Origin of the sequence: Paraburkholderia phymatum, from assembly GCF_040965635.1 — a bacterium.
Lineage (GTDB): Bacteria > Pseudomonadota > Gammaproteobacteria > Burkholderiales > Burkholderiaceae > Paraburkholderia > Paraburkholderia phymatum_B.
Window position 1 is genome coordinate 55,025 of sequence record NZ_JBFRCH010000023.1, and the last position, 55,448, is coordinate 110,472.

The following is a 55,448-nucleotide window of genomic DNA, read 5'->3' on the forward strand; positions in this document are numbered from 1 at the left end:
TTGAGCGTCAGCTTCGTCTGCGTGTTGTCCTGCACCGTCCGGCCATACTTGTTAAGCGCATTGAGCACTGCGTTCGTGCCCGAGAACGGCGCATTGGGTTGCAGCACTGAGAGGCCGACCGTACCGCCGCCCGAGGAGAGCGACGTGGGTGACGCGAAGCTGATCGCATACTTTGCGAGGCCGCCCTGGATATAGTTAAACACGACATCGGCGTTCACACCCGCCTGACTGCCCCTGTTCAGCGCAATTTGCAGCGTGCGGATGCGGATCATCACCTGACGAGTCGAGACGGCGTTTTCCTGGGCGAGCAGTTTGCCCATGCGGTCAGCCGCTTCGCGCGTGTCGTAGATCATCACAAGGCGGCTTTGCGGGTTGACGTTGACGTGGCCCATCGGCGAGCGCAATTTGTCGAGCGCGTCGCTGATCGACTTGATCTGATCGAAGTCGCCTTCACGCCCCGTTGAGGTCTGTGCTGAGAACGATCCCGTATTGCCGCTCGATCCACCGCTGCCGTTCGCCTGATTACCCGTCGACGTGTCCATGCCCTTCGACATGGTCGATTTGATCGACACCTTGCCCGGGATCGCGGCAATCTGGTACATGCGGGTGACGAACCGCGTGATATTGATGGTCGATCCGTCGAACGACCAGTCGAGCCCCAGGTCTTCCGTCATCCGGGTCAGATACTCGCCTACATAGCCCGTGAAAACCTGGCTATAGACGGGCTCTTCATAGGTCGCCTTGCCATTCACCCCGTTCGTTACTGGCGCTGCGCCGCCCTTGCCGTCCGATGACGCCGACTCGCGCGGCACGAGCGAAGCGCGCGGCACGAACACATCGGGGCTCAGATGGACCGCATAACCTGTCGCGCCCGAAATCAGCGTTGAAATCTCTTTGATTTTCAGGTTCGCGGGCATCGTCACCTTCTTCTCACGGAACGTGGCAGGCAGCTTCGCTTCATACGCGACAGGGACAAGCCGGTCGCCGAGGAACGCCGTCGGCACGTCTTCCACGAGCGCCATCGAACCAGGCATGTGGGCGATCGCATCGCTCGCGGTGTGATGGACCGCATCGTATGCAGAGTTGATGTCGCTCTGATAGACCGCGCAGCCCCCGATCATGAGCGAGCAGGCAGCGGCAAGGAAAGTCTTAAGAATCGAAGTGTGATGCATGGTGTTAGTCCTGGCAGTTGGCAGCGCGCACGACGACGCGGATGACGTTGTTCGTGTGACGACAGATACGCGTCGGCACGCGCATGTGATTGGTCGCCTTCATGACCTGCGTGAGGACAGAAGTGAAGTCACCGGAAAAGGTCGCGTTGAATTCGAGCGGCAGGTCGTCATCGACCTTCCACGCAAGTTGCCAGCCCTGCGTTTGCAGCCAGCGATCGAGCGCGTTGCGCAAGTTGAGGTCCTGCGGCGAGACGGAAAGCGTCAGCACGCCTGCCGGTGTCGTTTGCGCCCCCGGCAGAACCACCGATGCAACGCCAGTCGGAGTTGGTACGGACGATGCAACCGTTGTCGTCGGCGCAACCGTTGCAGCTGCGGCCGCGGGTGCGGGTGAGGCGGCTATTGCCACAGCAGGAGCCAAGGGCGCGGCATTCGCAGCCGTCGCCCGGGGCGATGGGGCTGCCGAGAGGATCTGCCATCCATCGCCGGCGGGAGGAGCGACGTGCGACTGGTCGGGATCGATCGCCGCATGGGTCCAGCCTGGCACACCCGCCAGCGCCAGTGCGGCCAGCACACGCGCGATCACGCGCACCCGTTCATTGCGTTCAATAGTCACATTCATTCGTTATTGCCCCTGCCGCTGCAGGCGGCGATAAATAGCGTTGGCATAGATCAGCTGCTTCTGCGTCGAGACTGCGTTGTACGCACCCACAGCCTTCCAGGTCGGCCCGAACTGCTTGATGTTCGAAGCGAGAATCCAGGTGCCGACGTAGGCGTTCACACAGACGTTAAAGAGGTGCTCGCGACGGATGCCGTATTGGGCAAGCTTTGGCAGCCACGACGTGTTGATCTGCATGAGACCGATGTCTTCGCTCCCGTTGTTGTTCACGTTCACTGCGTTCGCGCGCATACCGGATTCGTGCTGGGCGATCGCATGCACAAGTTGGCTGCTGATGTGACGGTAGGCGGCGGCGTCGTCGAGGCAATCCGCCCGTACCGAAGACACGCAACACAGCGCAGCAACCGCGCCGGCAAAGGCGAATGTCAGGTTCATCACGATTTCGCCACAGCCGTTTCAGGCGCGGCCGGCGCGGCGGGCGAACCCGGTGCGGCACGCTCGAAGTACTTCACATCGTGGCGACGCGTAACGTTCACCGTGTTCCCGTCGGCCGTCACGATGAACTGCTCCGACGTTCCGTTGAACATGTAGTACCGCCCTTTCTGCTCGCCCGATCCCAGGTGCTTCACATCAGCAACGTGGATCTGGATTACGGAATCCGCGAACTTGAAATAGGTGTGACCGTCGTTGTCGAACACAGCGAGCAGGTGCGCAGCGTTCGCCTGATCGAAGTCGTAGACCGTGCCCGCGGAGCGACCAATCTCGACCGATTTCGAGCCGTCAGAGACGAAGATTCGCTCCGCGCGCTCGACAGTCATGACGTTCGTCTCGCCATTCCATTTCGGATGCAACGAACGACCATCTGGCGTCTTGAACGTCAGCTCGCGAGCGGGCTTCGACGCGAACCGGATCTGGGTGTGCGTGTCGTCACCGTCGCGGATCGCTTGGGCGCCGAAGTATTCGGCCAGCAGCGAGGCGCGCTGCGCAGGCGCGTCAGCGTTTGCGGCGTCGAGTTTTACGACGTCCTCGTTCGCCACAACGGTCTGCGCGATCGCATCGGGCTGAGACTTCTCACCAGCGGCATAGTTGAGCGCGCCAGATTTCGGCGCTTCGCGATGCAACCGGATATGACGGGTCGTAAAATCCACGTCCGCGTACAGGCCGCTTTGCGACATCAGACGGTCAAGCGCCTGCATCCAGTTTTCACCGGCCCGTGTGACGAACGAGCTTGCATCCGTCAGTTCCACGTCCTTTTGTGCTGCGCCCGTCCAGCCCTGCGGAACGAGCGCCTTGACGATGTTCGCGACGGGCATCGTCGCCTTCAGCGAACGCACAGGCTCGAGCGCGCCGTGCGAGCCGATCAGCACGAGGCGGTTCGTGAATCCGTCGAATGCGGGCGGCTGATCGTCGCGCAGCGTGGCGAGCGTGCCGCGTGCCCCAGCGCCGATGAAGGCGTTCGCCCTCGTCCACCTAGCCGTGGCAGTCCTGCCAGCGACCGTATACGTGACCGACTCAGGCGTACCGTCGACGACGACATACGGACCTTCAGCGTGTCCGCCCGTTGCCGTAATGACCTGACCCGCGCGCGGCTGGATATAGGTTTTCGAACCGTCGTTGAAGATCAGCGCCGGGCGCTCTGCGATACCGCCCGAAATCTCATAGTCAAAGTCGAACGGGTCGGTATCCGCAGCATGCGATGACACCGTGTTGAGCAACGCTAAACAGGCAAGCGCAATACGGGAGACGGTGTGCTTCATAGTCCGGCCTGGATCTGATTAAGGTGTCGTGCGAAACGCGCCAGGTACGCCTGACCGGGGACCGGGTTGGCGCTGTGGTAGTACGCGATAGCCTTCGCGACGGAGTGCGTCTTGCTGTAGTTCTCGTTGAGAATTTCCTCCGCAACGCGAATGCTCGTTGCGGGCGCGAGCGCGTCCCAGGGCGACGCAAAGCGGCGCGCGTGGTAGCCCCAGTTGATCTGCATGAGGCCTACGTCGAAGTCGCTGCGGCCGCGCGCGATCAGCGACTGGACAACGCGATAAGCATCCTCGCGGGTCTTGAAGAAAAAGCCCTGCCCCGCGATGTTCAGCGTCCACGGCCAGGCGCGTCCGTTCAGACCCGACTCGTTGAGCGCGATGCCCGCGAGAACCTTGGGATCGACGCTCGTGTGCATCACCTGGAATGGGACGGTCGCGCTCGCGCAGGCCCAGCCGCCACGGCCTTCCGCAATCGCAGCCTGCGCGTCGTCATCAAGCACGGCGGGCTGCAGCCAGCCCTTCGCGATGAGCAGCTGCTCCAGCGACACCTTCTGCGCATCGATTGAAACCGTGATGTCCGTCTCCGGGGTACTCGCAACCGTCTGCCCCACAAGCGGGGCCGCCCACGATTCGAATGCGTGCAGGCCACACCAGAACACGGGCTTTCCGCCAAACGAAGCGAGCTTGCGCGCATCGCCCTGGGCGAGCACAACGCTCGTCGGACTGATCACTTCCGCGATCGTCACGGCATGGGCGCAGTGGAAGTGCGCAGCGAGCGCAGCAGAGAGCACGCCGAAGATCCAGCGCTTTTCCGTACGCTTATTCATCGCGGTACGGCTCCAGCACGATGTCGCGATTGACCTTGAGCATGAAACGCCGCTGGCCGGGGGCCGAGGTAATCGTCGGCGGAATGTTCTTGTAGCGCTCGAGGACCGATTGCGATGTCGTCGCCGCGACCTGTCCCGCCGTAGTGCCAACCTGCGTGACCCCGAGCGGGCCAGTGGTAGTCGACGTCGTGCCGTTCTTGTCAAATGCGCCCAGCAGGATCGCCGTAAGGAACGACGTGCCGAAGATTTTCAGGAAATGGTTGTTGACGTCGCCCGAGAAGCCGGCCGAGCCGTCTCCATCGGCGCCCTGCGCGCCGAAGAGCGGGACATGCTTGCCGTTCGGCAAACGCAGCTCCGTTGCCGCCACCAGAATGCTCTCCTGTCCGGGCTGGATATCAGAGCTATACGGTGCCGTGATAAAGCTGCCCTTCGGGATCATCAGGCAGTCGCCGCGGATACTGTCGTACACGTCCTTTTCAACCATCAACGAGGCAGTCCCGGGACGATCGGAATCCAGTCGCTCTGCCGCGAGCACACCGATGTGATGCGGAGGCGACAATACGCATCCTCGCGCCTGTCCAACGAAACCGGCCCGCGGGAAGTCCTGGTCGCTGCCCGATTGCATCGAAACATTCTTGATGAACGTCGCGTCGTGCTCCTGGCTCGAATATGGGCGGGCTGACTGTTGCCCCCCAAGTCCCGCTGCCGCAAGTGCCGACGCGACGCGATCACCCACCGAGCCTGCTGCATCCTGCTGTGCGGCCGCCTGTCTTGCAGCGACCTGCGCGGGCGTGAGAATTCCCGGCATCTGGTTGGGTGGCGTCGGCGCCGTATCCTTGACCTTCACGCCAGGCTTGAAAATCGGCGACGCGAAAATCGCATCCGTATCGGATTCGGCCTTGAGCTGCTTCGTCTGCTGATCGTTGATAAAGCCGTCGGCCGTCAGCGCCGGCGCCGCATTCCCTGCATTCGGCGTCGACGACGACGAAGCGCGCGCGGCAGCAGCGGCCCGCGCTTCCGAGGCCGCCATCTTGCGCGCATCACTCATCTGGTCCTCAATCGTTTTATTGAGGTCCTGGGTGTTGTGCGACTTGTCGACGACTTCCGCCGCCTTGGCCTTCTTCTGCAGCGCTGCCTGTTCGTCGACCTTGGCGCTCTCTTTGACCTGGTAGTAAAAGCCGAGCGCGCCGATGACAACTGCTGCGACACCGCCAACCGCATACAGAGCGTTGCGTGGCGACTTGCCCTTAAAGAGGCTCGCGTGCTGGTTGTCGTGTTGTCCGTTCGGTTGGTTCATGGCGTCTCTCAGAACCCGAACAGGCCAAGACGGCGGCGTTTGATGGTGACTTCCTCGTTCGGAGCACGCAGCACGATCTCATTGGCGATCTCCTGCACAACGATGTACTGGCCACGTCGGATGAAGTTCGGGCTCACCACGTCTCCGTGGTCCTTGACGATAGGCACGGCAAACGGCGCGTCAGCGGGCAGACGCAGCCACACGGACTTGCCGTCGTCGAACACCGTTTCCGGGCGGAACGAGGCCGATCCTGAGACCGTGTAGTCGAAATTAAGCTTGTCGGGCGAAACGCCGATCGGGCCAGAGTCCAATTGCGCATCGGAGTCACCGCCGCCACCGGTGCCAGAAGCGCCGACGCCCGCCTGTTCCCGGGCACGAACCTTTGCCATGACGGAGCCGGGATAGTTGAAGCGCACGGTCTGATAGAACAGTCCGCCCATCGGCGACGACACAAGTGTCATGTCGTACTCGCGCAGATTGGTAGTCAGGTGAAGCGTGTTGACGAGGCCGGGCTTGACCGGCTTCACAAAGACGTGGTTTTCGCCATCGGTGTCAATGACCCACTGAACCGAGTCGCCCATCGCCGGATCGGTTGTCAGGCGCTCGCCCTTCGCCAGCTCTATCGTCGTGTTCTTCAGCGGCGCGGTCATGATCCGGTAGATCTGGTCGCGGCTGTATGGGAACACGGCCATGCGCGCATCGCCGGGCATGGTGACCGGGTCTGAGCCAGCGTTATAAGGATTCACCGGGCTCATCGGATCGCTCATGGCGGTGGCGAGATCGAAAGACGCGGCTGGCGCGCCGGTCCCCTTCTTCGCGGCATGCGCGGACGGACAGACGGCAGCCGTGAATGCAAAGGCGGCGACCCACGAGGCAAGCGTGCGGGAGGCGATCATCATTGGGTCTTCTGGATCGAGAACAACGGATAGAACAGCCCGAACGGGTTCGCACCAAGTGCGTCTTCGGCGGTCGGCGGAACGATCTGATAGCGGAAGGTCAGGGCATACTTCTGAACAACAGGCCTGTCCGTTGGGGACTGGGTCGTGGTCGTTGTGAACTCAACAACCGCAGTGGAATCCTCAAGCAGTGCGACGTTTGTCACTCGCACCTCGCGCACCAGTTTCGGATTCAGCACAATGGCTTGAAACGGCGCGTCGCCCTTGATCCAGTCGCCGAACTGATTCCGTGCGTTTCCAACCATCATGGCCTTCACGCCATTGATGTTCCGTGCCATGCGGGAAGTCTGGATGTCGTCTGTCAGAACGGGCTCGATCGTGAACCAGCGCTCGACGGTTTCGCGCAGGGACGTACGGATCGCCTGATCGTCCGGCTTGTAGGCGGCGAGCTGCGTCACCACGGCATGGCCGTTGACGTCCGAAGAGACACCATATGCCTTGACGACGGATGGAGGCGGATTTCGGCTATACACCGCCCCGACCGTAACGATCGCGAGGATGAAGCAGAACGTCTTCCAGTGGTTGGCTTCGATGCGAAGACGCGCGCCCATGTCGAAGATGATCTTCTCGGGGTCGTCCTCTGAGTAACCGCCAGGGGCGGTTGAGAGGGCAATCTGCTTTTTGCTACGGAATAAGCGCATGACGGTCGATCCATTTGGGCCGACTCAATTCAATCAGCCTTGAGGGGAAGCCAGTCATGCAAAAGAGATGCGATTTATCAACGCTTTCGAGCCACGCCCGATGCGCTCACATCGACCGAGCCGGCTCAGGGATCTAAGCCAGAATGGCGCGAAAATTCGTGAGCTTTTAGGGCCCTTTCTTATGCCAGCCGCCGCTAGACTGGCCCCAAATCAAGCTGAATTGTCGATTGCACGCGTTGCACAGCGCAATTTCAGGTGTCTGTGACCTTTGTAGAACAACGTTCCATCGATTTTTCAATGATTTAGTCGACCCCGGCTGTCACTGGCGACGATTTTTGACTCGAAAAGTGACCTGAGCCGGCTCAGGGACCTCTTGCCGAATCTGCAAAAATAGTTTCTCAGCCCGAGTCAAACTCGGTTGATTAACTTCTTTTTTGCAGCGATTTGCTAAGCCTGGACCTAGTGTCCAGCTTAATTCCTAGCTGCTAGATGTTCGCATTGATGCTAGGTTTTTTTCATAATTCGAGAGAGAATCCTTGCAGAAGAGGCGACCAAGCTACACAATCGAGCCCAACATAAATAATGCTTCGAGGTACGCCTTGTCGACCAAGCCCTTTAAGGTGCAAGCAGTCGCCCGGTTGCTTGCGACCACGACCGATACGGTCCGCCGGATGGTGGATGAATCCGGCATTGAGGTCACTCGACAGGAAACAGGTCCGAGAACCAGATTGTTTTCCGTCGAGAATATCTTCGAACTCGCTCGCTATCGCGCTAACCGTCGGGGCAGGAATACAAAGAAAAAGCAGGTTGTAGCGACTGTCTACGCCCCGAAAGACGGCGTCGGAAAGACGACTCTCGCTAGTAACTTCGGGACCATCTTCGCCCTCAAAGGCCTCCGGACACTCATTATCGACCTCGATTTAAAGGCAAGCCTCACCCTTAGTTTCGGGTACGACTCAGAATTGACCTGCGAGGAAGCCATCGAGGCCGGCATCAGCCAAACGCGAATCGTCGAATACCACTTTGGCAATCTGATCCCAGACTACCCGGCAGGGCGCGTGACATTGGAAGAAGCGGTTAAAAGGCCGTATGGCGAATGCGGCCCTCACATCGTTCCGGCGGACCTCAATCTGGATCGGTTGGACACGATGCTCACGTACGAAACGATTGAAGGTCGCAATGCCGAACACATTCTTGCGAACCTGCTAAAGGAAGGGCTCGCGAAAAAAGATCGACACTTCGATGTTTCTGACTATGACGTCATCCTGTTCGATGCTGCGCCTGGGAAAAACCGAATCACTAGTGGCGCCTTGTTTGCATCTGACTACGTGGTTTCGCCTGTCTCGATGGAAAAATTCTCGACGAAGGCACTGTCATATCTTTCTAATGTCCTCTCAGAGATGCACGACCAGTTCGAGAGGAGTCCAGAGCTTATCACCATTGGTAACTTCTTCGACCCGAATAGGGTTCGCGTATTGGGTCAATTGATTACCACTGCCCGGACTTACGGTGGCTCTTGGCTGGACGCCTCGATCCGTCGAAGCGAGGACTTTGCGAAAGAGCTCACAGACGAGTCTAATCTCCCGCTCATTCTTTCCAAGCCAAACAGTCAGGCAGCGGCCGAACTTCGCCAGAGTGCTGACGCGCTTCTCAAGCGGATGGGGCTAGTTGGTTGACGTCCTCCGCGCTCCCAGCGTACGGCTGCCGCCTCATCGCGGTGGCTTGAACGCGAACAGCCACGCTGCATGCGCCGCCTCGCTAGGACCGGCGCAAGCCGAATAACGACCCTAAGCAGCCTTCTTTGAAATTGGTCTGCGCCCGTTACTTTTGTAACGGTAAGACGAGCTAGGATGAATACATGGACGACAAAGAGTTTTCCCCGGGGGTGATTTCCAATCGGCGCACGGCAATCGCGGTCCACAGGCGGTTGTGCGATGAGAAGGCGCCGATGCTCAAGCTGGGTCGGTTCTATTGCTCGATGCTGGACCGCGGCATATGGGACAGCCAGAAGGTAATGTCAACGGAGCTTGGTGTATCTAGATTCAAACTCTCTCGTACGATTGCGGCCGCTCGCCTACCCGAGGAAGTCGTGGCGCTCTTCAGTGGCCGGACCTTGGCGTTCAGGAATGTGTCATCGCTTCATGTACTCGTCGCGCAGTTCGGCGAGGCAGAGGTTATAAAGCGCGCCAGCACAATTCCTAGCGGCACGCCACTCGACGACATCTTTGCCATTCTCACAACGGGGAAGAAGGCTCCTCGGCAAGGTGTAAGGGTCAGCATCGCCGCCGGTGCCAAATATCTCAGGGTCGATGTGCCAAACATGGCGCTCGTTGCTCCGCGTGTGAATGAACTCGAAGAACTCCTTAACGCGATGCTTGGAAGCGCCGTTCGGTTTAGGGGCTAATGGTCAGCGCGCAACGGCGCGAGCCGGGACCGGAACTCACAGAAAAATGCCAGTAACACATTGCGCATGGGGCTGGCTCAACGAGCGTGAACTAACAGATTACTGATACTTATCTGTCATTTCCGAGGCAGGGTCACGCATCGGTCGTCGTCGAGTTAATTTTCCATTGCTTGCTCCCTTGAGGGCGACATATGTCGGACCAAGCACGCCGTGGGGATCTGGATCGCTGTGCTAGCGCGGCGATCTCGCTCGAGGCAGCTAACCCAAGAATAGTAGTTGGTTTGCGCAGCATTTAGCATTTCGCTGAGGCGTGCGCTGGGCAGGATGTCGGTTCGACGGACAACTTTCGGATTAGGAAACGCCGAGTGGATCGAACATTGGACTGCGAGATTCCATTCAATCCGTCCGGTTTTTCTCACCCAGATTCGAGATTTACGGCTCTCTGCCAGGCGTGACGCCGCTCACACTGGGGCCGGACCGCGCAAAGTTTACTTGATGTTTACCGACTTGCCCTTTATTCTCCGGGTTAGCCAAATATTTCGGGCCAACTCGGAAAACCTCCGGACAACTGGGATACCACCGTGACCGCAAACGACCTGCTCACTGCCAAAGTGACCGTCGATCTGTCGATGTCAATTGCTGACATCCGCGACGACCTCGCCGTGCGCGCGCTGGACATGCTTGATCAGGTACGAGCGACCATGCTCGAACCGTATCCGCGCAAGCACCCGCCGACCTTTACAGCTGCGAACATCGCGACCATGTGCGGGTTCGACAAACAGCGCATGAAGTACCTCACCACCAAGCTCGGTCTGCCGGCCGGCACACAGACTGGCGCAGGCCGCGCGAAACTGTTCTCGCTCGAGGAAGCGCTCGCGTGGATCCATGCGACTTCTGCCCGTGCGAAGCGACCCGAAGGAGCGCGCGGTCGCGTCGTCGCGTTTGCGAACTTCAAGGGCGGTGTGGCCAAGACATCGACGTCAGTGAGCGTAGCACAGAAGCTGACCCTACTTGGGCGGAAAGTCCTGCTGATCGACGCTGACCCGCAAGGATCGGCCACGCAGCTGTGCGGCTACGCACCCGACGCGGAGATCGCCGATACGGACACGTTGCTGCCGCTCATTTACGGCGACGAGCCGACGCTCCACTACGCCGTCAAGGAAACGTACTGGAAGAACCTCGATCTGATCGCGGCGTGCAACGCCCTCCAAGATGCGGAGTACGCGATTCCGTCGCACATCCTCCAGGACAGCCGCTACGAGTTCTGGAACATCGTGCGCAATGGACTGGAGCCGTTGCTCGACGAGTACGACGTGGTGATCATCGACACCCCGCCCGCTCTCTCCTACCTCACGACCAACGTGATGATGGCTGCTGACGCGATCATCATGCCGTTGCCGCCGGAAGCGCTGGACTTCGCGAGCTCGACGCAGTTCTGGCAGATGTTCGCTGAAGTCGCCGGGCGCCTGCCCAACGCCGAGTCCAAGCGCTACGACTTCATCAACATTTTCATGACGAAGGTCCGCCCGTTTGACGCATCGAAGGGCGTGCAGGGCTGGATCCGCAAAGCGTACGGCGATCGAGTGTTCCCGCTGCACGTACCGGACTCGAAGGTTCAGGCCGCAGCGCTTGGCGCTCTCTCGACTATCTATGACGGCAAACGCCTCGACGTCGATGCGGATGGTGATACCCGGATGACGGGCGAGCAGTACGAGCGACTCAAAGCGCCACTGGATGCGCTCGCGGAATTCATTGACGACCAGTTCATCAATGTCTGGACCAGGGAAACTGAGGTGACGGCATGAGCAGCAAACTCCTTGAGAAAACGGCGGCGCTTCAGCCGACGCAAACCGGGGAACGCCCTTCCCGCCCCACTGGTCCCGCCCGCAGCGCGCCCGGCCGGATGTTCGAATTCACGAACCGGATCAATGAGGCTGAAGACAAGGCCGCGGCGGCAGTGGCCGAGCTTGAAGAGGCCCGGCGGCAGATCGAGGCGCTCCAGCAGACCACGGGGAGCGCGGGCGTAGCGGAGGTCGAGATCTCCACGCTCGTGGAAGTACCGGGCCGACGCCGCAAGCTCTCTCCGTCCGAGTACGCGGAACTGACTGCGAACCTCGAAAAGAACGAGCTGATTCACCCGATCGTCTATCGCCCGCTCGGCGACGGTCGTAACGAGATCGTCTCCGGCGCCAACCGAGTGGCGATCTACCGAGACGAACTCGGTCGCACGAAGATCCTTGGCATCCCGTACACCGGCTCAGCGAAAAGCGCAGAACTCGGCGCAGCGTTCTCGAACCTGCTCGCACCATCTCTGCCCGACTACGAGAAGTACAGGCAATTTGAGCGCCTGCAGAAGGAATCCGGGTTTACCCGTTCTGACATTCTCGAGGCATCGGGCCTGAGCACCTCGCACGTCGCCCGCATCCTCGCATTCGAGAAGCTCCCGGCTGCGGCACTGGAAGCCGTGGCTGAGCGCCCCGATCGCGTGGGCGGTCATGCTGCCGAAGAGTTCGCAGCGCTGGCAGCGACCGGCCAAGCTGAGTCGGTGATCAAGGCGATTCAGGCGTTGGTCAAGGATGAGGCGCTGACACAGAAGCGGGCGCTTGAGATGGCTCGCCCGAAGGCGCCTAAAGCGACACCGCCGGCAGCCCGTAGCGTGATGGCTGGCCGCAAGAAGCTGTGTGATCTCTCGGTCCGCAACGGTGTGATCGGCATGCGCTTCAGCGGGAAGGGCGGAGAGGAAGCGGCAACGCAGTGGGCCGACAAGATCGAAGCGTTCCTGAAGGCCGAGATTGCGGCTCAGGCTGGCACTGACGTGACGGAATGATTTCCCCAATGGGGAATCCTTGTAAATCAAGGACTTAGTAACGGAACAGAGCAGGGCGGTAGGACGACAGAGATTTTCCCCAATGGGGAAACCTTTAAAATCAACCACTTAGAAACGGTGCTTGCGATGAACAGGTAACGCAGAAAGACAAAAGCCTTCGGCGCCAACCGAAGGCTTTTGCTTAATAGGGCTTGGCTGGAAACCTCGCCCGCTACACTCACCGGCTGGAAACCGGAAGAGCTTCGACACCTCGGAGTGTAGCGGATCGCGAAAGTCAGTCAAGCATTTCCAATCCATTTTTCAAGAAATGGACGACTGACATGTGCATCGCGCAACACTTCGTTGCTGGCGAGGGTGAAACTCACCCTTTTGAAACAGACACGCTCTCCACCGACACAGTCAACCTGCCGTGGGTGATCCTTCGAGCTGTCCACCAAGCATCCCGTCTGGATGGCATCCCTGCACGCGCCCGTGCCGTGCTCGCTGCCCTCGCCCGCACCGTTGATGCCAAGAAACCCTACGGCGAGATCTACGCCCGCCGGACCCTGCTCAGCGAGCGCGCCATGCAGTCCGAGCGTACGTTCTACCGCAGCCTCACTGACCTCGAAACCGCTGGCCTGATCGACCGCCGCCCGCAGCGTCGCTACGTCGACCACGGGTTGTTCGGCCGTGCGTATCTCCATCTGACGGAGCGCGCTGCCGTGCTGCTGGGGCTGGTGGAAGAAGCGGCGCCTGACGCCGCGGAAGCCCCTGCTGAAGGTTTTGTCCAGCCGTCTGACAGCGTGGCAGACGGTGCTAATACTAAGGATCTTATCCCTACTGCATTTCAAAAGAGACAACCGGGCCGGGTTGTCGAGAAAGACTCGAACCAAACCGAAACCCACCAGGCTAACCCGACGCGAGCAAAGCAAGCCAACCAACTCCCCGCCGATCTCCAGCGTCTTCGCGCCCTTGGCTTTGGTGACTTCCTGATCTTCCGTCTGATGCGGGAAGCCCGCGAAGCCGGAAAGCGACTGTCGGAAGTTGTTGAGGTCTGCTGGGCATCGCTGCGAAAAGCTACGCGCCCCATCAATTACCTGAGGGCACTGCTGGCCAGCCCGACCGACTTCGGCCATCAGCTGCGCACACGCCTCGCTGAGCAGCAGGCTGCCAAGGACGCCGCGGAGGAGCGTCAGCGCGCGGCCGCTGCCGTACGTGGCCTCGATGGCCAGACCTTCGTAGACGCCTCAGGCGAGACCCAGTATGCCGTCGGGCAGGGCGGGGCAGTGCTGACGGTCTATCGCCGCGACGAAGGCACGGCACGGCAGGCAGCAGGGGATTGGGCAACGGGCTTCGTGCGTGCTCTCGAAAAGGGACAGATTGCCCGTGTTACCGAAACGGAGAGAGTGCTTTCCAGAATCACCTGTAGTGAGCGTGTTAAGGTTCCTGTAAGCTTTGGAACTCCTGCACCCCGCGTCCTGACGACGCAAATCTCAGAGCATCTCACCCAGTTGCGACAACTCTGCCGACGCGTAGCGTGAAACACTGTTCGGTATTTCCTTAATTCGCTTCAAGCCTTTATCCACGGGGGGGTCAGCGATCGCACAAGCAAGCGTCGATGGCACTCGGCATACGTCGCAATGACATCGCCAATGCCCTTGCAATTGACGCCTTGCCGCAGGAGGTAAAGGCACTGTCGCCGGAAATGAGTATGCAGTTGGGCCTCGAACTCGTCCAGATGAGCCGAGTGCTGGGGCCTGAGAAGATGAAAGTCTTGGCTCTTGAGGCAAGCAACGCCATACCGCGACTGTCCGAAAAAGAATTTGTGGGCCACTTCCAACGGCTGCAAAGGGGGATAGCCGAGGTGAAAATCAGGAAGCAGACAGGAACAGGTCCACGACGAAGCCATCACGTCCATTCGCGGGTCGCCTGAGGTCGCGCAGCGATTGCATCGGGAAGGGAGCCAGGCCACGTGCGCGCGCCGCGGAAATCGCCGGTCGTTGAGGCGGACGGGGCACTGCGTGCGCGTAAGTTGGAAGCCAGGCGCGGCCGCCGGAAGACATGGTGAGTTAAATTGACATTACGGACCTGATGTCAGAGCCGACGCGGTTACCTTGGCGCGGAAAAGGCGTCCAGCAAAGCCCGGCGCAGTGGTCACGCGAAAGGTGCCCGTTGCACGCGCCACGTCCTGACCTCATGCAGGTTATCAGGTTCGTGAAACAATCGGAATCAAAATGCAGTTTGCATAAGCTCTTGATTTTGCTAGAATAAATGAATGAATGGCAGCATTGTTTCACGATCAATGCGATGCACCTTGCGTCGGGCGGCCTGAACCGGCGATTCCGCGCCGCAATCGCGGGTGCCGCGCAAGGATTTGTAGCAGATACTACGTTTTCTGTATGTCGGTCGGTACAGCCGGGCCGGCTAATGCCAGCATGTTTCCGTCTAGGCGGATACGGACATCAAGCGGCGCGCGGACAGTCGCCAGCCGACAAACAACCCAGGAAGCCAGCTTTTCTCTCACGTCTAAGCAGAATCCGGCACTCACCCTGACATCAGACAGATGCAGCATGTCATCGCGCCGCATTCAAGGACCGCTTTGCTACATGCGCGCATATGTCGATAACGACGAGGAGCGGTTCGCTCTTCGGCTCGGAAAGTCGGCCGACTGGACGCATCCGGCTAGCTTCACACGTGCAGGAAGCGCAGCGGTGAAGTAGGGCAGGTCCGGTGCGTTCCGTTGATCTGCAAATGTGACGCGAAGCGGGCTTATGCAGTCGGCGTTTTCCCGCAGGCCGGGTCGCTGACCCGCCGGAAATGGATCAGCCGGTACAGACCTGACGCGCTTGATCCGATGAACCGCGAGTCGAAGAGCGCACACCTGGACGCGCCAATCTCGCCGGATGTCACGCGTTACGGGATTTCAGGAGACTGCTCACCGAGAATGCGATCGGCACCATATCGCCGGGCGCGAAGACGAACAAAACCATCAGGTCGCAAGTGCCTGACACGAAGTAGTATGTCTGTGGTCTTCTTGGGCTACGCGTGAATTGTCTCAAGGTGACGTCCTTTGTGCCGGCAGCTAGATGGTGCGTGTCGAATGCGGGGCTGAGGGCGCGGCGGATTTCGCTGCTGATGGTTGAACACGGGATGAGCCTGCACACGTTGATTGTCTCGCCTAGGGCATGGAATGACAAAGGGGACGAGAGGGGCAACACGCCCAAGACAGACCACGGTCCTCTGACCGGTCGCAACCGTGCACCCACGCCCGGAGGAGAATCTTACGTCCCCGCACTTGTTTCAGACCGGGGGATGTGCGGCAGGAGAATCAGTACCGCACGACTATGCGCACGCACACAAGTTCAACCAAGCCAGGTTGAGGGGCGGGCAGACAGTGACCCTGGACATTGCAACCATTTCAATCAGGAATTCGGAATACTGTGACGGTTGTCGGTGCTCCATTCCGACGGGCCCGATAGACAGGAGTTCAGGCTGCGCCGCTGAGGCAGTTGTTTTCAGCCGCCATCGCGTGCCGGCCGCCTGTGTCCAGCCCTCAACCCGTCGATCCCGGGCACCAAAAGAACGGCCGATACACCAGCGCGCATGCCACCGGCGGTCGGGCTGCGCGTCTGCTGACTCAGCCCTGCTGGGCGAAGATCTTCCAGGTCTTTTTCTGGGTGGCGGCGTCGGCCGTTTCGTGCACCGGGCAGTCCAGACGGAGATCAGTGTCCGCCATCGACAGATCAAGCAGCATGCAGTGATGCGGCGTTTTCTTCGGGTTTCTGCTCGGATCAAGATGCGTGCAGGTCACACACATCCGGTGCGGCGGAATATGGCCTTGCACTTCCAGCTGGCGTACGGTCTTCAGCAGCGTGCGATAGAACGTCGATTGTTCTTCGTCGCGCAGCGTTCCGACCGCCTTCGCGAGGAAGTCTGGCCATTGCGTGGCGCGCCTGGCCGCGGTGCGTCCCTTTGCCGTCAGGCGCAAGGCGAGAGCGCGGCCGTCGTCAAGCGCACGGCGCTTTTCCACAAGTCCCTTGGTTTCCAGCGTGCTCACGGCATCGCTCGTGGTCGCGGCCGTCAGTGCCGTTTCGCGGGCGATTTCGCCCAGACGCATCGGCCCCTTGCGCTGCATCAGCAGCACGAGGATTTCGCCTTGCGTCGGCGTCAAACCTGCGCCTTCCGCCCACTCCCATGCCTGGCTTCGCATGGCCGTGCTGAGTCGCAACAGGCTGTGGGTCACCCGCCCGGTTGCCTGCTCTCCATATACACTTTCGCTCATGGTTTTCCGTTCGTGGTCGACAGCATGCCGTGGTCCGTCCACATCCGATATGCGATGACGGCGCACTGACAGTCTATGGAGTCGGCGTAGCCCGTACATTCGCTACGCCGACTCCCTTATCTAAAAACTGATCGTGAATCGGCCCAGCTACGCCAGGAACGTCTCAAGTCTCGTTTCGCAACCTGTGGGAACCGCGAGCTATGACCGACATCGCATGCACGCCGCGCCTTGCGAACAGATACGCGAACGCCAGCGTCGGTAAGTGTGACGCAAATACACAATTGCTAAATACTACTACGTTTATCGACATGGGAAGTACCCGCATCGTCGGTGCATCTTGCCATGTCAGCATCACGCCCGGGGCGCGGCGCACCGATGTAGACACGAATCAGAAGGCATAGAAAAATCAGGGGGCCGTTGAAGCAGTTATCGCAATCAGGTACACCGCGCTGATCAATTTCCGCCTGCGCGCCAGGACGACGAAGTGACACTCCGCCTATGTCAAGGCTTATTGAGCTGACGACCCGCATGCGCGCGCCCGTCTCCCGCCATACGTGTGTGCAGCATGAACCTTTCGCGAATGCACATGCATGCATCGCTTGATATTCATCGGAGGCATTCGATCAGCTATGTTCCCCGCAGCGAACGGCTGCAGCCAAAGACGCCTTTTCCATGAACGGTCGAACGGCCTACTATGACGCGTCTCGGAAACTATTCCTCTTTGTGCGTTCTTCAGTTGGCGAAGCACCGCACAATTCACGCAACTAACGATCTGTGCCTTACCCGACGATGCCTTCGCTTCGCCACCAACGGCCGGCACGAAAGGCGCTGTACCGCCCGGTGTTTCCTGCCCAGCCATCGCAGGTTCGTGCGCGACGAAAGCGAAATGCGCTAAGGTGTCGGTGCTGTCCGCACACGGACGTTTCTCAAGGATGACGAATATGAACAAACAGGAACTGATCGACGCGGTTGCGAGCGCCACGGGCGAAAGCAAGGCGACTACGGGCGCTGCCATTGATGCGGTGCTGGATTCGATTACGCAGGCTGTCACGCGTGGTCATACGGTGCAGCTTGTCGGTTTCGGGTCATTCTCGACGGGCGCACGTTCGGAACGCACGGGCCGCAATCCGGCGACGGGTGAAACCATCACGATCGCCGCGGCGAAGACCGTGAAGTTCACGGCGGGGAAGGCGTTCAAGGATGCGGTGAACACAGCCTGACGCCGTGCGTTGAACTCGTGCCGGAGATCGTGGATGTCCTGTACGAGACGTGTGCATGAAGGCGGACCCGGCGCCCGCGTCGATGCGCCCTTGCCCGCGGTTTTGCAATGACGCTCGCACAACATCTTGCACGAGTGATGTCGCGACTGACTGTTGCTGCGTCAGATCAGGGCAACGGCCCCTTGCACACCAGGTGGCAAGCGATAACTGCTATTGCGCGGCTTGAACGACCATAATGCGCGTTGCTGGCCAGGCGTCGTCACCCCGGTGCGCACGCCAGTGTGCAGTCGATAAATGCCCGGGCACTACGTACCGAGCGAGAGATTCGCGGATCGCAGTCATATCGCACCTCCCGCCGTGGGCCATGAGCAGGCGACGCCGCGCAGGTCCTCAAACGCGACCTTTGCGTAGATAGCGGTACTGTCCTGTGAGCGGTGCCGCAAGACCTCGGCGATTTCCGCCATCGAGGCACCGTGGCGAATCATTGTCGTCGCCGACGGAACAGATGTGCGGCGCCCCGGCAAGAGGGGCGGAAACCGGCACGCGCGAAGGCCAGATGAACAATCTTGCCAATCGCCGCCGGACCCGCCAGACCAACCCGAGGCGCCAATCTGCGAAGAAAGACCCGCCGCGAAGCGCTCGCCCCACGACCATCGCGAAGTTACATTGCGATTGCTTCTCCAACCTCGAATGGCAAGGGGACATGCTCGACCATCTGCCCCTTGCCATGAACAACGAGCTCCCCCGAACGCCAAAGAATGTCGTCGAGCTCGATTGCGACGATTTCTCCGGCACGTAGACCGAGCCGCGCCAACAACAGCAGGATTGCATAGTCACGGCGCCCAGTCGGCGTCGACCGGTCTGGAGATGCAATGAGAGCTTCTTGCTGCTCAGGCGTGAGGAACGTCGGCACAGTCGACTGTCGCCACTTACGAACCGAGGGCACTGACTCATACAGGTCTCGGGCCGTATCGCCGCGCAGAAAGAGGAAATGGCAGAACGAGCGAAGCGCAACTGCCATCAGCCGCGTGTACTCCGCCGATCGACCTTTGCTGCGGGCAAGAAGATGATTCCGGATCGTTACCGCGTCAAATGCATCGGGCTATATACTTCCGTCGCCGGCCGCGTGGCTGTCGAGAAAGTCGCGAATGAAAGGCCCGTAGACAAGCAGCGAGTTCTTCGCGAGTCCACGATCGTGCTTCAGATGATCCAGGTATCGGCCATAGATGTGCGCAATCGCGGGCTGGCCGCCCAACGTCGGCGAGCGCATGATGGCTTCGGCGCGCAGATATGCGAGAAACTGCCGTAATGTGGGACGCGCACGCTGGACGTGGTCTCGTGATGCGTCGATCGTGCGCTTCATAAAACGAGCCATGGCAGACTCATCGAGATCAATCAGGTCGATGTTCCTGTTCTTCATCCACCCAGAGAACGCACACAGGACCCTTCGTTTCTTGCGCAGCGTTACCTCGGAATAGTGTGCCACCCGTAGACGATCAAGAAATGCATCGATGTGATGGGCCGGCAGCCCGCCGGATTCGCTGACTGTGCGTGTCGCCTTCATCTGATCTCTCCTGGCCAGCGCGATCGCCAGCCTGAGAAATCATACGGTTATGCCGACACAGCGATCATGATAGGCGATACCCACCGCCACGCGCATGCGTGACGCGGCATAATCGGGAAGTCGGCCTAATTGGCTGGAAAATCAGATTCGTCCATGGGCCTTGGGAAGGGCGAACTGGCTCTTCGCGGGCTCTTTGCGTGCGGGGCAACGTGCAGCCGCAATCATGCGGCCTGATTCGATCAGCGCAGCTCAACGGCCATGATCCATACGTCTACCTCAAAGACGTACTGAACCGCTTGCCCACGCATCGCGCCGACGACATCGCTCAGCTATTGCCTCATCGCTGGGCGCCGATCACCGCCTGATCGCCAGCGGGCACTCCCCGGGGTGCCATTGCCGGGCGCTTACGGTTCAGGCGACGCGCGGCCAGCCAGATACCGAACCCGTCATACACGAGCACCTTTATACGCGTCGAGTGCTTATTGGCAAACAGATAGGCGTGGTGCGGTCGCGCCGCGCCGAACACCTTCACGACACGCGCCAGGATCGTGTCGATGCCCGCGCGCACATCGATGGTCTCGGTCGCCAACCAGATCGCGTCGATACGGATCATCGCAGCCACCCTTGCAACCAGGCTGCGCAATCGGCCGCCGCGCATAGCGGCCAGCGTACGGTCACAGTCGCCGCCCCGCGGCGCACCTCGATCTGGATCTCCGTCGAAACGACTGCCACGCCCGGCGCCTCCACCTGCAGTGGAACAAACTCCGCCAGCGGCACGCTCATCGACTGGCAAGGCTCCCGCGCGGCGTCTGTTCCTCCTGCGCGGCCACCCATCGACGCAGCAAATTCGCATTCAACTGGTAATGCAGCGCGACTGCGGCGATCGACACGTTCGGCTGCATCGCCGCATCACCTTCTCCTTGAACTCTTTGCAGTGGCGGCGTCGCCGTGTCGGCTGCACCACTTCCGAAATCGCTTCATTCTCGTCCATAGCGTACACGTGTCCATTTAAAAATGGACTGACCCCCGAAGGTTGGACATTACTTCGGGATGTTCATGGCAAAATACACATTGCAGACGAAGCTGTCCGCCGTCGAAGATTACTGCTCCGGGCAATCAGGACTGAAGGTCGTCGCCAATCGCCACGGCGTAGACGTTTCGTCCCTGCGCCAGTGGGTCGCATCGTATAGGGCGCGCGGGGCTGACGGTCTCCATGAAAAAGCTCGCAGTTCCTATAGCGTAGAGTTCAAGCTTGCAGTGTTGCAGCGCATGCAGGACGATGAGTTGTCGTATCGTCAGGTCGCTGCAGTGTTTGATATCCGTCGATTCGACATTGTCGGCCACTGGAAGCGTCAGTATGACAACGGCGGCGTTGAAGCCCTATCGTGGGGCGCCGCCGGACGAAAGAGAACAATGACAAAGCAGTTGAATCAAGAATCTAAAGCTCATCCACGCGATGACGAAAAACGCAGCGCTGCAAGAAAAGCGCAGGTCGTGCTTGAGCTAAGGCAAGAGTATCCGCTCGCTGATCTACTGCAAATAGCCGGTCTTGCACGCAGCACCTTCTACTACCAGCAGAAAGCGCTGCAGATGGCCGACAAGTACGCAAGTCTGAAAGACAGGATCCGGTTCGTCTTCGATCAGCACAAAGGAAGGTACGGCTATCGGCGTGTTACGGCTGTGATCCGGCAGGAAGGCAGGCGAATCAATCACAAAACCGTGCAGCGTTTGATGGGCGAGTTGCAGCTGAAATCGTGCGTGCGGGTGAAGAAATACCGCGCCTATAGAGGTCAGATCGGGCATGTCGCGCCCAACGTGTTAGAGCGCAACTTCGCCGCGCAGCGACCCAATGAGAAGTGGGTAACGGATGTGACGGAATTCAATGTGAGCGGCCAGAAGTTATACCTCTCGCCGATCATGGACCTTTACAATGGCGAGATCGTCGCATACGAGACTGCCAGGCGGCCGTTGTTCAACATGGTCGGGTCAATGCTACGAAAAGCGTTTGACCGGCTGGGAGCGGACGAAAGACCAATCCTTCACTCTGATCAAGGCTGGCAATACCGGATGCCCGACTACCGTCGTCACCTCGAAAATCGTAAAGTGACGCAGAGCATGTCGCGCAAAGGTAATTGCCTGGACAACGCAGCAATGGAGAGCTTCTTTGGCACACTCAAAGCCGAGTTCTACCATGTCAACGAGTTCAGCAGTATCGACGAACTGCGGGCGGGCGTGGATGACTACATTCGCTACTACAACAACGATCGCATAAAGCTAAAACTGGGAGGACGGAGTCCTGTTGAATACAGGATCCAGTTCGACCAAGCATAGTCGCCAACCGTCCAACCTTCGGGGGTCAGTCCAAAAATTGGTAGACACGATCGTCGCTTTCGTCACCCGCATGATCAAGGTGACATCGCCGGGTGCTTACACAGAATACTAGGCCGGCGAAACCGGAGCCGTGAGCAGGAACGGCGACGCCGGAATTCGTTCCCGTGGTTGCGACGCCCGCGGCCGTTTGCACGCCAGTGCGGCCCGCAGCACCGGCAATGGCGATTGCGCTGCACGTGCGTTTTCCCAACGGAGTGCAGTTCGAACTGGGCGAAGCCCGACTGGAGGAGTTGTCGACGATCTTTCAGATGTTGGGGAGGCTACCGTGTTCCGGTTCGACCATGGGCTGAAAGTTTACCTGCACCGCGAGCCGGTCGATTCAGGATGGGCATAGCCGGACTGTCGATTCTGGTTGAACAGGCGATGCAGCTCAATCCGATGGACCGAGCGCTTTATGTCTTTGGCAACCGCCGTCGCGACCGGATCAGGATCCTGGTTGGCAGGACAACGGTTTCTGGCTCCTGATGAAAAAACTCGAGGCGGACCGCTCTATCTGGCCAGTCGAAGCGCAGATCGTCACGCTGGATGTCGACCAGTTGCACTGGCTTCTGGAGGGCAGCAATCTTGCCGCGATAAGAAGGCATCCCCGCCGATATTATGCGCGGGTCAGCTGAACGGAATGACGGCATGTGCCGTCCAAGTGCTCATGTCGATTCACGTTACCGTCACCGCCGATGAACTGAAGCAGCTGCTCGTCGAGCGCGATGCAGCGCTCGAACTCCGACAGGAGCGTGACGAACTGCGCAGCGCCTTGCGGCTTATGGCGGCAGAGCGCGATCTCGCTGAAGAGCGACTGAAGGCTTATCGCCGCGAACTGTTTGGGCGCAAAGAGCGAAGCGCGCAGCTCCCACCGGCTGGGCCTGTTCAATGAAGGTGAAGCGTTGGCGGCAAACGCTCCTGCACAACGGGCGCAGGAAGATGAACCGGTCACGAAGGTCGCCGCACATGCGCGCAAGAAGCGTGGTCGCAAACCCCTCGTCCCATCGTTGCTCTGCACGGTAGTTCGTCACGAATTGCCAGAGTCGGAACGGTTCTGCGATCACGACGGGCACGCGCTGGTCGAGATTGGCGAGGAAACCAGCGAGCAGATCGGTGTGATCCCGGAGCAGGTTCACGTCATCCAGCACCAGCGTGTCAAGCATGCGTGCCCGTGATGCGACCTGGGGATCAAGGTTACGCCACCGCCGCCGCGGATCGGTTTGATGTTGGATGACAAGACAAAGAATCAGTGACAAGCCTATACCCCTCGCTTTCGGATGACAGGTTTTGTTAGCGAGTCTTAGGCATCTGGCGTTGCTCGCGCGACTGCGCGGATATGATGCGATCGACTGGCGCCGCGCGAGCATCGACGGTGCGAGCGTGAGCACGATGCGATACCGCCGGTGCCAGGCATACCCGGATGTCCACGGTGGCGACAAGGTGCATGCCGACAAGGGATACGACTCGGCGCATTGCGGGGAGTCGCTGCAGCGACGCGGCATCACGGCACGTATCGCTCGCCGTGGCGTCGAGAGTAGCGAGAGGCTCGGTCGGCATCGCTGGGTTGTCGAGCGGACCCACGCCTAGCTTGCCGAATTCGTCAAGCTGCGTATCGGGTTTAAGGGAGCTCTCGATACTCATGTCGCGTTGCTAACTCGCTAGCGCCGATTCAGTGAACTGCCCACGCGGGATGGCTCAGACCTTCAGCCACTCATTGGAACGGCGTCGTTTCTCGACCTATACAAAAAACTGCTGAATGTTCGCTGCCGCTCGGCGTTCAGGAGATCCGCCGCTTACTGCGTCGTCTGATATGGCGAACGCCTTACTCCATCGAACATGTGATGTCGTGGTCAATAGCGCCGTCGCCATCAGTGCCGTGCCAGGCAGTGCCAATTACCGGCGACACGCCGGCGTGCCTCCACGCTACGGAGCACTTAAGTTCGTTTTGCTACAAACGCGTCGCTTTGTCGGGAAGCTGACGTTGCGGACCTCGGTCTTCGAGGTTTCGCGCAAGCACCAGAAGTTCCGGTTTACTGAGGATTCCGCGGCTTCGCGTCAACATGGCACAAAAGCTGCGCGATAGACGTCCGCGCAGCCACGCTCCGGCCTATGTGTGTGATTCAACGGAATGAGACCATGCAGCACCGCAGGCTGAGGACATGATCGCGGCTTTCAGACTTGATTCCCGACCCTGGGTTCACCTTATACGTCAATGGAGTACCACAATGTCTCAACTTCGGAAAATCGCCTTCTACGGCAAAGGCGGGATCGGCTGTCCTCGTCGTTGCAGAACACGCTCGCGGCGCTGAGCGACCGCGAGCGGAAGAAAAACCTCATTCTCAGCTGCGATCCGAAGGCAGACTTGCCCAATCCTGCACGCGAAGGCTTCAGGAGAAGGACATGGTGTTCGGCGGTGACAGAAAGCTCGAGAAGATAATCGACGAGATCCAGGCGCTGTTCCAGCTGAACAAGGGTATCTCGATCCAGAGCGAGTGTCCGATTGGTCTCATCGGTCATGACATGGAGGCAGTCTCGAATAAGAAAAGCGCGCGGTACTGAGGGCACGCGATTGTGCCGGTGCGCTGCGATGGTTTTCGCGGTGTGTCGCAGTTACTTGGATATCCTCTCGCGAACGACGCGATTCGGTCTGTCGTGTTCGATCAGGCCGCTCCGGACAGGCGGCCGGCAGGACGGCACGCCGACCTCCGACCACGTGACCGGCTACGGATTTGAGAGGTGCTCAAGCCGGCGCCGCGGAACCTCGTCGGCTTGAGCGTCAAGGAGAAGTTCGTGCTGCAGAAGATGAGCGTGCCGTTCCGCTAACTTGGATTATTCGGGCTCCTATCACAGACACGCCGGCTTTGCGATCGAGCCTAGCGAAGGCGTCGTGAAAAACAGCTTCGTGAACGCAGCAGGCTTAGCAATCGCGTACGGCACCGACCACCGGCTATTCAGATTAACGACTCGGGACTAATCATGACTCGATCCGCCGAGAAGATTCTCGATCACGAACTGCTCTTTCGCAACAAGAAAGAAAGTCGCGAGTTCAATCATCTTGACGACTTCGTCAGCAGACCGTCGAATGGTCGAAATCCGAAGAAGAACTCGCTTTTCCATCTTTCTGATATTGAAAACCTGAATCGACCGAATTTATAACCCCACACGAAGGAGCATTTGATGAGGCATGCGAGCCGATTAATTTGCGCGCGCGGATGGCTGGCACAGGCTGCGCATTTTGTTGACCTGTCGTCCCGTCGGCGTCGTAACAGCGTTGTGCGGAAAGGATCAGCCACAGTCGCGCAGGCGGAGCCACCTTCCAAAAGAGGGGCTCCCATGTGTCTTGCGGCCAATCCTGCTTCCCCTCATCAGGCCGGGCACACGATCTGGCTCGACGAGCGCTCGTTCTGCCTCTACGTTCCGATGGAGGCAGGGGATGCCGAAGGAGGGCTCATCGTGTGGGCGGACCGGCTGCGTACGCTCGGTCTCGCGTCGGTCGTAACGGCGGTCCGCGAGCCGTCGCATGATAGCGTGGACGTCCTCCATGCCGGCTGCGACCCTGGTGTGGCCGAGGCCGAACCATATCTCGAAATCCTCGTCGGCGGCGAGACCGGCGCTTTTCTCCACTATCGAGGCGACGAGATCGAGGACGAACTGTCCGCATTGCGAGAGATACTTAACCGCCGCAGTTGTGCTCGCCGTGCGTCGTCCTGACGTGTCGTTGCCCAAATTCCACTATGCGGGCGTATGCGGCGCCGCGTGCCCGCCCGTCTTCGATAAGGAGGTTGTCGCTATGTCGAACTAAATTATCTCGAGTCAGACGTCCCTTTATCAACAATGGGTGCAGAGCCTGAATGACTCGTACGAGGCGTTTCGCGGGCTCGCTTATGCACAGCTGCGCGTCAACGCTCTTGCGATCGAGAGATTGGCGTCGCGTCGCTTCGGTCGTTCCAGTCGGTCCTGCGCGTGGCCATCGTCAACAATGTCGTCGGCAAGCTGTCCGGTCAATGGCTACGGCAGCTGATGTCGGCCGTAGTCAAGACGGCGGCGTACGACGCCCCAGTCACCTCTTATGCGTCGAGGTAAGTACGATAACGACCTTTCTTGAGCAGCGCATTCGGTCCGCGTCCGTGTCTCGTGTCGGCGAGCGAGACAGTGACTTACGACGTATTCGGCGGGAAGATCGATTTCTGACGGGGCGAACTCGATCAATGGAGCGTGAGGCGCGGTGGGGCCGTGGCGGTGTGCGGCGATTATGCACCCGGTGTCTGCGCATTGATGCTTGCACTCGCGTTTGCCGGAGCGATTGTCGTTCCGGCGCGAAGCGCGACGAGTATCTTGAGATTGCTGAAGTCGGCCTTGTCGTCATGTTCGAGTTGGCAGGTGTTTGCCAAATCGAACGCCGGGTGGTGCCTGTCATCGCCCATCCGATGGTCGAACAGTTGCGCGTCAAAGGTGCGGCCGGTCTGATTCTCTTCAGTTCCGGCTCGACAGGCCGAAGCAAGGCTTCCCTGCTCGACTTTGACCGGATGGCGGCGCGGCTCGAACGGGCCAATGGCCGCGCGTACGTCACGCTCGTCTTTCTGATGCTCGATCACATCGACGGCATCAACACGCTGCTAACCGTGCTTAGGTAAGGTGGCGCGATCGTGACGCCGGCTGGCAGAACGCCCGATGCGGTGTGTGAAGCGATCGGGCGCTACTGTGTCGAATTGCTGCCGACAAGTCCGACGTTCATCAACATGATGTTGACGCCGATGTTTGCAAGCGCTACGACCTGTCGACCTGTCGTCGCTGAGGCTCATTACATACGGCAGTGAACCAATACCTGAAACAACCCTTGCCGCACTGCTCGGCGCAATGCCCGGCGTGAAGCTGAAACAGACGTACGGACTGTCCGAGCTCGGTATCCTTCCGACGCGGTCGAAAGGCTCGGGTTCACTGTGGATGAAGCTCGGCACGGAGGGGTTCGAGCATAGGATCGCCGACGACGTACTCTGGATACGCTCCGCAACGGCGATGCTGGGCTATTTGAATGCGCCCTCGCCGTTCGACGACGAAGGGTGGTTCAACACCGGTGACGTTGTCGAGACAGATGGCGAGTATGTACCCGCGCTCGGGCGGCGCTCAGAGATCGTCAATGTCGGCGGCGAAAAAGTTTATCCGGGCGAAGTCGAGAGCACGCTGCTTGCGGCCGGAAACGCCCGGGATGTGACGGTGTCCGGCCGGCCGACTCCGGTAATGGACAGGTCGTCGTCGCCGCGTTTCGGTGATCGAGTCCGAGGCGCCCGCGGCGCTTGCCGCGCGGTTAAGAGATTCCTGTGCAAGGTGCCTTGAACGTTTCAAGGTGCCTGTCCATATCGATATCGATAATAGCGTGCATCATAACGTTAGATTCAAGGAAGCCAGAATTTTAGCACCGACGGAGCAATCACTATGAGCGATGCAGAGGACGTAGTCATCATTAGTGGAGGCAGTAGAGGCCTCGGGCTCGCGCTGGTCAGCCGAGCAAGCACGGCGACATCGACGGTCTGATCGAACGCGATGTTCACGCCGAGCGGTTCCACTGGCAGCCCAGTCGACAGCGCAGCCGTGTCGCAGTTCGTCGCCGGCGTTGCAGACCGCTGGGATAGCGTCGGCGCGCTTGTAAACAATGCAGGCGTGAGTCACGACGGGCTCCTCGCGCTGATGCGCGCCGACGCGATCGAGCAGATGATTGCGGTCAATCTGACTGGCACCATCGTGCGTTCGCAAAGCTGCACGAAGTGGATGATCCACGCGAACCGCGGTGCGATTGTAAAGGAAGGTCTGCAGAAGTCGTTTTCGTAGCGGTGATCTTCCACACTCATCGGAGTCTGAACGCTGACGACATTCCTTGTGCGGAGATCGCCCGGTACGGTCACCTGTCAGGGGCTGTGCCGGTGAAACATATGGCCGCACCGGCCCGATCTTAAGCGTTTCGCAAAGCTCTGCGCGCCATCCACAAATTGCTCAACGCGAACAACGTGGTGGTCTGGGCAGTATTTTTCATCAAACCACGATAGCGGGTCTTCGCATAGCCGAACTGCCGCTTGATGACGCGAAACGGGTGCTCAACCTTGGCACGGATGCCGGCCTTGAGCCGTTCGATCTGATCGTGTATCGCGTCCAGAGGATCACTCAGGTCCAGTAGTCTGCGCTTGCCCGGTCTCATCGCAACATGCCAGCGAGCTTTGTCTGGCTCACAATGCTTTTCGATTCCCTGATACCCGGCGTCAGCGTAGACATCCGTCTCCTTGCCATGCAGCAACGCCTGGGCAACGGTGATGTCGTGCACATTGGCCGCCGTTCCAATGACTGTATGAACCAGTCCGGAGTCGGCGTCGACGCCGATGTGCGATTTCATTCCGAAGTACCAGTTGCCGCCTTTCTGCGTCGAGTGCATTTCTGGATCCCGGGTGCCGGAACCGTTTTTTGTCGAACTGGGCGCGGCAATCAGGGTGGCGTCGACTGCGGATCCCGCCTTTAGCATCAAGCCTTTTTCCGTCAGGATCTCATTGACCAGCGCGAGCATTTGCGCAGCCAGCCCATGTGTTTCGAGCAAATGGCGGAACCGGAGAATCGTGCTTTCATCCGGCAAACGCACCATGCCGCCGTCGAGACCCGCGAACTCGCGATACAGCGGCACGTCGTACAGCGCCTCTTCCATTGCAGGGTCCGACAGACCGAACCACTGCTACTGAGATTGACCCGACGCACCCTCAGGAGGAAACTGGGCGTCTCATTCTCGCGGACCGATGTGGAGGCACATCATGGAAATTGATCTTCTCGGCATTGACCTCGCCAAGCGCGTCTTTCAACTCCACGGCGCTGATGTACGGGGCCGGGCGGTGTATCGCAATAAGGTTTCGCGAACGACTCTGATTGAAACAGTGCGGGCCCTGCGTCCTCAGACGATCGCGATGGAAGCTTGCGGCTCTTCCCATCACTGGGCGCGGCGTTTCGAGGAAGCAGGCTTCAAGGTGCGCCTCATCAGCCCGCACTACGTTACGCCCTTCGTTAAAACGAACAAGAATGATCGAAACGACGCTGAAGCTATCGTCGAAGCCGCATCCCGGCCGTCCATGAACTTCGTCGCGGTGAAGTCGGTTGAACAGCAGGACATGCAGGCAGCGCACCGGGTGCGCGAACTTCTTGTCCAGCAACGAACGGCGATCATCAACCAGGCAAGAGGTCTTCTGGGCGAGCGCGGCATCGCGATAGCCCAGTCGCCGGCAGCCTTCAGGAAAGCGATACCCGAGATTCTCGTACAGTCTGAGGGAGAACTCACCAGCTTCTGCCGGTCCCTGATCATGACGCTTGTTCAGCATTTGCGCGCTCTGGAAGAGGAAATAGCCGTGGCAGAAGGCTGGATTCGCTCATTCATGGATCGATCGGCTCTGTGCCAGAAGATCGCCGCCGTGCCGGGAATCGGCCCAATCACAGCGACAGCAATTGTCGCCGCTGTCGGTCGCGCTGATGGTTTCAGGAATGGCCGTCATCTCGCGGCGTGGCTTGGCCTGGTGCCCCGGCAGCACTCGTCCGGTGGGAAGTCGCAACTCTACGGCATCAGTAAAAGAGGAGACAAGTATTTGCGCACACTCCTGATTCACGGCGCCAGATCCGTCCTGATACGCGTGGCAGGCAAGCTCGACGCTCGAAGCCGCTGGCTGCAGGAGTTGATTGCGCGTCGGGGTTACAACCGGGCCTGTGTTGCACTGGCCAACAAGAATGCACGGCTCATTCAGGTGCTTCTGAGCACCGAAGCCACATACAAGCCTGGTGTATAGGCCCGATTCATAAAGGCATTGAAGCCATGGAGTACACGTGTTAATCGTAGCGACACAACCATCACTGGTTTGCGAAGCTTCCTGATTGTGATGACAAAACCGGTTAGACCAGCGCCCCATGATCCTGTACTTTCTGCCGGCCGATCAAAAAGGCCGAACTGCTGCCAAGGACGGGGCGCGCGGATCTCATCAAGGCTGCGGGCATGCTGGCAAGCCCACCAGGCAAGCCGGATACATGTTTGCAGACCGTTTTACGTCACAAAAGAAAGCTTGCAAAACGCGTCGGGTCCATACATGCATAAAATGAACTTGCAGCATCGTCGCGATCGGGAAAGGCGGCCGTCCGGTTTTGCCTGCCGGATAGTGCGGCTCGATCAGCGCAATCAGCTTCGACCACGGCACAACACGCCGCATCTCATCGAGAAATTCCCGCTTGCGAGTGCGCTTGGTTGACAGATCCAGGCCAAGACCCAACTGCGACATTACTCTTCTCCTCAACTAATTCGCGATGCTTCCAGGATAGCTGAATGGGGCGTCAATGCCAGGACTTTTGCAGACCTTCCTAAACATTGCGTCGGTAAACGCGAATCGCGGCCATGCGGGTGTCGCCGCCCACAGCGCAACCAAGTCGGCGCTCGACGGCCTGCGCGCAGGCTTGCGCGTGAACTGGGTTAGGCGGGCCACTTCGGCACGCAGTCTCGATAATTCCATCTGCTCAGACTTACCGGCTTTGTATCGGCTCCGCTGAGCTTGCGTTCGCGCTCAGCCTTGACACGGTTGGAAATCGAATTGGGCCGGCGCGCCCAACGTCGCGGGCACCGCCGAAATGTTCTGGCCGTCCTTGACCAGCCGAACCGATTCCAGCTTACAGTAAATTCGAGCGTGTATCGCGCACGCTTTGTCTTGCTCATCTTCTTGTTTCTCCTTGCATGAGTTCAAACGCTCAGCAAGGGATTCGTTTTTCGGGGGGGCAAGCTCACTCCTCAATCAAAGCCGGCGCGCCTCAAAAGGCGCTTTCTTTGTCTTTTTGCTTCACAAAGGACAGATTGTTCATCAATGATGGTGGCACGACCTCCTCTCATTATCACCCTCCCGTCGACAATGACGGTATCGACGGGCATTGAACTCGCCGAAACACCCAAAAGATTTCCTGGAAGCGCGACCGGCGCTTGCGTTATATCTCCCATCGCCCTTATAACGATATCGGCTCGCTTCCCCACGGTGATACTGCCTACTCGTGAGTCGAAACCGAGGCATCGGGCGGCATGCAAGGTTTGCATACACAAAATGTCTGAGCCGCTCAGCGGTTGCCGCAGGATTTCCGCTAGGAGGCTAGCCCCAAGCGCCGGGCTGCCCAACGGGAAACTAAGCAGAGTATCTACCGCGATGGCAACGGGTACACCTCTTCGGAAGAGGCTGATTTGTTGATTTTCGTTGGTAAGAAAAAGTGCGCGCTGCAGAATGTTAAGCGGACACCAGATGGCGTTCGCACCTTCGGCGACGAGAATCTCGGCGTCTGTTGCCGAGATCGCATTTAAATGCGTGAGGGTTGTGAGGTTGTCGAGAGCATTGAGTCGCTGTAAGCGACGAACACCGCTCATCCCAAACTTTTCGCATTCCACCGCATAGCTCGCGGTCAAATACCCCAGATGCTCATTGAATATCGTGTCATGCTCGTTTGCCAAAGTTTTGGCTCCAACAATTAGTTCATCACTTGCGCTACCCTCACCATAAATACATACAAATCCCTGAACTAGCACGCTCGGGTTAGTGTTTCGCTTTAATTCTTGCTCGCAGGCTTTGATGGATCGGTTGAGATTCGCAGGTGCCCGGTCCAATATGTTGCTGGCTATCAATCCTGGGGCGGAAGCTCTCATCACGGAGAGGTCGTCCCACGCGTAGGGTGCAGCCACTAATGCTCTTACTCCGCATGCCGTCAGTGCATCTGCCATTGCATCCGTCTCGAACACAGTTCCGGCTTCCGCAAAAAAAGTAAATCCTTTACGTAGCATCGCGACTGAGAACGCCGCAGCCAGCGCCGAAGTGATTTTTTCGTCTGTTGCGCATTTCAGATCACTATACGTCGATCCCGTAAGAGCCAAAGCATCCAGGCCAAACGCGTGAAATCCCGTCGAGGTTAAATGTACGTGCGGGTCAATGAAGCCTGCATGGACGATTGCCCCGTTGGCATCGATAGTGTCATTGGCGATGAATTGTTCCGCCACGAGATCGTTTGGACCAGTTGATACAATAACGCCGCCCTCAATCGCGATTGAGCCGGATGGAATCTGTGGATGAGCCGAATCACTTGTGACACAAAAACCATTCTTCACGATAAGATCGACATGCTTTCGAGCTATGGTGCTCATCACATTTCTCCTTCATTGGTGTTCGTCGTCAACGGTGAGATGTAACGACTAAAAGTTACGGAGCTTCTAGTACGTGACGGCGGGAACTGCTTAGTTGCTAAGCGGAGGGTTCGACAATGGCCTATGTTTGACTTTGGTAGCATCGACGCAGCTCGCGGTGCCAGTAGCCGACTAGCGATCGATTCACGCAGCCCAACAGACATGAGCAATCTTACTGTTATCATGAAGCCCGTTTCTATCCGTATGAGCGAGCTGAGCACGTCGACGGCGATTACCGTCGCCTCCGCGAACGGTTTGTAGAAAAATCTGGAAACGGTGTATCCGTAGTCGCTTATGCTGCAACCCATGACTACCGGTGCTGACCTTGAGCTTTCACCTTGGCGACGTGGCCGTCGTGCTTTGATATATTTTGTCGGTTTCGTCTCCATGCTCCGCTACAAGAAAGTGCGACGCCTGCAAGAATCAACGCGACGGAATAAAGTTGCTGCAAACTGAGGGTTTCGTTGAAAATATATGAATCAACGACTACACCAATGGCTGGCACGAGGTAATGATGTGTACTTGCAAAAACGAGTCCATCAGTGGATACGAGTTTGTAGTAGCTGACATATGCAATCGCCGTTGACACAGTACCTAGCAGCAGCAAAATGATGAGCGTGTGAGATGAAGGCAAGTTAGCAGTTGGTGGATCAATCACTAGACTGATGGGAATGATGATCACGCAAGCCCAGCAGATAATCGCGGCAGTCGAGCGTACGTTTGCATCGGGCGGTAATCGGGCGGCATATCCACCTGAGATGGCGAAGCTTGCAGCGGAAGCGACGAGAGCTAACCGCTGCAGAGACAGATCAGTGACGCTTGGTATGATTGAGGCCTTTATGAAGTACATAGTGCCGACGAAACCTAGCGTAACGCCAACGATTTCAATAATACTAGGAAGACGTCGTAGCCTCAGATAACTTACTAAGGAGCTGAAGACTGGAGTCGTTGCAAGCAACACACTTCCTTCGCTTGCAGGAGTGCTGATCAAAGACCACGATATTAGAAGAAACGGTACAATATGTCCAAATGTGGCTATGAAAAAGTAGGTTCGACACGAACTACGAGGAGTTGCCTGCAGGCGGATTTTTTGCACCCGAAGCCAGCAGACTAAGAATATTGCCGCGATCGTCAGTCGCGCTGAGACGATGTTAAGGGGCGAGACTTCACACACTGCCATTTTGGCGAATACAATGGTTCCGGTCCAGGCAAACGAAATGAACAACAGCAACGCGAGCGATGCTGCCATTTTGCTTCGAAGGTTCGTGCTGGTGGTGATCATGTGACTAACCGCAACGATCGCGCAATATAAGTTCTCTGCGAGCAGAAGGGGAGAAGGTGGCCGGGGCGTTAATCGGCAAACTCCCGAAGGTGATTGCGGTAGCCTTCAAACACTTCTAACAAGGTGTCGGACAGGGCGGCGCATTCTTCCTCAGTTGTAGCAAGTGATAGGCTGAAGGTGCCGCGCTGAGGAAGATAGAACCCACGTGCGAGCATCTCCAAGTGGAGTACCTTCCGCCAAGCGGCTGGTGTAGTTATGCAACTGATATTCTTTGGTGGTTGCTTTTGAAAATGAAGAGACAGGAGCGAACCGATACCTCCGACGTGCAGAGGCACTTGCAGGTCATTTGCATTTGACTGCAAGTCGGCGCGTAAACGCTCGCCGAGCTCATTCACTCGCTCGATCTCTTGCCGCGTTGCGATGTGATTCAAGCCGACGAAGCCTGCCGCGGCTGTCAGCACTGCATTATTGAAGGTGCCACCATGAACAATAAAGGCGTTGCGTGAAGGATTCATGCACTCCAATACGTCTTTGCGACCGCCAAAAGCGCCGAACGCGAAGCCGCCCCCGACAAACTTGCCAAGCGTGGTAATGTCAGGGATGATTTGAAGTCGCTCTTGCAGTCCTCCGAAAGCCAGTCGGCCAGTTTGCACTTCATCAAAGATTAAGAGGGCTCCGATATCAATTGCGTATTGCTTCAACTTCTCCAAGAAGTGTATTTCCGCTCGTATTCCACCGGCGCTGCCCATCATCGGCTCGACAATTATTGCAGCGATTTCGCGAGGAGCATGATTTATAGCCTCAAGCACAGTTGTCGCATCATTAAAATGCACAAGAATCACATCGTTCAGGTCCGTATTGGGAGCGTGCGAATTGGGAAGGAAGTTCATGACGCTACCGTGATATCCACCAATGAAAGCCAGAATCTTTTGTCGTTGAGTGAAATAGCGGGCAAGCTGGACTGCTAGAAGATTGGCCTCAGTGCCGGAATTACAAAACCGCACCCGCTCGATAGATGGCCAGCGCGTACAAATGGCGCTGGCTAGACGCGCTTCATGTATAGAGGGAGCGCCATATCCAATCCCCGTGGACAAGCTATCGTGTATCGATTGAACAATTAGCGGATGAGAGTGTCCATAAAATGCGGCGGTTAGATCATTGGAAAAATCGATGTATGTATGACCGTCTAAGTCCGTCAGTGAGCTCCCTCTGGCAGCTCGCATTACCAAAGGAAATGGATCGAAGTGGAGAGCCGCGCGCGTATTTGCGCCGGGAAGATAGTGGGCGGCAGCAGCGAACTGTTCTGCACTTTTCGGATTTCCATTGACATAACGTTCTCTCAGCTTTTGTAGAGATGACAACATGAAAACCTCCGATACGGGGTAGAGGGCTGGGAAGGATTGTGAGTCAGCCGAGGTCACTCCTTTGCATCAGATGGCTATTCAACTTACTCGCGAGCACGCTGACGTGGGGCGGTGCAGTCATCGTGTAGTGATTGCCCGGAACTTCGTGAATCTCGATACCACCTAGTGCGAATTGGCGCCACCCCAGATCACCTTGCGGCTGAGTAGTGCTGACGCGTAATCCCCGTTCGGCCGCAAATAGAACGGACTTGCAGTCGTATGGCTGAGGTGTATGGGCATAAAGCGCAATTCTATTTGCATTGGCAACGGTCAGGAGGTGGCCAATCTGGGTTTCGTTCATCTCTGGGATATCGCATTCTTCTCTTCCAAAATCGAGCAAGGCCGCGATCTGCCGATCCGGTTTAACAAACTTAACTTTTCGCCAATGTTTCTTTATGCTTGGAAAAAGTATGCTCAACGTCACAATGTCGTCGCTCAGCCATTCGGGAATTGGGTCGTCGCCGAGCAGATGATGATGCCGTCTGCTGGTATTTTCGTCGGGCCTGTGAATTGCCTTGGTATCGAGCAGCGCAAGTAATGCAACCTCGTCGCCGGCATTGCGCAATTGGCATGCCATCTCCCAAGCAATGCTTCCTCCCATGGATAATCCGACGAATTGGTAAGGACCATTTGGCTGAACGCTTTTGACGACGTCGATATAATCTCGTGCCATCTCAGGAATGCACAAATGGGGTCTAGCCTCACCATCTAAACCCCGCGCTTTCAAGCCGAAGAGCGGCTGTTCCTTACCCAGCGCGTTCGCAAGAGGTATATATGACATTACGTGTCCGCCAAACGGATGAGGGCAAAACACTGGCGCCCGCGAACCGCTGGTTTGTATCGGCACCAAGGCGTCGAAAGGCCCCTTTCTCGTCGATAGAGCCTTGGCAAGGTCCTTTGGTGTCTGATATTGGAGCAGAAGCGAGACGGACAATTCTTTATCCGTAATCTGCTGGATGCAATTGATGACACTCAGGGCGCTCAGCGAGTCGCCACCAAGATCAAAGAAACCGTCGGTCAGGGCAACGTCGTCCAAGCCCAAAATGGCCCGAAATATCGCGGCAATTCGGCCGTCCAAGGCTTCCGGCGCCGTCGCCTCAATCGCAATCGGACTGTGCGTTTCTCCATTCTCTTCAGGGCGATCGGCTAATGTGGCCGCTACCTCGGGTTGGCTCGCGGCCACCGCTTGTACGTGCTGTTTGACCGGGGCCGCATCAATCCAATGGCGTTTCGAATCGAAAGGATAAGAAGGGAGAGGGATGCGATGCCGGGGCTGATGACCGTGGACACCAGACCAATCGACCCTAACGCCGCGCGTCCACAGCTCGCCCAGGACCTGTAGCAGGCTCGCATGCTCGCCTTGTCCACGATCTTTTCCCGGTAGGGCTGAGAGGGCAGTGAAGGCGCGCAGATCGCCGGCTGATTTATGCTGCCTGATGCATTTGGTCAGAGCGGAGCCGGGCCCAATTTCAATGAACAAATCGTGATTTGATTGAACGAGCCGATCTAGTGCCAAATTGAACTTTACAGTCTCTCTTAGGTTGCGGACCCAGTAACCGCCGTCGAGCGGGACGTTCACCTCAACCCAGTCCCCCGTGACCGTCGACATGAAAGGTATTTGTGGATTACGAAAGTCGATCTGTTCAGTAGCAATCCTGAATTTTGGCAAGATTGGATCCAGCAAGGATGAATGCACGGCATGACTTGCGTATATCTGTTTACTCACGAGGGATCGCGCCTGCAACCGCTCATGAAGCGCTGTAACGGCGACGACGCCTCCCGAAACGATGCAGTGGCGCGGCCCGTTTACGGCTGCTAATGACAGATCTTCGTTCCAGTAACGCTGGAGCTCTTCGGGCGATAGGTTGACAGCGATAATGCCGCCAGCTTCTACGCCAGAAGTCAGTCGTCCTCTTGTCAGAGTTAGTCGAATAGCGTCGGGTAACGAAATGACGCCCGCAATATGAGCCGCTGCGTATTCTCCGATGCTGTGACCTACCACAGCCGCGGGGAGAATCCCCCACGAAATGAGGAGTTTAGCTATCGCATATTGAGTTGCGAACATGACTGGCTGTATGAGGTCTTGCAACTGTGGGTCGAGCTCACCATCGGATTTAGGTTCGCAGTACAACAAAGGGCGAAAATCAGTGTGTGCGAACTCGTTAATCCACTTTGCACATTCATCGATGGCTTCCCGGAACACCGGTTCTTGCGTATAAATCTGCCGACCCATTCCGATCTGCTGCTCTCCTTGTCCAGAGAACATGAAAACGACGCGGCGTTCGTTGCGAGACTTACTCAGAGGCGAATTCGAGTGGCTTATCGCCAGATCGAGTTGGTCGACCAGTCCCGCTATATCGGATCCCACGAAGCATGCACGGTATCCAAGATGCGCCCGACCCTGTTGCAAGGTATATGCGATGTGCGTCGCGTCGTGCTCAATGTCACTTCGACGCAGGAAGGCCGAAAGCCGCCGAATCATTTCGGTCAGTGCCGACGTGCTCGCTGCCGATAGAGGAAAGACGCATAATCCGGGGCGGAGCTGTTCGCGTGCCATCGGCGGGGATTCTTCGAGAATAGCATGTCCATTCGTGCCGCCAATTCCGAATGAACTGATTCCGCCGCGCCGTGGCCCATCATTCTTTGGCCAAGCGGTGCCGGTCTTGTTCACAAACATAGGACTATTCTCGAAGTCGATGTTAGGATTTGGCTCATCAACATGTAGGCTAGCGGGAATGATGCCCTTCTTTAGCATAATCGCGAGTTTTATTAAGCCGGTGACGCCAGCTGCCGCGTCAAGATGGCCGATATTTGATTTAACCGAGCCTATTGCGCAAAATTGCTTCCTTTCGGTGTGAAGGCGGAATGCCTTAGTAAGGCCGGCGATCTCGATAGGATCTCCCAGATACGTTCCCGTACCATGTGCCTCGACGTAACTAATGGTATCCGCGGAGACGCCAGCATCGGTGAGGGCAGCTTGAATTGCCGTCGCCTGTCCGTCGGCGCTAGGAGCGGTGAAGCCGACCTTAGCCGCGCCATCGTTGTTGATAGCGCTGCCTTTTATGACGGCCCAGATATAATCGCCGTCTCGGCAAGCATCGGTCAGCCGTTTAAGAACGACGACTGCGGCTCCGCTGGCCCTCACTGTTCCTTGTGCTTTAGCGTCGAACGCGCGGCAGCGCCCATCAGGAGATAGGATATGACCCTGCTGATATCGATAACCTTTTCCATGGGGCAGGGAAATCGACGCACCTCCTGCCAATGCCATGTTGCACTCGTTGGTGCGCAAGCTCTGACAGGCGAGGTGGACCGCGACTAGTGAAGTGGAGCAAGCGGTCTGAATCGACACGCAGGGGCCAGTCAAATTGAGCTTATAGCCTAGTCTTGTTGCTGTGAAATCGCGGCTGTTAAGAATGTGAACCTGCAGTTTCTCTGAGTCCAGTAGGCGTTCGCCTATCTCGCACTCGGGCGCATAGTGATTAGCCCCCACGCCTGCGAATACACCGACGGTATCTTGTGCGTCGCCACGTGATCCGTATCCGGCATTCTCGAGGGCGTGGTATGCTGTCTCCAGCAAGATTCGCTGCTGCGGGTCCATCCACGACGCCTCCTTCGGTGAGATGCCGAAAAAAGCTGCATCGAAGACGTCAAACCCACTAATCACGCCTTCGCGCTTGACATAGTTGGGTTTACAGAAAGTGTCCTGGTTGACGCCCGCTTCTCGCAATGTCTGTTCATCCAGATCCGTGATGGACTCTATACCGTCGACCAGATTGTTCCAGAACTGATCGACGTCGTCCGCTCCCGGGAACCTGCCCGCCATGCCGATTATCGCAACAGCATTGATGTTTTGGTTCCGTGCGTGCTCGCTTGCGGCCGACGTAGCTAGTGTCTCGACAAGCTTAGCGGGCTGACTTGCATCGGAAAGTGTGGCCAAATGCGCGGCCAGTTTTCTGATGGTGGAGTGCTCGAACAGATCCACAATTTTGCAATCGATGCCTAAGCGTTCGCGGATTCGAGCCTGGACTTCGACGATCGCCAGAGAATCTCCTCCAACATCAAAGAAATTATCGTCGTCGCAAAAAGAGTCCAGCGTCAGCACCTCCTTCCAGATATCCGTTAGCTCACTATGAAATCTGCCCGTTGGCAAAAGTCGAGCTTTCGGCTTCAGAGATCCTATTGGATCAGGAAGTGCGCGCTTATCGATCTTTCCGCTATTCGTAGTCGGTAGCTGCGGGAGGACTACGAATTGTGAGGGAATCATATGCGACGGCAACGAAGTGCGCAAAAAGGCGCGAAGCTCATCAAACTTTTCCGAATTATCGAATCCGCCCACTATATAGGCTGTCAGTTTCGGACTGCCGTTTTCACCCTCTCTCAGAGTCACACCGCATACCTTGACGTATTCGTGCTCCATCAACTTCTGCTCGATTTCGCCAAGTTCTACACGCATGCCGCGGATCTTGACCTGCTCATCCTTTCGGCCTATGAATTCAATCATCCCGTCCGAGCGATAGCGCGCTTGATCTCCAGTCTTGTAGAGCTTGGATTGCGGGCGATTATCGAATGGACTTTGTATGAAATGCGCGCGTGTGAGTTCGTCACGATTGACGTACCCTCTGGCCACGCCGACGCCACCGATGTAAAGTTCGCCGACTGCACCAACGGGTACCGGATTGCCGTAGCGATCCAGGATGTAAATCTTCGTGTTTATCGCCGGACGTCCAATCGGCGGCTTCTGGCCATCGGCGTTCACCTCCGTCCTTATGCAATAGACGGTTGCTTCCGTAGGCCCATATGAGTTAAAAATGCGACGATTCTGCCCCCATCGGTCAATGAGGCTCGACGGTAATGGCTCTCCCCCGGACTTGATCACAGTAAGGTCAGGGAGGTCTGTCGATGGCAAAGAGGCCCATGCTGTCGGTGTAAGGCCGGCGGTGTTAACAGACTCTCGGCGCATGAATTCAACAAGTTCCGCTCCCGGTAGGGACGCCGACGGTGGCGGCAGACACAAGCGCCCGCCTGCAGATAAAGCCAACAGGAAGTCAAAAATCGAAGCATCAAACCCACAAGAAGCGAATTGCAGCACGCGACTATCAGGCCCCAACTGATAAGTGCGCCTTAAGTCCTCCGCCATGTTGGACGCACTACGATGTTCAATCTGAACACCTTTTGGTTTGCCGGTAGATCCCGAAGTGTAGATTATGTAGGCCAGATCTGATGGGCCTGCGGGACAGAAGGGAGTTGTGGTTTCATGCCGAGCAATATTGGTGCGATCTCGATCGAGAAGGATCATCAAGCGTTCGCCCGCATTCACAGAATTCGGCCTTGCCACGGCGTTATCGAATGGGAGATCTGTAAACTTTGCCACGGTAATAACCGCAGCAGCGCCCGCGTCTCGCATCATGAACCCTAGGCGTTCGGCTGGTAGTCGCGGATCGAGGGGAAGATAGACGGCCCCCGCCTTCAAGACTGCGAGGAAGCTGACGATGAGGTCGCCTGAGCGTTCGATAAGGACGCCGACGACGTGTCCAAGGCCAATACCTTTCGAAATAAGGTGTCGGGCAAGCGTATTCGCCTGTTGATCGAGTATGGCATAGCTGAGTTTCTCGGACGAGGAACTGACAGCGATATTCTCAGGGTAAGCGACTGCCATACCTTCAATCAGTTTATGTAGACAAATGTCAGACCGAAAAGGCACCGTTGTGTCATTTAATTCATTCAGAAGCAGGCGCTCGTCTTCACGGGTGATTAAATTATACTCGCCTATCCGTTGCGCGGGTGCATCTGCAATCGCATTAAGCAATAAACGATAGTGCTGCGCGAGTCCTTCTATTGTGGTTTGATCCCATAAATCGGAGTTGTATACGAGGTAAAGTCGGACTGTTTCTTTTCCAACCAAAATGCGAAGATCAAGGTCGATCCAGGTGTCTGTCTCGCACAATCGAATTTGTACGGGTATGCCGGAAAGCTCCACTTCGCAGGGTGTAAAGCCAAGGGAGCTCACAGCCTCCGGAATAAAGTTGAATACTGCTTGCGCCAATGGATTTCGGCCAGGTATATGAGAAGGCTTGAGTCGCTCCAGCAGCGTCGTGAGGGGGAAATATTCGTGCTTGCGTGCCGACCGTGTTAGTTCATGCACCCGTTGTAGAAAGTCAAGGAAGATTGGATTCCCAGAAAGATCCTGAGGTAGAACGCCTAGTGTCACAAAATAGCCAAACGTCCCAGAAAACCTCTCGAAAGGACGGCCGAGGCGCGGTACGTACAGAGTTATGTTGTCTTGGTCGCAGTAGCGATGTAACAAGACATAATAGGCAGCAAGTAGAACCGTGGCGAGCGTTACCTTCTCCTTTTTCGCTAACTGCTCTAAACGCCCAATCAGCGACATTTCGATGTCTAAAGACACTACTGACCCGTTGCTTGCGTTATGCGCAGTTCGTGGCCTGTCGGTCGGAAGAGCCAAATCAGGATCATGTCCAGCCAACTGCTTCTGCCAATACGACCACATGCGTTCTCCATCGTGATCCGTGAGGACTCGATCCTGCCATGATACGAAGTCCTCGTAAGAAGCCGTTCCGCTTGGACTAGGAATCGTCGTGTTGTTACAGCACGCGCGGTAAATCTCGCCGAATTCGTGCAGGAATGTGCGAATGCTATATCCGTCTGTAATAATGTGGTGGAAATTGAAAAGAAGGACCTCTTCTGTTTCACTGCGGATGAACAGGTGAGTGCGAAATAGTGGCCCATTTTCAAGATCGAAAGGTGTCCGCGCTTCAGCCGAGACAGATCGAGCGAAATCTGGATTTTCTTCTCCCTGCGATGGAACGATGTGCAAGTCCGAGAAAACCGACTGATGTATGTGCTGAACCGTTCGAACGCCTTCCTGATGAAACGTCGTTCGGAGCATTTCATGTCGGTCGACTAATATATGAAGTGTGCGGCGTAGTGCCGCGAAGTTAAATGATGTATTTGCGCGGATCTCGACGGGCAAATTGTATTCGCTACCAGTTGGCCTTTTTTGGTGGTGCAACCAAAGACCCATTTGGTCGCGCGAGAGAGGTCGCTTTATGTAGCTCATTTCGTCACTCCGACGGTCTTTTGTTCGAAAAATGCTACCAATTCTTGCGGCGACAGGTGTGAAATTTCAAATATCTTTTTGTGCGTCGGGTATGAATTGGAAATAATATGTTTATATTGCGATTAAAACTGTATTTTTATGTGGAAAAATGATTCATTTAGTGCGGCCGTTTATGTGAAAATAACCAGCCGTCTGAAATCCCAATGCTCTTAATTTAAGGTCAATCGGGAAGCCGTGGTCAACGCCAACGGCGAGTGCGGCCTCAATCAATATGAGGTGCGTCCTGGGGCTGACACTTGATGCGAATGTCCGATGTGTGAGGCTGACCCGCCTGGAAACAGCATGCAAAGGCGCAAGCACAGACCAACCGACACACAGAACAGGCTTTGGCCATCATCAAGCGCGGCGCGCAGTCACATTACTTCGCTACAGACATTCACCTCATTCAATCCTGACCGGCGCGGTGCGCATACGCGCCATCAACTGCAAACAATTCCCCATTCGGCGGGCTGGGACTGCCACTGCTGATTGGTCAACGTCGCCGATCGCTGTTATGTTCATCGTTGATCCGTGACGCGGTACATTCCATCTGCCGGCTAGGGAATGGGATGCGAAAAGTTGGAGCTCGAACGCGCGCACGCTTCAGCGCTGGGTTATCGACGACAGGCGGTACGCGCGGATGGCTGGCGCACGGCCCGGCTGCCGCAGCCATACAACAAGCTTAGGAAAGCAGAACGACAGCGGGTTTCGAAGGTGGCGCAATAGCGCCGAGTTTACCAGCACCCTGCCGCGGCTGATTGAGGCGAGCCTGCCCTCACGGGCGGACATACGAACGCGAAGTTGGGGAATTTTGACGTACCTTATGATGACGGCTCGCTGGCCGAACAGCTTGGAACGGTCCAACCTTCTGCTCCGGGGTATGCCTATAGCGCCGCTACCGCAGGTGTCTGGTCGAATGTCGAACGTTGACGTTGAAATGCCATCAGAGGACATTATTCACGATAGAAAGTACAAGAGCCCGAGCTGTGCCAAAGACGCGGGCTCATCTGCGAAGGCGATCGGATGATCATCGGTAATTTGACGCAGCATCGCGGTGCGTTCGTGACCTCGTCTCGACTGTTCGGCCCAGTACGCTGTATAAGCGAAACTCACTCCGACCCGTTTGGCGATGCGGTTGACCAGTTATTGTGTTCTTCGAAGGTATAACCAGTTGGACGTACAGTTCGGATCACATTGTTGACCGCGATTATCTTCAGCTCTCTCCTGAGGCGACAAATATGGGCATCGACGGTCCGCGCGTCGACAAAGACGTTGCTCGGCCACGCTGCTCCAATAAGGTCGTCACGGCGGCAGATGTTGCCACGGTTCTCCATGAGATGCCGCAACAGATTGAACTCGATTTGACGTAGAGGAATGTGCTTTCCGTTGCAGCGCACGCTGCGGCTACCGAACTGGACTTCAAGGTCGCCGCAAGTGAGCGACTGGCCTTTCTGGCGACTTTCGGAACGCGACCACGCCATCGACAGGCGCGAACGCAGATATGAGATTAATTTGGCCGGTGCGAAGGGGCGCACGAAGGTCTCATCGACTCCTGTTTTTAGCAACTCAAGGTGCTGGCGCTCAGCGCCAGGCGCGATGACGGCAATGATGGAGAGAGCACTGGTCTGCTCCGCAACCTTGAAGCGCGTACAAATCGCCGGCCCCTTGGTGCTAGTGGGCTGACAGTCGATAATGACTGCTTTAGGCGCCCGGGAAGCAGTCTTTTCCACTGCTTCCTGTGCGCTGCCAGCAAGTTCGCAAAGGAAGCCTTCCGCCCCTAAAATATGGCTGAACATCATGTAGAACTCGACATCCTCGGAACAAATTAGGGCCATTGGCTTCGTCAGCATGGCTGCTGCGGTCTGGAACTGATGCTGATCGCGTTGATGCGCCGGCACCGGAGCGATTGATTCATCAACGTAGTTGCAGGCAAATCGTTGCTCGGTAGCGTCCGCCGCGGCGAAAAAACTGCGGTGTGCACGGTGTCGAAGTTCTGACATAAGGATTTCCTTCCCGGCTCTTGGCGAGCTGGAATGAGCGGCGATTTGGCTGGTATAGGCTTGTGCCCGCTGCAATGGGATTCAAAAATCGTGCCCAACAGCGGTCAAAAGTGTGAACTGCGGGTGAAAAGCAACGACGACGTCACATCGCGGAAACGTTCAACGCACAGTGAAGGAGGACGCCTTCTGGACCTGTCGCGCGCTGCAGCCGCGACATTTCGAATGCTACGTCGTAGATCCGGCGACGTTCCAGTCGAGCGCCACAAACGACGCGCGGCTCGATGCGATCAGGCTCGTCATCAACCTGCGCGCCTGGCCGTATGGCGAACGCAATCGCGCGCAAGTAGGTCGCGTACCGTCGCCACAGGACAAGGCATCTTGGCGTCTATTGTGCGATCAAGGTCAACTGCAAAAGGTGCGGCAGCATCGCGACCGCATGAGAAAGCTGCTGATAACCTTTGGCTGCTGGAACGAAGTCGACCATAAGGCGTTCGCCGACGCGATCGACTCGAAAGCGGTGCGGTCATCATCTATCACGACGGCGCAGCCCTACCAGCGTAGCTGCGCCAATGGCTGTTACGTGAGACAGAACGGCTCGCACTGGCTGAGCGCCAACTCGCCGCGCTCGATGCCACCTTGCAGGAGCGCCTGCCAGTGCCGGTGCGTGAGTCCTTGGTGAGATACGCGAGATCGAGGGTGAGCAGATGGAATCGACCCAACCGGTTGACGGCAGCTTCAAGAGCCAGTTTGCGACGCGCGAACTGGAGCTGCTGCACGAGGCCGACGATAAGTGCGACTTGCCCCCGCTGGGCGGTCCGATCGGGATCAAATCGGCGCCGCTGCGCAGCCAGCCGTCGCCAGACCTGCGCCCTGAACGCTATCGGGTGGGGCGTCGAAGCAGAAGTTCTCCAGCGTCTTGCCTGGCATTATAATTTGGCCTCAGTGAGATGATCTTCGATGCGGCGTCGATCGCGCTCGGCGAGTTCAAGTTCGACCAGCGTCATAAGCAGGCGCGCCGCTAATCGGCCCTTCGGAACGCTCGGCGAGACTCGACCAGATATATTTGATGCCGTAGTGAGCGTGCAGCGTTCAGTAGCGAGTGGGTCAGATCGCGATCGCGAGGCGCGAGACGGTTCGGACAACCCGAGGCGACCGGGATTGAGAACCGGACTGAAGGCGACGTCACGCATCTTCCAGATACAGGGTGCGTCAAGCGAGTATGCGCCGCTCAAGCGTGCGGCGCACGGTGTGCGGCAGGTATGGATGGCGCCCGAGCATACGGCGTCGAGTTACATGAGCTCGTCCGCGTGCAACGTTCACCCCGCCCACCGATGTTGACATCGACGACAGATTCTAACTAATCATTCGTTACTCGCCCTCGGAGGGCAACGCCTGCGGGGCAGGGTAGACTGTTTAACTCAACCTTGCGCCGCCGTCCGGCGTCGGATCTACGCCGCCGCTAACAACTAGCCTTCAAAGTCGAAAACCCTCGTTTATTTAATTTCACGGAGAGGTTGGATTCAAAGCAGAATCGAGCACTTCGTGTCACGGAGCCGACAAATCCAACATTGTTGACGCTCGAGCTGGCCGAATCCATCTCTCGCAGAGTCTGATAGGCGGATGTCACGCATGCTGGAAGGAGTTGAGATGTGCGTAATCCCGTGTCCCCCGTGTCCTGGCTTTGCCAGAGCCGGTTAAAGTTAAAGGCCATCAGATAGTATTGGACGAAGCCCCTGTATGGGCTGGCGAAACTCGATGAACAGGTTGCGCAGACCGAGCGCAGTGTGCGGGAGTGGAAGAAACAAGATCCAGCGGTCAGGGCCATCAGAGAAATCCTAGGCGTAGGACTGCTTACAGCAACAGCAGCCGTTGCGATGATGGGTGATCCGAACGCATTCGCCTCGGACAGAGAATTCGCGGCGGGCCTCGTACCCAGGCAGACGGGCTCAGGTCGCAAGGTGAACCTGCACTGTGGCGCGACAATCTGGATGAGACGCGCGACAATCGGCTTGAGAATGTCGCGGCAGGAATGATGATGCCGATGTTGATTGACGCTGGCGAGCGGGGGTCGCGCGACAATCAAGATGAGGACTTCAGTCGTTGAGGATTACTGTGTAACGCGTGACGCCGCAGGTATTCTGGTCGCGCGACAATCAGGATAAGAATGTGGTGGCGAGGGTAATGACGCCGGTGTTGATTGACGCCGGCGAGCTTGGCCTGCCAGCCGCGCGTCAATCTGGATGAGAACAGCGCGTCAGTCGGTGAAGTCGATGCCGTAACGCGTGACGATGGCTTTGAGCACGCGCTTTACGCTCTCGCGTTTGATCTCGATGAGCATCGTCGAAGTGCAGCTCGCTTCTATTGCAGCCAGTGCGTCGCCGAGCAGGGCAAGCAACGTAACGCGTGACGCCAGGACTTCCTCACCAATGGCGTCTGTCACGGACCGTTTGCGCCGCAAGCGATACGCACGTTGCCGTTGCGCTCCAGTGAGCGCGCGGGGCGTCGGCATCGAACTGCCGGATGCGTCGTCACGCGTTACACCCGTGAACTGCGAATTACCCGTCATTGTTGATCCTCCTGTTTTGGCGGCACGCCGACGTTCTTTGGTGTCGCTCGACTGGCCGGGCGTCCCGGACCCTGCTGCTTGCGCTCCAGGGCGGTACGGCGACGGTAGCTATCGACATTCAGCTCGAAGATGGTCGAGTGATGGACCAGCCGATCGACGGCGGCCACCGTCATGGCCCGGTCGGGGAAGACCTTCTCCCATTCGCCGAACGGCTGGTTTAATGCGGGGTCTATTTTTACGCGAGCCCCCTTTCTCGAAGGCCCGCCCGTCCTCAGGTTTGACGCTTTCTTCTGTGCATAATAGTTGACGCTGTCAACGAGGCAATCAGTGCATCGGTCGCTTTAAAACGCCCTGACCGCAGTGTCGGAGGCGTGACTGCCTCGAGCGCCTCCAGTTTCACAGAGGGATCCGCTCGGGTGTAGATTTCAGTCGTTTGCATGTGCGTGTGTCCAAGCCAAAGAGAAACCTTACGCGGATCTTTAATTGCCTCCAGGATACGAAGCGCGCAAGTGTGTCGCAACAAATGCGGAGAGGCGCGCCGGCCTTTCAATGAGGGGCAACGGCTAGCGGCGGCCCGCGCATGCTTATGCAGGATGTACTCGAAACCGGAGCGAGTCATGGGCTCGCCATGGGCATTCAGAAACAGCTCAGGAAACGGTGCGAGGCCTCGGACTGCCATCCATGGACGTAAGGCTGATGTCGTTTCCCTCCAGAGCGGCAGGCAGCGCTCGGGGCGTCCCTTGCTGTGAACGAGAACGCTCGGGTATGGTCGAAGTTGTATGTCGTCAAGCCGCAGTCCGACGAGTTCCGAGACGCGTAGTCCTGCAGCGAAACGTAGATGCAGCATTGCACGATCGCGAATGCCTTCGCGATGATTAGGCACAGGGGCGTCCAGGATACACTGCATCTCGTCAATGGTGAGATGCTTGACGAGACGTGCGTCCGCTTTCTTTGACGGAACCGCCAGAACTCGGCGGATGTGATCGAGCGCCGCTGGGACATGATATTCCATAAAGTACATGAATGACTTGATGGCTGCGAGGCGAGCGTTTCTTGAACTCGGGCCCATTGTGCCGCTCTGTTTCCAGATAGTTCAGAAATCCAACGATCAGATCAGAATCAAGCTGCTCCAGATGCAATTGCGATGGCGGAACCTTTAAACGTCGGCTGGCATATGTAAAGAGCAACTTGAATGCGTAGGCGTAGGAGGTCGCAGGTGTTGATACTGGCGCGACGTTCGACGGGAAGGCGTTGCTGGAGAAACGCCGTGATATGAGGTGCGATTAGAGTCATGACTGTACTCCGGCTACGAGGGTCTCACAACGATCTGCGATGTCCCGCATGAGGGACGGGGTTGCGTCCAGATACCAGTAGGTCGAAAAAATCGTGCTGTGTCCGAGATAAGTGGAAAGTGCCAGCATGTGTTTCGCGATGCGATCACGACCATCCGGAGAGCGTTCCAGTGCTCTCACTGCAAACGTATGGCGAAACGAGTGAGGCGTCGGTCGCGACAGCCCTGCTTGCGGGGAAGCCAATTCGGGCGGCTACAGTTTGGAATGCGCTGTCGACAGCGTCGATAAGCAGGGGCTTTCTGCGCAAGGAGATGAAGACGTGATCATCGAACGGGGCATAGGGACGTCGTATCTCTAGATAGTTCGCCAGACCCACTCGAGCCGCATCGTGCAGTTGGCACGATACGGCTCCGATGGAACTTGGAACATCGAATAACAAGGCCGTCCTCTGTAATGTCATCGAATCGCAAACGAATGGCTTCCGACACTCGAAGACCCGTGCAGGCGAGCAGCGCGAACAGCGTGCTGTAAGTCCGTCGCCGCAACGAGCGATAACCTGACTGGGCTGCCTCCTCGACAAGACGCCGGATCTCGTCTTCGGAAAAAATATAAGGAACCGGACGCGGCGCTTTCTCGCGGCCAAATACCGGCAGTGGTATTTCGTGGCGCTCGTCATCGGCCCGGGCGTGCCGGGAGAAGCGAATTACTGCGCCGAGCCTGCGGGCACGCTGAAAGACCGATTCAGCCAGTCCGGCCCATTCGATGGCGCTTGCTGCACAAACGTAGCGTTCGCCGCGCGCGTCCGCGAAGGCAGCGAAGGTCCGCAGGAGATCACCCTCAGACTTGATCGCAAATCCGCAAGTACGACGTAACGTCAGATACGACTCCACGGCTTCAGATAACATGGCTGTGCCTCCGGCCAGGGTTGGGCAATCTCGTCAACTAATGTTGCGCGCAACATTACTCGACATGTACTAAACCGCTGACGCGGTACGGGGAGGAGAGCGAGAGCCAACGGCTGACGTTCGTTGGTGGTGGTGAGCTGGCGCACGATCCCAACGACGGGACGCAGACACCTCCGGGAGCAGTATGTGGATGCCAACCGGGCATCACCACTGTATCCAGGAGGTTCCCCATGACCCCACTGCGTCAACGGATGTTGCACGACATGCAGATCCGTAATCTAGCCGAGAACACACAGAAGTCCTATCTGTTGCAGATTTCAAGTTTCGCCCGGAACTTCTGTCGCTCGCCGGAACTGCTGGGCCCCGAGGAGATACGAACCTGGCTCGTCTATCTTCGGGAAGAGCGCAAACTGGCGCCCGCCAGTCTCGGCCCGACGATCGGCGCACTGCGCTTCCTTTACCGCGCGACGCTCAAGCGCGACTGGAGTGACGAGGACTTTCCGTTGCCCAGGAAACCGGTGAGACTTACCGGTCATCCTGAGTCCCGGTGAGGTTACCACTTTCTTCAACGCCATCCCCAGCCTGAAGCAGCGAACCATTCTGATGCTCGCCTATGCCCTGGCCTGCGCGTGTCGGAGGTGATCCATCTGAAGGTCACGGATATCGATAGCAAGCGGATGGTCATCCGCGTGAACCAGGGCAAGAACCGTAAATGTTCGCGAGGACATTTACGGCCAAATGTTTTGCCGAAACTCATGTTGTGAATCCGCCGAAGTGTGCCGTGAACGCTGCTTTTGCCTTGCATTGACAACACATAACTTTTGGTCGTTGACTGGAGGAGCATCTCATGTTCCGACGGAGGTTCGACCATGTTTGACCAACTTTTCAAGCGTGCGTCAGCGGTAGCCCGTCACTCGACGGCGCCTTTTGCCGAAGAACGGATTCGCTATCTGAATTACTGCGTGCATCGGGGTGACTCTTATTGGTCAGTACGACGTAAAGCCCATGACCTGCTTTGGATCGCACAAAGGCTCCAGCACCGTAATAACCTGCGTGTCACTGTCGATCAAGTACGATCACTCGTTGTCGGTCGCATCGATCGCGAGCGCGCAAGTGGTCCTCGGCTCGACTTACCCACTACACGAAGGAGGTTGATCGCCAACGCCTGCACATGGCTCCGATTCCTCGGCAGCCTGCGTGAACCTATCGAACACATACCGTTCGGCTCGCGGCTGGACGAATATGCCGACTGGGCAAGGCAGGAGCGCGGACTCAGCGACGCCACGATTGACCGATTCGGCCGAAACGTCAGGCAGTTCTTGAAGTGGTACGGTCCCCTCGGTCGACCACTATCGCGCGTTCAGGCCACGGATATCGATGGCTACCTTGCTTTCGGGAGGGACCGCGGGTGGTCGCGCGTTACCGTGAGCAATACGGTGGACGCCCTGCGGGCGTTCTTTCGCTTCGGTGGCCAGCAAGGGTGGTGCGAGGCGCATCTGGCAAACGCCATTCCGAGGCCCCGGATTTATGCATTGGAGGGATTGCCAACGGGACCATCGTGGCCAGATGTACAACGGCTTCTCGCCACTTTGAATACACTTCGTCCCGCCGACGTACGTGACAGAGCGATCCTGATGCTGTTTGCGACTTATGCATTGCGTGAGAGCGAAGTGGCGAATCTTCGCCTCGAGGATATCGATTGGCAGCATGATCAACTGAATATCCATCGCGCAAAAAGGGGTAAGGCGCAGGTATACCCGCTTCTGCCTTCAGTCGGCAACGCCATTGTTCGCTATCTGCGATCAGTCCGCCGGAATGACAAACATCGAGAGGTATTCCTGACTCTCGTGTCGCCGTTTCGTCCGCTTTCGCTGAGCGGTCTCTACGACATAGTCTCCTACAGACTGAAGTCGTTGAATATCCAGTCCTCCCACTACGGCCCACACTGTTTGAGGCATGCATGCGGAACCCGGTTGGTTACAGAAGGGTTGACCCTCAAGGAGATTGGCGATCATCTTGGACATCGCCGCACCGCGTCGACCCGCACGTACGCGAAGGTTAATCTGCCCGGTTTGCGTGAAGTGGCGGCCTTCGATTTGGGAGAGCTGGCATGAGACTTCAAGAACTCGTCGAGACCTACATCGCGTTCAAGGCTTCATTGGGTATGCGCTATCGATCACAATCCGCCGTACTCCGTGCCTATTGCCGCGCCATGGGTGATATAGACATCGAGGACGTCAGGCCAGGCGCAGTCCTGGCATTTATCACCGGCACTGGACCGGTAACCAATCGCTGGTTGGAATGCTACAGGGTCGTGGATGGCCTCTACCGTTATGCAATTGGACGCGGTTTTGCGAAGAGGTCTCCGCTTCCTGCGGATACCCCGAGGCATCCACCGTCGTTTGTCCCATACATATATACAGTTGATGAGCTAAAGCGGTTAGTGGCTGCAACTGAAATACTGCAAACACAGTTGTCTCCAATGTTGGCTCAAACCATGCGTAGCTTGCCCCTGCTTCTTTATGGGACGGGAATGCGCATTGGCGAGGCGCTATCGATCACCCTGCGGGATGTCGACTTGACGAGCAACACGATAACGGTTCGAGATGCTAAGTTCTTTAAGACCCGCGTGATTCCCATCGGCCCACGGTTGGCAACCGTTTTGAGCGAATATCTGTCACGTCGTCGTCAGCTCCCCATGCCAGATGGTGACAACTCAGCGTTTCTTGCTACGCGTACTGGCCTTCACCTGAATTACAAGCGTGTGAATAAGCTGTTTTGCCGGCTTCGCCGAGCTGCACAGATTCAGCGCGAGTCTACGGCGCGTTATCAGCCTCGTATTCACGACATCCGACACGCCAGCGCGGTTCATCGGGTCATCGCGTGGTATCGCGTCGGCGCCGAGGTACAACGCCTGTTGCCGCAATTGGCCACTTACCTGGGGCATGTTGACTTGAGGTCCACGCAGCAGTACCTCAGCATGACGCCAGAACTGCTGCGGGAAGCCAGTTTGCGCTTTGATCGCTACGCGCAATCGGAGGTGTGAGATGCGTGACAATAACTCGATTGGACCATGGATACGCAGGTTCCTCCTGGAACACGTCGCCACAGAGCGCAATCTCGCGCGCAATACCCAACTCAGTTATCGCGATACGCTGGTCCTTCTGCTTCCGTTCCTGAGCAAGGCACTGGGGAAGCCAGTCGATCGCCTTTCGATCGATGATCTCTCGCCAGCCAGTGTGCGCTCGTTTTTGCGGTATCTGGAGAAGGAACGTCGCTGCAGCGGCGCCACGCGCAATCTGCGTCTGGCGACGATCCATTCGCTTGCGAAGTTCATCGGTATGCATAGCCCGGAGCATGTGGCGTGGTGTGCAGCATTACGTGGCGTTCCTTTCAAGAAGACCGCGTCATCAACTCTGACGTACCTCGACAAGCCGGAAATGGAGGCATTACTGCACACGCCTGACTTGCAAACGGCATTGGGAATGCGGGACCACGCCTTGTTGCTGTTCCTCTATAACACTGGAGCGAGAGCTGACGAGGCTGCTCATCTGTCATTGAACGATATCAAATGGGGAACCTCTCCTGCGGTACGCCTGGTCGGCAAGGGTAAGATGCGCTGGTGCCCCATCTGGCCTCGAACCGCGGACGTTCTAAAGCCGCTTGTTGCCGGACGCGCGTGCGGAGAATTCGTGTTTCTTAACCGGCTCAATCAACCGCTGACACGGTTTGGTATCTATGCCGTCGTGCGTCGAACGGTTGCCCAAGCTAGTCAGACTTTGCCGTCGCTGATGTCAAAGACCATCAGCCCCCATTGCCTGAGACACACCTGTGCCGTCCATTTGCTTCGTTCGGGCGTGGACATCAACACCATTCGGGCATGGTTAGGGCATGTCTCCTTGGATACCACCCATATCTATGCGGAGGTCGACCTGAAAATGAAGGCTAAAGCGCTTGCCCTGTGCGATCTACCGAAGGAGACGAGGACCAGGCCTTGGCATACTGATGCTGGCCTCATGAGTTTCCTGAAAGCCCTCTGACGATCGATAAGCAGACGAAATTAATGTTGCCGCGTATCGAAAGCGGGTACCGCCAGAATGGCATTCCAATCTTCGCGGCAACATAAGTTTCGGCAAAACATTTAACCGTAAGGATCGCTACGTGATGCTCTCGCCACGGCTGCTTGAGATCCTCCGGACGTACTGGCTCGACGCTCATCCTCGCGACTGGCTGTTTCCCGGCGATATTCCAGGCAGACCCATTTCTCGCGATGCGGTCGAACTGGCATGTCGCCTCGCCCGTCAGCGCAGCGGCATCCAGAAGCCAATAACGCCGCATTCCTTGAGACACGCGTTCGCGACGCATCTGCTGGAAACCGGTACTGATATGCGCAGGATCCAGCTGCTGATGGGACATCGCGCCCTCTCGACCACGGCTCGCTATCTGGAACTCGCGACCGGCACCGTGTGTGCCACCGCGAGTCCCTTCGATCTGCTGCCGCACCCCGCATCCACTTCATCCCCACCTACGCCTGAGTACTTCTGAAGACCCCGCGATGCCTCTGGCGCTCGAGGTGGCGGACGTCTTCTGCCGCTGCGGCCCTCAGTACCGGCAAACCCATGCCGACGGGATCAGTCGTGTCCAGCGGCGCGTGATGAGCGCCATCGAGCTGCGTCGCACCGCCGCGCTCGGCGGACATGTCGAGCAGTGCGATGCATGCGGCCATCAGCGCATCGCCTACGACTCATGTCTTATGGGGAGTCCTGGCTAACAGGGAGTCCGAAAGCATGTTCGGAGCCCCAGACCGAACAATTCTGTGTTTTTGCTCCCCATTAAAACGCGCCCCTCCGTTGCTATCGTGGTCTGGCTTTCACGGGCAATCATCACAGGAGGACGTGATGCTAGACACATACCCGGTAGCACCCAAGACTTTGAGGCGCCTGCGTACGGGACCGGTCGGCGCCTTCATTGACGGCTTTGCTGATGCGCTGGAGCGGGACGGATATTCAGCGGCCAGCGCCGAGCGGTACATACGTGCCGCCGATCATCTGGGCCGCTTCATGCTGATGAGTGGCAGACCTCTGGCTGAGGTAGGTCCGCAGATGTTGGAAATCTTCCGTCGACATCTTCCGACGTGCAGTTGTCCAGATGCAAAGGGCGGCAAAGCAAACCACCATGTTTACTTCGGAGCGAAGCGCTTTCGTGAGTACCTGATCAGGATCGGTGTCTGTCAGGCAGGGAAACCCGCAACGGCCGAGATTTGCGAACCTAACATCGTCAGCGGTTTCCGGCAGTGGATGCAAAAGCACCGGGGCGCAAAGCCGGCGACACTTCGGCTGTACTGTCGCGATGCCACGACAATGCTCGAGTTACTTGGGCACGATGTCGGCGGATGGGATCCGAAGCGCGTGCGGACGTTCCTGCTGGACAGTGTTGGCAAGTGCAGTGTCAGTACGGTCGAAAAGCGGGTCACCAGCGCGCGGGCCTTCCTGCGTTATCTGGGTGTTCACGGCCTGTGTCGGGCCGGTCTCGACCAAGCGGTTCCCGCACTAGCGCATTGGCGCCTGTCGACACTCCCGCAGTGTCTTGCGCCTGACGATGTTGACCGTCTAATAGCCGCTTGCGATGGCCATTCACTTCGAACACTTCGCGACCGCGCGATCATTCTGTTGCTCGTGCGACTCGGGGTGCGTGCGGGCGACCTAGCAAACCTTCGAATGAGAGACATTGAGTGGGAAACCGGGACGCTGCGGGTCTCGGGTAAGGGTCGTTATGAAGTTCGACTCCCGCTGCCCCAAGACGCTGGTGAGGCACTCCTGCGCTATCTCGAATCCCGATCCCGAGTGACAGGAGATGACCGCGTCTTCGTACGCAACATTGCTCCCTTCAAGCCGTTTGTTTCGGGCGATGCCATTTCCTCGGTAGTGAAACGCGCGCTCAAGCGGGCCAAGGTGAGTTCACCCGCCAAGGGCGCACATCTGCTGCGACACACAGCGGCGACCGAGATGTTGCGTCACGGTCTTCCCCTCGAGCAGATCGGCATGATTCTCAGGCACCGCGGTATCGACACGACGGCCTATTACGCCAGGATTGACTTTGCACTGCTCAGGCGAATCGCCCAGCCTTGGCCGGAGGTGATGAAATGATGTCCGCCGTGGAGTCCTATCTCGCTGCGTGTCGGGCCGCGGGATTCAAGATGTCGAACGTGGAATACCTGCTGCGCAGCTTCGCGCGCTTCGCCGTCAATCGTGGTGAAACGCACGTCCGCGCACAGACTGCTATCGACTGGGCAACTGAGGCTGCATCGGTAGCCCAGCGTGACGCGCGGCTGAAGACCGTATGCAGGTTCGCGCGGTACCTGTTCATAGAGGATCAGAACCATGAGTTGCCGCCGGTGCGGTACTTCGCCTACCGAAAGACCCGGCGGGCTCCGTACATTTATACACGGACCGACATTGAACAACTGATCGACGCTGCGCTGAAACTCGAGCCCACCAACGCACTGCGTCCACAGACATATGCTTCGTTGATCGCTCTGCTGTCCGCCACTGGTCTGCGCGTATCGGAAGCCCTGAATCTACGGTCTGCCGACATTACGCCGGAGGGACTCGTCATTCGAAAGAGCAAATTCCAGAACTATGCCGCATTTGAGGCAATGCCGATCAGGCTGGAACTGGACCACGAATATGCCAGCAGTGAGCCCAGAGGGACGATGTTAACGAGTCGTCCGGCTCGGCATAGTTTAGATGCCTAAAGACCTT

The 55,448-nt window shown here is 57.6% G+C and carries 42 protein-coding genes and 11 pseudogenes (1 of these 53 cut by a window edge); 28 read left to right on the forward strand and 25 right to left on the reverse strand.

The genetic code is table 11. The annotated features are described in order from the left end of the window. The 8 genes in view from AB4Y32_RS28880 to AB4Y32_RS28915 are tightly spaced (at most 8 nt apart) and all read right to left on the reverse strand, a layout consistent with a single transcriptional unit that may run on beyond the window. A protein-coding gene (locus tag AB4Y32_RS28880) for a type II secretory pathway protein (protein WP_368724601.1) crosses the window boundary here: on the reverse strand, window positions 1–1,172 show its 5' portion. Its footprint begins 463 nt before the window's first position; the window shows 1,172 of its 1,635 coding nt (coding positions 1–1,172); its start codon is at window positions 1,170–1,172; its stop codon lies beyond the left edge, outside the window. A gap of 4 nt (window positions 1,173–1,176) precedes the next feature. Then, window positions 1,177–1,791 carry a toxin co-regulated pilus biosynthesis Q family protein gene (locus AB4Y32_RS28885; RefSeq protein ID WP_368724602.1) on the reverse strand — a complete coding sequence of 205 codons (615 nt, stop codon included), beginning with the start codon at window positions 1,789–1,791 and terminating at the stop codon, window positions 1,177–1,179. 3 nt (window positions 1,792–1,794) lie between these two features. After that, complete coding sequence (locus AB4Y32_RS28890) at window positions 1,795–2,223, reverse strand: lytic transglycosylase domain-containing protein (RefSeq protein WP_368724603.1); 429 nt, start codon at window positions 2,221–2,223, stop codon at window positions 1,795–1,797. Beyond that, a complete protein-coding gene (locus AB4Y32_RS28895; RefSeq protein ID WP_368724604.1) occupies window positions 2,223–3,545 on the reverse strand; it encodes a TrbG/VirB9 family P-type conjugative transfer protein in 1,323 nt (440 codons plus the stop codon). Before AB4Y32_RS28895 ends, AB4Y32_RS28890 begins: the two co-directional genes overlap by 1 nt. After that, entirely contained in the window at window positions 3,542–4,369 is an 828-nt protein-coding gene (locus AB4Y32_RS28900; RefSeq protein WP_368724605.1) for a transglycosylase SLT domain-containing protein, read from the reverse strand. Before AB4Y32_RS28900 ends, AB4Y32_RS28895 begins: the two co-directional genes overlap by 4 nt. Beyond that, window positions 4,362–5,666: a TrbI/VirB10 family protein gene (locus tag AB4Y32_RS28905; RefSeq protein ID WP_368724606.1), complete on the reverse strand. Its 1,305-nt coding sequence runs from the start codon at window positions 5,664–5,666 to the stop codon at window positions 4,362–4,364. Before AB4Y32_RS28905 ends, AB4Y32_RS28900 begins: the two co-directional genes overlap by 8 nt. 8 nt (window positions 5,667–5,674) lie before the next feature. Continuing rightward, window positions 5,675–6,565, reverse strand: a complete 891-nt coding sequence (locus AB4Y32_RS28910; protein WP_368724607.1) for a TrbG/VirB9 family P-type conjugative transfer protein — start codon at window positions 6,563–6,565, stop codon at window positions 5,675–5,677. Next, window positions 6,562–7,263 carry a type IV secretion system protein gene (locus tag AB4Y32_RS28915; RefSeq protein ID WP_342936789.1) on the reverse strand — a complete coding sequence of 234 codons (702 nt, stop codon included), beginning with the start codon at window positions 7,261–7,263 and terminating at the stop codon, window positions 6,562–6,564. The genes AB4Y32_RS28910 and AB4Y32_RS28915 overlap by 4 nt, the downstream gene beginning before the upstream one ends. Before the next feature lie 599 nt (window positions 7,264–7,862). Between AB4Y32_RS28915 and AB4Y32_RS28920 the strand changes: the two genes are divergently transcribed. The 6 genes from AB4Y32_RS28920 to AB4Y32_RS28945 all read left to right on the forward strand — a co-directional run bounded on the left by AB4Y32_RS28920 (window position 7,863) and on the right by AB4Y32_RS28945 (window position 14,406). Then, window positions 7,863–8,939, forward strand: coding sequence for a ParA family protein (locus AB4Y32_RS28920; protein WP_368724608.1), 1,077 nt, complete (start codon window positions 7,863–7,865; stop codon window positions 8,937–8,939). A 182-nt stretch (window positions 8,940–9,121) separates the two neighbouring features. Further along, window positions 9,122–9,667, forward strand: a complete 546-nt coding sequence (locus AB4Y32_RS28925) for a hypothetical protein (RefSeq protein WP_368724609.1) — start codon at window positions 9,122–9,124, stop codon at window positions 9,665–9,667. A 581-nt stretch (window positions 9,668–10,248) separates the two neighbouring features. Beyond that, entirely contained in the window at window positions 10,249–11,472 is a 1,224-nt protein-coding gene (locus AB4Y32_RS28930; RefSeq protein WP_368724610.1) for a ParA family protein, read from the forward strand. Then, entirely contained in the window at window positions 11,469–12,494 is a 1,026-nt protein-coding gene (locus tag AB4Y32_RS28935; protein ID WP_368724611.1) for a ParB/RepB/Spo0J family partition protein, read from the forward strand. Before AB4Y32_RS28930 ends, AB4Y32_RS28935 begins: the two co-directional genes overlap by 4 nt. Before the next feature lie 320 nt (window positions 12,495–12,814). Continuing rightward, window positions 12,815–14,014, forward strand: a complete 1,200-nt coding sequence (locus AB4Y32_RS28940) for a hypothetical protein (protein ID WP_368724612.1) — start codon at window positions 12,815–12,817, stop codon at window positions 14,012–14,014. 77 nt (window positions 14,015–14,091) lie between these two features. Beyond that, a complete protein-coding gene (locus AB4Y32_RS28945) occupies window positions 14,092–14,406 on the forward strand; it encodes a hypothetical protein (RefSeq protein WP_368724613.1) in 315 nt (104 codons plus the stop codon). A 1,704-nt stretch (window positions 14,407–16,110) separates the two neighbouring features. Here the strand turns inward: AB4Y32_RS28945 and AB4Y32_RS28950 are convergent. Beyond that, window positions 16,111–16,755 carry a MarR family winged helix-turn-helix transcriptional regulator gene (locus tag AB4Y32_RS28950; protein WP_368724638.1) on the reverse strand — a complete coding sequence of 215 codons (645 nt, stop codon included), beginning with the start codon at window positions 16,753–16,755 and terminating at the stop codon, window positions 16,111–16,113. 905 nt (window positions 16,756–17,660) lie between these two features. Between AB4Y32_RS28950 and AB4Y32_RS28955 the strand changes: the two genes are divergently transcribed. Continuing rightward, window positions 17,661–17,975 (forward strand): HU family DNA-binding protein, encoded by a 315-nt coding sequence (locus AB4Y32_RS28955; protein ID WP_368724639.1) that lies wholly within the window; start codon window positions 17,661–17,663, stop codon window positions 17,973–17,975. 661 nt (window positions 17,976–18,636) lie between these two features. On the opposite strand, the gene AB4Y32_RS28960 is transcribed toward AB4Y32_RS28955, so the two are convergent. Then, complete coding sequence (locus AB4Y32_RS28960; protein WP_368724614.1) at window positions 18,637–18,996, reverse strand: tyrosine-type recombinase/integrase; 360 nt, start codon at window positions 18,994–18,996, stop codon at window positions 18,637–18,639. 81 nt (window positions 18,997–19,077) lie between these two features. Next, window positions 19,078–19,539, reverse strand: a complete 462-nt coding sequence (locus tag AB4Y32_RS28965) for a site-specific integrase (protein WP_368724615.1) — start codon at window positions 19,537–19,539, stop codon at window positions 19,078–19,080. Window positions 19,540–19,666: 127 nt separating this feature from the next. On the opposite strand from AB4Y32_RS28965, the pseudogene AB4Y32_RS28970 reads away from it, so the two are divergent. Beyond that, window positions 19,667–19,904 (forward strand): annotated as a pseudogene (locus tag AB4Y32_RS28970) (transposase domain-containing protein); the annotation flags it as partial. Here AB4Y32_RS28970 and tnpB (AB4Y32_RS28975) read toward each other — a convergent pair. Further along, window positions 19,877–20,152 (reverse strand): IS66 family insertion sequence element accessory protein TnpB, encoded by a 276-nt coding sequence (gene tnpB, locus AB4Y32_RS28975; protein WP_368724616.1) that lies wholly within the window; start codon window positions 20,150–20,152, stop codon window positions 19,877–19,879. The pseudogene AB4Y32_RS28970 and the gene tnpB (AB4Y32_RS28975) sit on opposite strands and share 28 nt — an antisense overlap. A gap of 443 nt (window positions 20,153–20,595) precedes the next feature. Between tnpB (AB4Y32_RS28975) and AB4Y32_RS28980 the strand changes: the two genes are divergently transcribed. From AB4Y32_RS28980 to AB4Y32_RS29020, 9 genes and pseudogenes are all read left to right on the forward strand, one after another. Beyond that, the gene (locus tag AB4Y32_RS28980; RefSeq protein WP_368724617.1) at window positions 20,596–21,870 is read left to right on the forward strand and encodes an IS3 family transposase; all 1,275 of its coding nucleotides are present in this window, start codon (window positions 20,596–20,598) and stop codon (window positions 21,868–21,870) included. A 423-nt stretch (window positions 21,871–22,293) separates the two neighbouring features. Beyond that, window positions 22,294–22,544, forward strand: a pseudogene (tnpB, locus tag AB4Y32_RS28985) (IS66 family insertion sequence element accessory protein TnpB). A gap of 32 nt (window positions 22,545–22,576) precedes the next feature. After that, a pseudogene (locus tag AB4Y32_RS28990) lies at window positions 22,577–23,081 on the forward strand (IS66 family transposase zinc-finger binding domain-containing protein); the annotation flags it as partial. 265 nt (window positions 23,082–23,346) lie between these two features. Beyond that, window positions 23,347–23,571: pseudogene (locus AB4Y32_RS28995) on the forward strand (transposase); the annotation flags it as partial. Window positions 23,572–24,285: 714 nt separating this feature from the next. Further along, a pseudogene (locus tag AB4Y32_RS29000) lies at window positions 24,286–24,594 on the forward strand (nitrogenase component 1); the annotation flags it as partial. A 648-nt stretch (window positions 24,595–25,242) separates the two neighbouring features. Further along, window positions 25,243–25,620: a hypothetical protein gene (locus AB4Y32_RS29005; RefSeq protein ID WP_368724618.1), complete on the forward strand. Its 378-nt coding sequence runs from the start codon at window positions 25,243–25,245 to the stop codon at window positions 25,618–25,620. Window positions 25,621–26,117: 497 nt separating this feature from the next. Continuing rightward, window positions 26,118–26,543: a hypothetical protein gene (locus tag AB4Y32_RS29010; RefSeq protein WP_368724619.1), complete on the forward strand. Its 426-nt coding sequence runs from the start codon at window positions 26,118–26,120 to the stop codon at window positions 26,541–26,543. A gap of 232 nt (window positions 26,544–26,775) precedes the next feature. After that, window positions 26,776–27,243 carry a hypothetical protein gene (locus AB4Y32_RS29015; RefSeq protein ID WP_368724620.1) on the forward strand — a complete coding sequence of 156 codons (468 nt, stop codon included), beginning with the start codon at window positions 26,776–26,778 and terminating at the stop codon, window positions 27,241–27,243. A 207-nt stretch (window positions 27,244–27,450) separates the two neighbouring features. Beyond that, window positions 27,451–27,735 (forward strand): SDR family NAD(P)-dependent oxidoreductase, encoded by a 285-nt coding sequence (locus AB4Y32_RS29020; RefSeq protein WP_368724621.1) that lies wholly within the window; start codon window positions 27,451–27,453, stop codon window positions 27,733–27,735. A 121-nt stretch (window positions 27,736–27,856) separates the two neighbouring features. Here AB4Y32_RS29020 and AB4Y32_RS29025 read toward each other — a convergent pair. Beyond that, window positions 27,857–28,621 (reverse strand): annotated as a pseudogene (locus tag AB4Y32_RS29025) (IS5 family transposase); the annotation flags it as partial. Between the two features lie 76 nt (window positions 28,622–28,697). On the opposite strand from AB4Y32_RS29025, the gene AB4Y32_RS29030 reads away from it, so the two are divergent. Further along, on the forward strand, window positions 28,698–29,714 hold the full coding sequence (locus tag AB4Y32_RS29030) for an IS110 family transposase (protein ID WP_368724622.1): 1,017 nt from the start codon (window positions 28,698–28,700) through the stop codon (window positions 29,712–29,714). Between the two features lie 288 nt (window positions 29,715–30,002). On the opposite strand, the pseudogene AB4Y32_RS29035 reads toward AB4Y32_RS29030, so the two are convergent. From AB4Y32_RS29035 to AB4Y32_RS29070, 8 genes and pseudogenes are all read right to left on the reverse strand, one after another. After that, window positions 30,003–30,197: pseudogene (locus tag AB4Y32_RS29035) on the reverse strand (IS5/IS1182 family transposase); the annotation flags it as partial. Window positions 30,198–30,386: 189 nt separating this feature from the next. Next, a pseudogene (locus AB4Y32_RS29040) lies at window positions 30,387–30,625 on the reverse strand (IS3 family transposase); the annotation flags it as partial. Between the two features lie 72 nt (window positions 30,626–30,697). Beyond that, a complete protein-coding gene (locus AB4Y32_RS29045) occupies window positions 30,698–32,083 on the reverse strand; it encodes an amidohydrolase family protein (RefSeq protein WP_368724623.1) in 1,386 nt (461 codons plus the stop codon). Window positions 32,084–32,432: 349 nt separating this feature from the next. Then, window positions 32,433–33,404 carry a DMT family transporter gene (locus AB4Y32_RS29050; protein ID WP_368724624.1) on the reverse strand — a complete coding sequence of 324 codons (972 nt, stop codon included), beginning with the start codon at window positions 33,402–33,404 and terminating at the stop codon, window positions 32,433–32,435. Window positions 33,405–33,472: 68 nt separating this feature from the next. Next, the gene (locus tag AB4Y32_RS29055; protein WP_368724625.1) at window positions 33,473–34,768 is read right to left on the reverse strand and encodes an aspartate aminotransferase family protein; all 1,296 of its coding nucleotides are present in this window, start codon (window positions 34,766–34,768) and stop codon (window positions 33,473–33,475) included. Window positions 34,769–34,811: 43 nt separating this feature from the next. Beyond that, entirely contained in the window at window positions 34,812–41,885 is a 7,074-nt protein-coding gene (locus AB4Y32_RS29060) for a non-ribosomal peptide synthetase/type I polyketide synthase (RefSeq protein ID WP_368724626.1), read from the reverse strand. 642 nt (window positions 41,886–42,527) lie between these two features. Beyond that, the gene (locus tag AB4Y32_RS29065) at window positions 42,528–42,788 is read right to left on the reverse strand and encodes a hypothetical protein (RefSeq protein WP_368724627.1); all 261 of its coding nucleotides are present in this window, start codon (window positions 42,786–42,788) and stop codon (window positions 42,528–42,530) included. A gap of 245 nt (window positions 42,789–43,033) precedes the next feature. Continuing rightward, entirely contained in the window at window positions 43,034–43,924 is an 891-nt protein-coding gene (locus AB4Y32_RS29070) for a response regulator transcription factor (protein ID WP_368724628.1), read from the reverse strand. Between the two features lie 704 nt (window positions 43,925–44,628). On the opposite strand from AB4Y32_RS29070, the gene AB4Y32_RS29075 reads away from it, so the two are divergent. Then, window positions 44,629–44,856 carry a hypothetical protein gene (locus AB4Y32_RS29075; RefSeq protein ID WP_368724629.1) on the forward strand — a complete coding sequence of 76 codons (228 nt, stop codon included), beginning with the start codon at window positions 44,629–44,631 and terminating at the stop codon, window positions 44,854–44,856. An 807-nt stretch (window positions 44,857–45,663) separates the two neighbouring features. Further along, window positions 45,664–45,894, forward strand: a pseudogene (locus AB4Y32_RS29080) (transposase); the annotation flags it as partial. Between the two features lie 284 nt (window positions 45,895–46,178). Here AB4Y32_RS29080 and AB4Y32_RS29085 read toward each other — a convergent pair. The 4 genes and pseudogenes from AB4Y32_RS29085 to AB4Y32_RS29100 form a co-directional block, all read right to left on the reverse strand. Next, complete coding sequence (locus AB4Y32_RS29085) at window positions 46,179–46,490, reverse strand: hypothetical protein (protein WP_368724630.1); 312 nt, start codon at window positions 46,488–46,490, stop codon at window positions 46,179–46,181. Continuing rightward, a pseudogene (locus AB4Y32_RS29090) lies at window positions 46,487–46,708 on the reverse strand (ATP-binding protein); the annotation flags it as partial. The gene AB4Y32_RS29085 and the pseudogene AB4Y32_RS29090, both read right to left, overlap by 4 nt. Before the next feature lie 53 nt (window positions 46,709–46,761). Further along, window positions 46,762–47,511 carry a tyrosine-type recombinase/integrase gene (locus AB4Y32_RS29095; RefSeq protein WP_368724631.1) on the reverse strand — a complete coding sequence of 250 codons (750 nt, stop codon included), beginning with the start codon at window positions 47,509–47,511 and terminating at the stop codon, window positions 46,762–46,764. Between the two features lie 594 nt (window positions 47,512–48,105). Beyond that, window positions 48,106–48,687, reverse strand: a complete 582-nt coding sequence (locus AB4Y32_RS29100) for a tyrosine-type recombinase/integrase (RefSeq protein ID WP_368724632.1) — start codon at window positions 48,685–48,687, stop codon at window positions 48,106–48,108. 230 nt (window positions 48,688–48,917) lie between these two features. Between AB4Y32_RS29100 and AB4Y32_RS29105 the strand changes: the two genes are divergently transcribed. The 8 genes and pseudogenes from AB4Y32_RS29105 to AB4Y32_RS29140 all read left to right on the forward strand — a co-directional run bounded on the left by AB4Y32_RS29105 (window position 48,918) and on the right by AB4Y32_RS29140 (window position 55,441). Continuing rightward, window positions 48,918–49,238 carry a site-specific integrase gene (locus AB4Y32_RS29105; protein ID WP_368724633.1) on the forward strand — a complete coding sequence of 107 codons (321 nt, stop codon included), beginning with the start codon at window positions 48,918–48,920 and terminating at the stop codon, window positions 49,236–49,238. Window positions 49,239–49,556: 318 nt separating this feature from the next. Continuing rightward, window positions 49,557–50,801, forward strand: coding sequence for a tyrosine-type recombinase/integrase (locus tag AB4Y32_RS29110; RefSeq protein ID WP_368724634.1), 1,245 nt, complete (start codon window positions 49,557–49,559; stop codon window positions 50,799–50,801). Further along, entirely contained in the window at window positions 50,798–51,733 is a 936-nt protein-coding gene (locus tag AB4Y32_RS29115) for a tyrosine-type recombinase/integrase (protein ID WP_368724635.1), read from the forward strand. The genes AB4Y32_RS29110 and AB4Y32_RS29115 overlap by 4 nt, the downstream gene beginning before the upstream one ends. Before the next feature lies 1 nt (window position 51,734). After that, window positions 51,735–52,727 carry a tyrosine-type recombinase/integrase gene (locus AB4Y32_RS29120; RefSeq protein ID WP_342936728.1) on the forward strand — a complete coding sequence of 331 codons (993 nt, stop codon included), beginning with the start codon at window positions 51,735–51,737 and terminating at the stop codon, window positions 52,725–52,727. A gap of 82 nt (window positions 52,728–52,809) precedes the next feature. Further along, window positions 52,810–53,232, forward strand: a complete 423-nt coding sequence (locus tag AB4Y32_RS29125; RefSeq protein WP_368724640.1) for a tyrosine-type recombinase/integrase — start codon at window positions 52,810–52,812, stop codon at window positions 53,230–53,232. A gap of 10 nt (window positions 53,233–53,242) precedes the next feature. Next, a pseudogene (locus tag AB4Y32_RS29130) lies at window positions 53,243–53,437 on the forward strand (transposase zinc-binding domain-containing protein); the annotation flags it as partial. Between the two features lie 148 nt (window positions 53,438–53,585). Then, window positions 53,586–54,833, forward strand: coding sequence for a tyrosine-type recombinase/integrase (locus tag AB4Y32_RS29135; RefSeq protein WP_368724636.1), 1,248 nt, complete (start codon window positions 53,586–53,588; stop codon window positions 54,831–54,833). Continuing rightward, complete coding sequence (locus AB4Y32_RS29140; protein WP_368724637.1) at window positions 54,830–55,441, forward strand: hypothetical protein; 612 nt, start codon at window positions 54,830–54,832, stop codon at window positions 55,439–55,441. Before AB4Y32_RS29135 ends, AB4Y32_RS29140 begins: the two co-directional genes overlap by 4 nt. The last annotated feature ends 7 nt before the right edge of the window (window positions 55,442–55,448 follow it).

What these genes read in the sequence shown, in the direction of transcription:
- AB4Y32_RS29105 (WP_368724633.1), top strand. Translation starts at nt 48,918, where the DNA reads ATGACCCCACTGCGTCAACGGATGTTGCACGACATGCAGATCCGTAAT.
- AB4Y32_RS28935 (WP_368724611.1), top strand. Translation starts at nt 11,469, where the DNA reads ATGAGCAGCAAACTCCTTGAGAAAACGGCGGCGCTTCAGCCGACGCAA.
- AB4Y32_RS29120 (WP_342936728.1), top strand. Translation starts at nt 51,735, where the DNA reads ATGCGTGACAATAACTCGATTGGACCATGGATACGCAGGTTCCTCCTG.
- AB4Y32_RS29010 (WP_368724619.1), top strand. Translation starts at nt 26,118, where the DNA reads ATGGAGCGTGAGGCGCGGTGGGGCCGTGGCGGTGTGCGGCGATTATGC.
- AB4Y32_RS28965 (WP_368724615.1), bottom strand. Translation starts at nt 19,539, where the DNA reads ATGAAGGCGACACGCACAGTCAGCGAATCCGGCGGGCTGCCGGCCCAT.
- AB4Y32_RS29075 (WP_368724629.1), top strand. Translation starts at nt 44,629, where the DNA reads ATGGAATCGACCCAACCGGTTGACGGCAGCTTCAAGAGCCAGTTTGCG.
- AB4Y32_RS29050 (WP_368724624.1), bottom strand. Translation starts at nt 33,404, where the DNA reads ATGATCACCACCAGCACGAACCTTCGAAGCAAAATGGCAGCATCGCTC.
- AB4Y32_RS29055 (WP_368724625.1), bottom strand. Translation starts at nt 34,768, where the DNA reads ATGTTGTCATCTCTACAAAAGCTGAGAGAACGTTATGTCAATGGAAAT.
- AB4Y32_RS29030 (WP_368724622.1), top strand. Translation starts at nt 28,698, where the DNA reads ATGGAAATTGATCTTCTCGGCATTGACCTCGCCAAGCGCGTCTTTCAA.
- AB4Y32_RS29115 (WP_368724635.1), top strand. Translation starts at nt 50,798, where the DNA reads ATGAGACTTCAAGAACTCGTCGAGACCTACATCGCGTTCAAGGCTTCA.
- AB4Y32_RS29135 (WP_368724636.1), top strand. Translation starts at nt 53,586, where the DNA reads ATGCTAGACACATACCCGGTAGCACCCAAGACTTTGAGGCGCCTGCGT.
- AB4Y32_RS29085 (WP_368724630.1), bottom strand. Translation starts at nt 46,490, where the DNA reads ATGACGGGTAATTCGCAGTTCACGGGTGTAACGCGTGACGACGCATCC.
- AB4Y32_RS29020 (WP_368724621.1), top strand. Translation starts at nt 27,451, where the DNA reads ATGTTCACGCCGAGCGGTTCCACTGGCAGCCCAGTCGACAGCGCAGCC.
- AB4Y32_RS29060 (WP_368724626.1), bottom strand. Translation starts at nt 41,885, where the DNA reads ATGAGCTACATAAAGCGACCTCTCTCGCGCGACCAAATGGGTCTTTGG.
- AB4Y32_RS28895 (WP_368724604.1), bottom strand. Translation starts at nt 3,545, where the DNA reads ATGAAGCACACCGTCTCCCGTATTGCGCTTGCCTGTTTAGCGTTGCTC.
- AB4Y32_RS29005 (WP_368724618.1), top strand. Translation starts at nt 25,243, where the DNA reads ATGTGTCTTGCGGCCAATCCTGCTTCCCCTCATCAGGCCGGGCACACG.
- AB4Y32_RS29095 (WP_368724631.1), bottom strand. Translation starts at nt 47,511, where the DNA reads ATGTACTTTATGGAATATCATGTCCCAGCGGCGCTCGATCACATCCGC.
- AB4Y32_RS28940 (WP_368724612.1), top strand. Translation starts at nt 12,815, where the DNA reads ATGTGCATCGCGCAACACTTCGTTGCTGGCGAGGGTGAAACTCACCCT.
- AB4Y32_RS28900 (WP_368724605.1), bottom strand. Translation starts at nt 4,369, where the DNA reads ATGAATAAGCGTACGGAAAAGCGCTGGATCTTCGGCGTGCTCTCTGCT.
- AB4Y32_RS28925 (WP_368724609.1), top strand. Translation starts at nt 9,122, where the DNA reads ATGGACGACAAAGAGTTTTCCCCGGGGGTGATTTCCAATCGGCGCACG.
- AB4Y32_RS28910 (WP_368724607.1), bottom strand. Translation starts at nt 6,565, where the DNA reads ATGATGATCGCCTCCCGCACGCTTGCCTCGTGGGTCGCCGCCTTTGCA.
- AB4Y32_RS28915 (WP_342936789.1), bottom strand. Translation starts at nt 7,263, where the DNA reads ATGCGCTTATTCCGTAGCAAAAAGCAGATTGCCCTCTCAACCGCCCCT.
- AB4Y32_RS29140 (WP_368724637.1), top strand. Translation starts at nt 54,830, where the DNA reads ATGATGTCCGCCGTGGAGTCCTATCTCGCTGCGTGTCGGGCCGCGGGA.
- AB4Y32_RS29070 (WP_368724628.1), bottom strand. Translation starts at nt 43,924, where the DNA reads ATGTCAGAACTTCGACACCGTGCACACCGCAGTTTTTTCGCCGCGGCG.
- AB4Y32_RS28960 (WP_368724614.1), bottom strand. Translation starts at nt 18,996, where the DNA reads ATGGCAGTTGCGCTTCGCTCGTTCTGCCATTTCCTCTTTCTGCGCGGC.
- AB4Y32_RS28905 (WP_368724606.1), bottom strand. Translation starts at nt 5,666, where the DNA reads ATGAACCAACCGAACGGACAACACGACAACCAGCACGCGAGCCTCTTT.
- AB4Y32_RS28950 (WP_368724638.1), bottom strand. Translation starts at nt 16,755, where the DNA reads ATGAGCGAAAGTGTATATGGAGAGCAGGCAACCGGGCGGGTGACCCAC.
- AB4Y32_RS28945 (WP_368724613.1), top strand. Translation starts at nt 14,092, where the DNA reads ATGGCACTCGGCATACGTCGCAATGACATCGCCAATGCCCTTGCAATT.
- AB4Y32_RS29110 (WP_368724634.1), top strand. Translation starts at nt 49,557, where the DNA reads ATGTTTGACCAACTTTTCAAGCGTGCGTCAGCGGTAGCCCGTCACTCG.
- AB4Y32_RS28885 (WP_368724602.1), bottom strand. Translation starts at nt 1,791, where the DNA reads ATGAATGTGACTATTGAACGCAATGAACGGGTGCGCGTGATCGCGCGT.
- AB4Y32_RS28890 (WP_368724603.1), bottom strand. Translation starts at nt 2,223, where the DNA reads ATGAACCTGACATTCGCCTTTGCCGGCGCGGTTGCTGCGCTGTGTTGC.
- AB4Y32_RS29100 (WP_368724632.1), bottom strand. Translation starts at nt 48,687, where the DNA reads ATGTTATCTGAAGCCGTGGAGTCGTATCTGACGTTACGTCGTACTTGC.
- AB4Y32_RS28980 (WP_368724617.1), top strand. Translation starts at nt 20,596, where the DNA reads ATGGCAAAATACACATTGCAGACGAAGCTGTCCGCCGTCGAAGATTAC.
- AB4Y32_RS29045 (WP_368724623.1), bottom strand. Translation starts at nt 32,083, where the DNA reads ATGAGCACCATAGCTCGAAAGCATGTCGATCTTATCGTGAAGAATGGT.
- tnpB (WP_368724616.1), bottom strand. Translation starts at nt 20,152, where the DNA reads ATGATCCGTATCGACGCGATCTGGTTGGCGACCGAGACCATCGATGTG.